This is a genomic window from Ensifer sp. SSB1 (genome assembly GCF_016652895.1).
Lineage (GTDB): Bacteria > Pseudomonadota > Alphaproteobacteria > Rhizobiales > Rhizobiaceae > Ensifer.
The window spans coordinates 1-46,409 of record NZ_JAEPRP010000034.1; the positions used below are offsets into that span (position 1 = coordinate 1).

Consider the following 46,409-nt stretch of genomic DNA (forward strand, 5'->3'; position numbering starts at 1 on the left):
GCATTGCCGGCGTTTCAGACCACCTACGGCTTCACCTTGAAGCAGGAACAGCTGATCACGCTCTCTGGTGGTGACACTGCGGCGACAATCGCTGCGGCGGCCAACCAGACGAACGGCGCGAATGCGGCCATGGTCTATGGCACGGACGGCGGCATCGCGCCTTCGGGTCTTGTCGTGCTGGAAGATGACAAGGCCGTACAGCCTGTCTACCAGCCGGCCCCGATCATCCGCGAGGCCGTGCTCAAGGAAAATCCTAAGATCGAGGAACTGCTGAAACCGGTGTTCGAGAAGCTCGATCTCGTGACGCTCCAGGACCTGAACGGTCGCGTCCAGGTCGGCGGCGAACCGGCCAAGGCGGTTGCCGAAGACTTCCTGAAGAAGAACGGCTTCCTGAAATAAGTTGACCGGTTACCGGGACGCTGGTCCGATGGCCGGCGTCCCGGGGCATGCCTGCAGGTGCCGAAGTCGCGCCGGCACAGGCGGGGAGGGAATGTGATTTGATGCAACTCCGCTTTGACAAGCTCGGAGCGATCATCGCGGCTTTGGTGTTTGGCGGTGCCTTCATCGCGCCTTTTGCAACGTTTCGCGCCAATCGCATCGTCGCTGGCGAGGCAAAGACGATCATCGAGTCCCTGCCACAGCCGTGGGGCGTGGCGGTCCTGCTGGTCATCCTTGCAGGCGCCGTCTTGGCAGCCGTGCGCTCGCCGGTGCTCCTGCGCCTGGTCGCGGCTTTCGTGGCGCTTGCGGTGCTGGCGCTCGGCATCGGTGTCGCTGCCAGCCACCTGACGCCCGAAGCCAACACCTACGCTCGGGTTTCTCCGGCCTCCGGCTTCTGGGTCATGCTCTTCGCCTTCGGGCTCCTTGCCGCCGATGCGCTGACGCGATTGCGCCCGGCGCCGTTCGTGCGCGTCGTTGTGCTCGTCGCCGTGCTCGCTTTTGTCGGCATCCTGTTGCTCTCCGGCAGCTGGGACGGCCTTTCCATCCTGAAGGAATATTCGAGCCGGGTGGACACGTTCTGGGCGGAAGCGCGCAAGCACGTGACCTTGGCGCTTGGCTCGCTCGTGGCCGCAACGATCGTCGGCATTCCGCTCGGTATCCTCTGCCATCGCGTCACGCGGCTGCGTGATGGTTTGTTGGGTGTCCTGAACGCGATCCAGACGATCCCGTCGATCGCACTGTTCGGCATCCTCATTGCGCCGCTTGGCTGGATTGCCGCCAATGTGCCCGGCGCAGCCACGATCGGCATTCGCGGCATCGGCGTTGCGCCGGCCTTTGTCGCGCTGTTCCTCTATTCGCTCCTGCCGGTGGTTGCCAACACCGTCGTCGGGCTGGCCGGTGTTCCGCGGGACGCGAATGACGCTGCCCGCGGCATCGGTATGACCGATTGGCAGCGGCTGGTCGGCGTCGAGTTTCCGCTGGCCTTTCCGGTGATCCTCACGGGTATCCGCATCGTGCTCGTGCAGAATATCGGCCTGGCGACGATTGCGGCGCTGATCGGCGGCGGCGGCTTCGGCGTCTTCGTCTTCCAGGGCGTCGGACAGACCGCGATGGATCTCGTTCTGCTTGGCGCTGTACCGACCGTTGTGCTGGCATTTGCCGCGGCGATCGTGCTCGACGCGATGATCGAGATGGCCACACCCAACAACAGACAGGCAGAAGCCGCATGATCGAGATCGAGAACATCACCAAGCGCTATGGCGATACGGCTGTCGTCGACGACGTCAGCCTGACGATCGCGCCGCGCACGGTCACCGTCATCGTCGGCACCTCCGGTTCCGGCAAGACGACGCTGCTGCGCATGGTCAACCGGTTGGTGGAACCGACATCGGGTGCGATCCGTCTCGACGGCGAGGATAACCGGTCGCTACCGGGCTACGAGCTTCGCCGGCGGATCGGCTATGCCATCCAGGGCCATGGCCTGTTCCCGCACCGAACCGTCGCCCAGAACATTGCCACGGTTCCGACGCTGCTCGGCTGGGAGCGTGCGCGCATCGATGCCAAGGTGGATGAGCTTCTGAAGTTGTTCCAGCTCGATCCGGCCGCCTTTGGTCCACGCTTTCCGCACGAGCTTTCCGGCGGTCAGCAGCAGCGCGTCGGCGTCGCCCGGGCACTCGCGGCCGAGCCGAAGGTCTTGCTGATGGACGAGCCCTTCGGCGCGCTCGATCCGATCATTCGCGCCAAAGCCCAGGACGATCTGCTCGCGATCCAGAAGCATTTCGAGACGGCGATCATTCTCGTGACCCATGACATGGAAGAGGCTTTCCAGCTCGCGGACCGCATTGCCGTCATGGACAAGGGCAAGGTGGTGCAATATGCGACGCCCGCCGAAATGCTGCTGAAACCTGCGACCCCCTTCGTCGAAAGCCTGATCGGGCTCGGCGAGCGGCCCTATCGCCTGCTTGCGATCGAGCCGGTCTCAAGCGCTGTCGAGCCGGGGGCAGCGGAGGGGGCGGCGATTTCGAGCACGCTCAGCCAGAGGGAGGCGCTGGCCGAACTCCTCTGGTCCGGCCGGAGCGCGCTGCCCGTTGCCGGTCCGGACGGTGCACTCATCGGCAAGGTTAGCCTCGTGGGGCTGGCGAAACGCGCGGCCGGGCCAGCCTGATGCCGAAATTCTCCAGCCTTCTTCGCCTCGCGGTATTTCTGGTTCTGATCGCCTTCCTGCTGCAGCCGCAATGGTTCGAGCCAATGCTGCGGCCGCTGGTTCAGGAAAATGCACCTGTGATCTACAATCAAGGCAGCCTGTTGCAGCTGACCCTGTTGCACCTGCGCACCGTCGCCGTTGCGGTGGCCGCTGCTGCACTGGTTGCTCTCGCCCTGGCAATATTGGTGACGCGCGAATCCGGGGCCGAATTTCTGCCGCTGTCGCGCAGCCTGGTGAATATCGGCCAGACCTTTCCGCCGGTCGCCGTGTTGGCACTTGCCGTTCCCATTTTCGGCTTTGGCGAGAAGCCGACGCTGATCGCGCTTTTTCTCTATGGCCTGCTGCCGATCTTCGAGAATGCGCTGACGGGGCTGACGACATTGCCACCCTCCGTCATGGAGGCGGCGCGCGGCGCCGGCATGACAAGTGGCCAACGCCTCCTGAAGGTGGAGTTGCCGCTGGCGATGCCGGTGATCCTCGCCGGTATCCGGCTTTCGGTGGTCATCAGCCTGGCAACCGCGACGATCGGATCGACGGTCGCGGCGAAAACGCTTGGCGAGGTCATTATCGCCGGCCTGCAATCGAACAACCTTTCCTTCGTCGTCCAGGGCGGCCTGATCGTTGCGACACTTGCCGTGCTGCTGCACGACGGATTGCAGGCGGCTGAAAGAAAACTCGCCGCTCGAATGGGCCGCTAAAGCAGCTGATTGATCCGTCGCCAAGGTCGCGCGACGGTCGTCTCAACCAAAATCGAAGCATGCATGAAGGCCACGCAACGTGCAGTGGTCTGGACCGCTTTCTGCCTGCCGTAGAGTTGCGGTTCACTCACTCTCTTTGGTTGTCCGTGAAATGCCTGCTTTCTCGGCACATGCCTTCAACATGAAAATGAATTTCACAATTTTACAAAATATGCGGATTTGGGTTGACGCCCTGAAAAAACTGTCCCAGTCTGCGAAAATAAATTACGCCAAAAGGCAGGGGAACAGGACGAGCATGAAAGTCGGTATCATCGGACTCGGATTCCGTTTGGGTTATCTCGGCTATGTCTTCAAGGCCATGGACGAGAGCTTCGAGATCGCCGGCTACGTCGATCCGAACCCGGCTGGTCTGCCCACGCTCACCGAAAAGGGCATATCGCCTGGCAAGGCATATGCGACCCCCGAAGAGTTGATCGCCAACGAGAAGCTCGATCTCTTGATGATAGGCTCGCCGAACCACATGCATCTCGACCATATTCGTATCGGTCTTGAGGCTGGTCTCAAGGTTTTCAGCGAAAAGCCGATCGTGACGACGGTGCAGGAGAGCCTGGAGCTTGCGGCGCTGATGGCGAAGTTCGGTCATGAGCGTCTGATGGTCGGCCTCGTGCTGCGCTATGCGCCGATGTATCGCGACCTGCGTGCGGCGCTTGCCGAAGGCAAGCTTGGGCAGGTGGTCTCGATCGAGGCTTCCGAGCACATCGAACCCTATCATGGCGCCTTCTTCATGCGCGATTGGCGCCGTTATGAGCGCTATTCCGGCAGCTTCATGCTGGAAAAATGCTGCCACGACCTCGATCTCTATAACGGCGTCGTTGGCGCCCGCCCGGAGAGGGTGGCAAGCTTCGGCGGCCGCAAGAGCTTCATCCCTGCCAACGACCCGGCCCGCGAAGGCATCAACGACCTGGAACTCTTCCACCGCAAGCCGAGCGGCTGGATGGGCTCGGACAAGGTCTTCGACAGTGACGGCGACATCATCGACTACCAGGTGGCGATCGTCGAATATGCCAACGGCGTCGGGATGAACTTCCACACCAATCTCAACGTGCCGGACCAGTTCCGCCGCTTCTGTATCATGGGATCGCGTGGCATGGCCGAGGGCGACTTCATCCGCGGCTATTTCGACGTGCACGAGATGCTGACCGGCAAGAAGGTCATCGAGAACAAGTACGCCGCTACGGAACTGTCGCAGCACTACGGCGCCGACGAGCAGATGGCGACCGACATCATCGGCCACGTCCGTGACGGCCGGCCGCTGCCGGTCTCGACGCTGGATGCGCTTGAAGCGGGCATCCTTGCCCTTTCGATGGACGAGGCGCGGCGCAAGAAGAGCGTGATAGATCTGCGGCCCATCTGGGACCGTTTCGACGAAGCCCTGCATTCCCGCGCAGCGTAAGGGAGGCGCGGGATGAGTGTTCAACGCAGCACGGTCATCTTCGCCTGGATCCTGCTTCTTCCTGCTGTCCTTTACGTCACGGTGATCGTCGCCTATCCGCTGGTCGACACCTTCATCCTGTCGTTTACGGATGCGTCGCTGAAGAAGACGACCAACTGGGTCGGCTGGACCAACTACAACAAGATCTTCAACGAGACCTTCGCGGAAGTCATCTTCCGGACCTTCATCTGGACCTTCTTCTCGGTCTCGATCAAGATGATCATCGGCGTCTTCGGCGCAACGATGCTGAATGCGGCCGTACCGGGCCGGGCGCTCTTCCGTCTCCTCACCATGCCGCCATGGATCGTGCCGATGGCAATCGGCATCTTCATGTGGGGCTGGATGTACAACGGCCAGTTCGGCATGATCTCGGGCGTGCTGCAGAACCTCGGCCTCAGCAATGGACCGATCGCTTTCCTGGCGCGGGGCGAAACCGCGTTCTGGGCGACGATCGTCACGGACGTGTGGATTGGTGTGCCGCTGGTGACGCTCTATATGCTGGCGGCCATGCAGGCGATCCCGCAGGATCTCTATGAGGCGGCCTGGACCGATGGGGCCGGGCGTTTCTATCGGTTCCGCCGCATCACGCTGCCGCTGCTCGTGCCGTCGCTGATCACCATGTCGATGCTGTCGCTGATCGCGACCTTCAACTCATTCGACATCATCTGGATCCTCACCCAGGGCGGTCCCAACGGTGAGACCACCACGATGATCATCGACACCTATCGCACCGCGATCGGGTCGAAGAAATATGGCGAAGGGGCAGCGCGCGCCGTGCTGATCTGCATCTTTCTGTCGATCTTCTGCTTTGCCTATTTCCGGGTCACCAGCCGTCTTTCTCAGGGGGAACAGAAATGAGCCAGCCTGCCCTGATCAACCGTTACCGCTGGTACGAGCTTGTCGGCATCTATGCCGGTATATTCGTCTTCCTGTGCTTCATCCTGGCGCCCTTCGTCGAGGGCTTCCTGGTGTCGCTGAAGCCGCTCGGGCTGCTGTTCTCGTCACCTTATCGCTTCTGGCCGGAAAACGGCTCGTTTGCCGCCTACTTTACGATGTGGGAGAGCGTGCCGGGCTTTGCCCGCTACATCTTCAATTCCTTCTTCATCTCCACCATCGTCACGGCCATCGTGCTGGTGCTCGTCATTCCTGCGGCCTACGCCTTTGCCCGCTTCAACTTCCGTGGCGCCGGTGTGCTCCTGGGCGCATTCCTCGCGGTCAACATGTTTTCGGGCGCCGTACTGCTGATCCCGCTCTTCCGGCTGATGCGCACCTTCGGCGTGCTCAACACCTATCTCGCCATGATCGTGCCGGGCGTCGCCTTCCTGATCCCGTCTGCGATCTGGCTCTTGCGCACCTACATGATGCGCATCCCGCGCGAACTGGACGAGGCCGCTTTCGTCGACGGCGCCAGCCACTTCTATACATTGCGCCGGGTGATCCTGCCGATCGCCATGCCTGGCATTACCGTGGTGGCCATCACCACCTTCATCGGCGCCTATGCCCAGCAGTTCATCTACGCGCTGACCTTCAATTCCAAGAGCGAATACATGCCGCTTCCCGTCGGGCTGTTTGCCTATTTCGGACGCCAGGAGGTGGTCTGGAACGAACTGATGGCGGCAAGCTTCGTCGGCATCGCGCCGGCCGTGGTCGTGATCTTCCTCTTGCAACGCTATCTCGTCAGCGGGCTGACCGCGGGCGCGGTGAAACAATAAGACTTAAGTCAACCACCAGAGAACGGGAGCATAAAAACGTGTCTATTCAATTCAAGACGGGGGTGCTCGCCCTTGCCCTGCTCGGCTCGACCGCGCTCGGCGCCGTGACCGCCAAGGCGGCCGACCAGGAGATCAGCTGGATCTACTGCGGCGACACCATGGATGCGGTCCACCAGAAATACATCAAGCAGTGGGAAGAGAAGAACCCGGGCTGGAAGGTAACGCCGGAAGTCGTCGGCTGGGCCCAGTGCCAGGACAAGGCAACGACCCTTGCTGCTGCCGGCACGCCGGTCGCCATGGCCTATGTCGGCTCGCGCACGCTGAAGGAATTCGCCCAGAACGATCTCATCGTTCCCGTACCGATGACGGACGAGGAAAAGAAGACGTACTATCCCAACATCGTCGATACCGTGACCTTCGACGACAACCAGTGGGGCGTTCCGATCGCGTTCTCGACCAAGGCGCTCTATTGGAACAAGGACCTGTTCAAGCAGGCCGGTCTCGATCCGGAAAAGCCGCCGAAAACCTGGGCTGAGGAAATCGAATTCGCCAAGACGATCAAGGAAAAGACCGGCATTGCCGGTTACGGCCTGCCGGCGAAGACCTTCGACAATACCATGCACCAGTTCATGCACTGGGTGTACACCAACAACGGTAAGGTCATCGACGGCGACAAGATCGTCATCGACAGCCCGCAGGTGCTTGCTGCGCTGCAGGCTTACAAGGACATCACGCCTTTCTCGGTCGAAGGCGCCACCGCCTACGAACAGAACGAAATCCGCGCCATCTTCCTCGACGGCAAGGTCGGCATGATCCAGGCGGGCTCGGGTGCGGCGACGCGCCTGAAGGAAACCAAGGTCAACTGGGGTGTGGCACCGCTGCCGCTCGGTCCCGAAGCCAAGGGCGAGGGCACACTGCTCATCACCGACAGCCTCGCGATCTTCAAGGGTTCGGGCGTCGAGGAGAAGGCGATCGAATTTGCCAAGTTCATCACCTCGCCGGGCCCGCAGGGCGAATACGAGCTTCAGGGCGGCGCCGGCCTGACGCCGCTTCGTCCGTCGCCGATGGTCGATGAATTCGTCAAGAAGGATCCCTACTGGAAGCCGTTCATCGATGGCATCACCTACGGTGGTCCCGAGCCGCTCTTTACCGACTACAAGGGCTTCCAGAATGTCATCATCGAGATGGTCCAGTCGGTTGTGACCGGCAAGGCCGAGCCGGCCGACGCCTTGAAGAAGGCGGCTTCCAGCCTCGAAGAGTACAAGTAAGGCCACCGGGGTCGCGCGCCGACAAGATCGGTTCGCGGCCCCACCTAACTCTGCTATAAATGAGCCGCTTCTCGCCGGTGGCCGGAGACAGTTTTTTGGGACAGCTCAATCTCAATCGGATTCAGAAATTCTACGGGAATTTCGAGGTGCTGAAGGGCATCGATCTCGAAGTCAGGAACGGTGAGTTCGTCGTTTTCGTCGGACCCTCCGGTTGCGGCAAGTCGACCTTGCTCAGGATGATAGCCGGTCTCGACGAGACCAGCTCAGGGGACATCCTGATCGACGGCAAGCGCGTCAACGACCTGCCGCCGGTCAAGCGTGGTATCGCGATGGTCTTCCAGTCCTACGCGCTCTATCCGCACATGAGCGTCTTCGAGAACATCGCCTTTCCGCTTCGCGTGGAAAAAATGGCCGAAGAGAAGCTGAAGGCCAAGGTGGAGCATGCCGCGCGCATTCTGCACCTTGATCAGCGCCTGCAGCAAAAGCCCGGGATGCTTTCCGGCGGCCAGCGCCAGCGTGTTGCGATCGGGCGTGCGATCGTGCGCGAACCGAAGATCTTCCTCTTCGACGAGCCTTTGTCGAACCTCGACGCCGCACTCCGGGCGGACATGCGCATCGAATTGGCGAAACTGCACCGGCAATTGAAGGCAACGATGATCTACGTCACGCACGACCAAGTCGAGGCGATGACGATGGCGGACCGGATCGTCGTCCTCAATGCCGGGCAGATTGCCCAGACGGGCGCGCCGCTCGAACTCTATCACAAACCTGCCAATACCTTCGTTGCCGGCTTCATCGGCAATCCGAAGATGAACTTCCTCCCAGTTACCTGCAAGGGCGTCAGCGATGCCGGCGTCGAGGTCGACTACAAGGGGCAGACGGTGACCATCCCCGTTACGTCGCAACCCGGTCTCGTCGGGCGGACGTTGACGCTCGGAGTGCGGCCGGAGCACATCACGCTCGGAACCGGAGATCTGAACCTCAAGGTGACACCAACGGTGATCGAGCGTCTCGGCGCCCATACGGTCGCCTATGCGGCAATCGGCGGGGAAGGTGAAAACTTCTGCGCCATGTTGCCGGGAACGGCGGCGATCCGGCCGGAGGAGATGATCCAGACCGGCATTCAGGTTGCCGATTGCCACCTGTTCGACGAAGCGGGCATCGCGCTTGAACGTCGGGTGGAATTGACCGACATCGACATCGGCGTGCTCGATCCGGCAGCCGCCTGACGGGCGCGTGAACCAGGGTAGTGGCCGCCGCCCATCGTCGGCTGACGGCCTCTCTTTGCCGTGGTGGTTGTATGGCGGCATCCTGTTTTCATCGAAGGGCAGGTTTTGCGGCGTCTTCTCCGATGTCACCATGTGACACTGGAGTTCAGCCGGGGCGCCGCCTTGCCCGACCCGCATGCCGTTCTGGAGGACACAGGCAAGCTGCGGCGCCATATCAAGATCCTGCGCTCGGCGGAGATCGATGCGAAGCTTATCGCGCGGTCCATTGAGGTGGCCCGTCTGGCGGTAGATGGGTGAATTTTCGGCCGTGCTCGACCGGTCGCCAACCGTCAGGCCGCGCCCTTCTCCGCTCCGTGCGGATTGTCGACCTTCGGCCAGATGTTTTTAGGCGCGCGCTTGTAGTCGGTTCTGGCCGGGTTGTTCGGGTAAGGGGTGCCGGCCGAGCAATAGAGGATTTCTGACGCAATCTTCGAGAACGACGCGTAGAAGTGGTTGGTCGACTTGATGACCAGGATCTTCTTTTGGATCGGGTCGATGCCCATCACCGAGAAGAGGCTTGGGTCGAAGCTCTGCGCGCGGGTCGAGTTCAAGATAATGTCGATCCCGCTGAGATGAATGTGAGCGGCATCGCCAAACGGCGCGAAGCTCTCGCCGAAGCGCATCTCGGCGTCACGCACCAGCTTGACCACCTTGACCGTGCCGTCGACCGGGTTGCCGGTTCCGGGCGCTGACTTGGCGCCGAAGCGCAAGGGGATCTCCGCGCCTTCGCCGGCTGCCATGCAGATCTGCACCGCCATTGGGTCCCAGATCGTTCCGACTGCGACGTCGGTTGCGCCACGCGCCAGAAGCTCTTCGAGCAGCACCGTTGCGTCGCCGGCTGTGCCGCCACCCGGATTGTCCCAGACATCGGCGATCACGACAGGCCCAACGGTCGCAGCGAGCGCTTCGTCAACGGCCTGCTTTTCGTCGATCTGCGGCATGATGAAGGTGCCGCGGTGTGAGAAGAGCTCAAGGCCCAATTCCCGGGCGAGGCTTGCACCCTTCTCGGGCTTGCCATTGGTGACGGCGAGCAGCTTCGTTCCCATTTCCGGAACGTCGCCGGCCATGAAGCCATGGATGACGGAGAGCGAAAGCACATCCGCATCATCCTTCTCGATGCGGATGAGCTTGTCGACGAAGGAGCGCATCGGATCGCGCGAAGTCGGGTAGACATCGATCATGCGGCAGTCGAAAATCGACATGACGGGCGTGATGCGCCCTTCGAGCGTATCGACGGCGATGCGCCAGAGATCTTCGCCGCGGTCGACGAAGTCGGTATGCGGAAATTCCTTGAAGTAGACGAAGAAGTTCGACGCGGCAGCACGCTTGGCGGTCAGGTGGCTGTGAGGGTCGAGTTCGGCGCAGACGAGGATATCGGGGCCGACGATCTCGCGGACACGCGTGAGCAGGTCGCCCTCGGGGTCTTCGTAGCCGTCGGCGACCATGGCGCCGTGCAAGCCGAGCACCACGGCATCGACGGGCATGGCAGCGCGCAGTTGACCGAGGATTTCGTCGCGCAGGCTCTCATAGGTCTCCCGGTTGACGAGGCCGGCGGGATCCGCCCAGGTGGCCGTTCCTTCGATCAGCTCCCAGCCCTTCTCAGCGCAGACTTGCCGGCCGACGGTGATCGGTGCCGTACAAAGCGTCGGCGTTTCCGGGTGTTCTCCCGGCGGTGCGTAGAGCGAGGCTTCGAAGGCCCGGCGGTCGATGCAGATCGGGGAGAAGGTGTTGGTCTCGGTCGCAAGCGCCGCTGTGAAGATCCGCAAAGCCTTTTGCCTTTTTAATGTCGCGTCGCGCTCAAGCCGGACCCATCGGGTTCGGCAGGTAACCGGTGAAGCCGGCAATCTTCCAGCGACCCTCATGCAGGCGGCAGTAATAGACCGTCTGCCACTTCAGGATGTCCACGCTTCCGTCGGACTTTTTCAGGCTGCCGTCGAACTTCTTGCGTGCCAGCGCCTGGTCGCCGTTGATCTCAATGTCTTCGAGCGTCGTGGTCGTGAAGATCGCGGTGCGTGGGTCTTCGGCAAAGCTCTGACCGGCGAAATCCTGCGCCTGGCGCAGCCACTCGTCGCGATAGGCGGCAAGCGACGGGAAGGTCAGCCGCCAATTGTCGGGATTGGTTTCGCGCCGGCCGTCGATGCCGATGAAGCTGTCCTCCACGAAATCGCCTGACACCATCGACCAGTCGGCCGCCAGAAAAGCGGTGATGTCACGAGAGACCAGCATCTCCCAGATCGAGTGGCGAGCAGCATCGGAGGAGGGGAATGGATTGACGAAAGGATCCCGCATATTCGCGCCCTGGATTGAAATTCTTTTCATGAACGGTGTTTTTCGCTGGTCAAATTCAGCTTTCTATGGTCACTTGTCAACGATCAAAGAAAATAATTTGCACGAAGGCTGACATGACCATCAAGAGATATGGTGCGGAACAGGTTGGCGCTGGTGGTAAGCCCTTGCCGTTTGCGCGCGCCGTCGAGGCTGACGGCTGGCTCTATGTTTCCGGCCAGGTCGCCATGGAAAACGGCGAGATCATCGAGGGCGGGATCATCCCGCAGACCCACAAGACGATCGCCAACGTGCTGGCCATCCTGACTGAAGCCGGCTACGGTCCGGAGCATGTGGTTCGTTGCGGCGTCTGGCTCGACGACCCGCGGGATTTCTGGACTTTCAACAAGATCTACCAGGAGTATTTCGGTGCTCATCCGCCGGCGCGGGCCTGCGTCCAGTCGTCGATGATGGTCGATTGCAAGGTCGAGATCGACTGCGTCGCCTATAAGCCGAAGGAAGGTTGATCAATAAGCAGGGCGTAAGCGGCCGATGGACATCTTCGCGACACTACAGGAAGAAAAAGGGCGGCTCTCCCAATCGGAAAACCGCATTGCCGACATTCTCTTGAACGATTTCGAATTCGCGGTGAACGCCTCCATCATCGAATTGGCGAGCAAGGCGGATGTCTCGCCGCCAACTGTGACCCGCTTCTGTCGGCGGCTCGGCTGCGACAGCTTCTCCGATTTCAAGGTGCAGCTCGCCCGCACCGCCTATATCGGCATGCGCTATCTGAAGCCGGAGCCCAAGAGTCGCGAGACGGGCGACGTCGCCCAGGACATCATCACCAAGTCACAGAACGCGCTGTTCCTCTTGCATCGCTCGCTTGATCTGGCCGCCATCGAGCAGGCGGTCGAGCGGATCGCGGCAGCCGAAATGATCTATGCCTTCGGTTCCGGCGGAAATTCCTCGATGATCGCTGCCGAGTTGCAGAACCGGCTCTTTCGCTACGGGCTTCGCATCACGTCCAGCTCCGATCACAGCATGCAGCTGATGATGACGGCGGCGGCGCGGCCGACCGACGTAGTCATCGGCTCGTCCTTTTCCGGCCGCAATGCCGAGCTCGTGCGCGCCTTTACGCTCGCCCGCGAACTGAAGGTGCCGACCATTGCGCTGACGCAGAGCGGCAGTCCGGTGGCGGCCGCCGCCAGCATCACCGTTCCGGTCGATTTGCCCGAGGGCAACAATATCTACCGCCCCACCTCCACCCGCATCGCCTATCTGGCGCTGCTCGACATCCTCTCCAGCCTCGTCGCCTATCGGGTGCAGCCCCAGGCGACGACCACACTTCGGCGCATCAAACAGCAGCTGGTCACGCACCGCGACGGTGACGATCGCCAGCTTCTCGGAGACTGACGTGCCGCGAAAGGTCAGCGCATGACGCAATCCCTAGCGATCGTAACCGGCGCTGCCGGCGATATCGGCCGCGCTATCGCGCGCAAGCTTTCTGACGATCACGATGTGATCCTGCTCGTCGACATCGATGCGGAGGCCGCCGAACGGGCCGCGCGCGCGCTCGGCGACGAAAACCGTTTTGTGGCGCTCGCCTGCGACGTGACGGATGCTCAGAGCGTTGCAGCGATGGCGGCGACAGCAAAGGGCAAGGGATCGGTTCGCACGCTCGTCAACAATGCCGGCGCTGCCCGTGCCGTCAGCCTGCATGATACGACGCCTGAGATCTGGCGCATGGACAATGCGCTGAACCTCGAAGCAGCCTTCCTCACTTTTCGGGCCGTTGAGGACATGCTGAAAGAGACGCGCGGCTCGGTGGTCAACATCGCCTCGGTCAACGGCATGAACGTTTTTGGCCACCCGGCCTATAGCGCCGCAAAAGCAGGCCTCCTGCATCTGACGCGGCTCATAGCCGTGGAATACGGCAAGTTCGGCATTCGCTCGAACGCAGTGGCGCCCGGCACGGTGCGCACCCAGGCCTGGGAGGCGAGGGCGGCATCAAATCCGGATGTCTTCGAAGAGGCGCGCCGCTGGTATCCGTTGCAGCGTATCGTCAACCCGGACGATGTGGCCAATGCGGTGCATTTCCTGGCGGGGCCGATGGCTGCGGCCATCTCGGGCGTCTGCCTGCCTGTCGACTGCGGCCTCACCGCCGGCCAGGCGGAACTCGCCCGTACGTTTTCGCAATCAAGCCACTACTGACCTAAAGCATTCTGGAGGATGAGCATGCACCCGGTTTCCTACCGTCTCGAGGCGTCCTGGCAGCCGGATGGCGGGCCGTTTGGCCGGTTCACCTTCACACTGTTCAATTTCTCCGGTGCGCCTCTTTCCGGCTTCAGGATCGTCTATACCTCGCTCACGCGGGTGATCGATCCCAAGGCCTGCGACAATGCCGTGTTCCTGCGCCGCAACGCCAAATTTCACGAATTCGCGCCGCCGGCCGGGCTGACGATCGAGAACGGTGAAAGCTGGAGATTCACCGTCAGCGGCCTGCATCGCAATGCACGTCATTGCACGGACGGCGCCAAGTCCGCCTATCTGACGCTCGCTGACGGCCGCCATGTGCCGGTCGCCGTCTCCGATCTCCTTCTTGAGAACACCGTCAGCGAACCGCCGCCGGTGCAGCTTCCGGAAGGCAGGCTCGACCAGCCCTATGCGCTGCAGCCGTGGCCGGCGAAGCTTGAGCTTCGTGCTGGCTCAGGTTTCCCGGTCACTCTCTATCCGGCGGCCGATGCCAAGCAGGACGACGTTGCAGCCGTCGACACGGTCCTGTCGATGTTCCGCCGCCTGTTCCCTGCGGCGCATGCGCCATTCAGCCTTGCCGGCTCGAGGCAGGGCCGGCCGGTGGCATTCACGGCGGATGCAGCTCTGGCGGGAGAAGCCTATCGCCTGGATTTCTCAGAGACCGAAATTCGCCTCAGCTACGGCGGCAGCGCCGGCCGGCAATACGGCCTGACGAGCCTCGCGCAGTTGCTGGACGGCGCGCGCAACCACCCCGGAAAATTTCGCTTCCCGTCGACTGGCGCGATCTCGGATGCGCCGCGTTATGGTTGGCGTGGCTGCCATCTCGATGTGTCCCGCCAGTTCTATCCGACGGCCGACGTCGCACGGCTGATCGATATTCTCGCCTGGTTCAAGCTCAACGTCTTCCACTGGCATCTGACGGACGATGAAGCGTGGCGTCTGGAGATAAAGGCCTATCCGGAGCTGACGACGCTCGGGGTCCGGCGCGGTCCGGATGAGCTGCTTTTGCCGCAGCTCGGCAATGGTGCCGAACCCGTCGGCGGGTTTTACAGCCAGGCGGATGTGAAGGCGATCGTCGCGCAGGCAACGGCGCTTCATGTCGATGTGGTGCCCGAAATCGATATCCCTGGCCACAGCACGGCGACCCTGGTGGCGTTGCCGGATCTGACCGACGGTCAGGAAGCACCGGAAAGCTATCATTCGGTTCAGGGCTATCCGAACAACGCGCTCAACCCGGCCGTTGCCTTCACCTACGAGTTCCTGGAGAAGGTCCTCGACGAGATGGTCGAGCTTTTCCCAAGCGCATATATCCACATCGGCGGCGATGAGGTGGCGAACGGCTCCTGGCTTGCGTCGCCGCTGGCCAAGAAGCTGATGGAGCAGGCGGGCATTTCCGGTACCTTCGCGCTGCAATCCTATTTCCTGAAGCGGGTGAAGCAGATGCTGACGGCGCGTGGCCGCAAGCTCGCCGGCTGGAACGAGGTGGCCCATGGCGGCGGTGTCTCGACCGAGGATACGCTGCTGATGGCCTGGGAGCGGCCGGAGGTCGGGATCGAGCTCGCCCGCGAAGGCTACGACGTGGTGATGACCCCCGGACAGGCTTACTACCTCGACATGGCGCAGGCCGATGCCTGGCAGGAGCCGGGCGCAAGCTGGGCCGGTACCGCGACGCCTGCCCACACCTATGGTTATGAGGCCGAAGGCGAATTTCCCGAGGAGCTGAAACCGCGCCTCAGGGGTGTTCAGGCCTGCATCTGGAGCGAACATTTCCTGTCGCGCGGCTACTTCAATCGCCTGGTTTTTCCGCGCCTTCCGGCGATCGCCGAGGCGGCCTGGACACCGAAGGCGGCGAAGGACTGGCAGCGTTTCGCGGCCATTGCGCCGCTCAGCCCCAATCTCTGAGAGGAAAAGCCATGCGCATCGCCGTTGGTGGCATCCACACCGAGTGCAGCACCTATTCGCCCGTCCTGATGACGGAAGAAGATTTTCGTGTCCTGCGTGGGCAAGCGTTGCTGGAAGCAGAGTATTTCAGCTTCATGAAGGCTGAGGGCGTCGAGCACATGCCGCTGGTGCATGCGCGGGCCGTGCCCGGTGGCCCCGTGTCGCGCCCGACATACGAGGCGTTCAAGGTGGAGTTCCTTGAGAAGCTAAGCGCCACCTTGCCGATCGATGGCCTCTATCTCGCCATGCATGGCGCCATCAAGGTCGACGGCATGGATGATGCCGAAGGCGACTGGATTTCGGCGGCGCGTGCTGTCGTCGGTCCGGATTGCCCGATTGCGGCGAGCTACGACCTGCACGGCAATGTCAGCCAGAGGATTATCGATCAGCTCGATATCTTTGCCGCCTATCGCACCGCGCCGCATATCGACACGCCGGAAACCATGACTCGCGCCTGGTCGATGCTTGTCTCGGCATTGAGAAGCGGATCCCGTCCGGGTATTGCCTGGGCTCCGGTTCCCGTGCTTTTGCCCGGGGAATGCACCTCGACGGAGGACGAGCCGGCGAAGTCGCTTTATGCGCAACTGCCTGACATGGACCAACGTCCCGGCGTTCTCGACGCCAATCTGATGGTCGGTTACGTCTGGGCCGACGAGCCGCGGGCGACCGCCTGCGCGGTCGTCACCGCGACCGATAGGACAGCAGCCAAGCAGGCGGCGGAAGAGATTGCCGCCGGCTACTGGGCGCAGCGGAGAAACTTTCGCTTCGGCCCGGTGACTGGGCCGCTCGACGAAATGCTCGATATCGCCGAACGGGCGACGACGACCCCGATCATCCTTGCCGACTCGGGCGACAACCCGACGGGCGGTGGCGTCGGCGACCGTGCCGATGTGCTGAAAGCTCTGCTGGCGCGCAGTTGGCGCGGCGCCCTGATTGCCGGCATCACCGACCGGCCCGCGGTCGAAGCCTGCTTTGCCGCGGGTGTCGGTGAAACGCTGATGCTGAAGATCGGCGGCAGCCTCGACCCGGCAAGCCCATGCGCCGAGATGCTGGTCGAGGTCGTCAGGCTCGACGATCCGGGTGCTGAGCGGGAGCGGCAGGCGGTGGTGCGCGTCGGCGCCATCGAAATCGTCATTGCCGCGCGCCGCAGGCCCTATCACGATATCGAGGATTTCCGGCGCCTGGGGCTCGATCCACAGGCGGTGCGGCTGCTCGTCGTCAAGTCGGGTTACCTGTCGCCGGAACTTGCGCCAATCGCCAACCCCAATCTGATGGCTTTGACCGAAGGTGTCGTCAACCAGGGCATCTCCGGCCTTGCGAGCCTGCGCCGTCAGCGGCCGGCTTACCCGTTCGATCAGGATTTTGGGTTTGAGCCTGTCGCCCGCTTCTCGTCCCGCTGGTCGAGCGACGGCTGAGGCTTCACTATCCGCATTTGCCTGTCCGAGTTTTCGGGTAGGCCCTTCCTTGGCAGCGCCCCGGTCTATTGGGCCGGTAAACAACGCTGTGACGCCTTCACTTGCTGCATATTCTGTCCTTAAATCGACCGTGATTTAAGGGATTGTGCGATATCCTCCACCCGCTTCGCGGACACGTTCTAGCATGACTTCCACCATTTTCAGCGCTATGCGCAACCCGGCCATGCGGATCAGCATGCTGGCGATCTTCCTGTTTGGCTTTGCGGGTGCCGCGACGTCACCCTACCAGTCCGTCGTCGGCATCAACGAACTGGGCCTGAGCGACGCTCTCTATTCGCTGCTGATCCTTCTCGCCTCGACGGTCAATGTCATCGTCAGCGTTTCGATCGGCATCCTGGCCGACCGCGTAGGCAACTATCGGCTGCTGATGTCGACTGCGATCCTGTTCGGCGTCGTTGGCTACGGTATTGTCTATCTACTGCCGCATCAGATGAGTTTTGTCGTCAGCGTCTTGTTGCTGTTGCCGATCTACGGCGCGGTTTACACGCTGCTCTTTGCCAATGTCCGCAGTATTGCGCGCCGGATGAGCGGCCATGACGCCGCGTCGCTGACGACGGGGGCACGTGCCGCCATCTCGCTCGCGTGGGTTCTGGTACCGGGACTGGTCGGCTTTGCCCTGGCGGGCGGGGAGAGCATGCTGCCCGCCTATCTGCTTGCCTGCCTGGGCTGCACCGCCAATCTGCTGATCGTGTTCTTTTCGCTGCCCAACGAAGGCGGCGTTGATCCGTCGCTCGGCAAGCGGCTTTCCTATTGGACGTCGTTCCGCGAGATCCTGGCGCCGCGTATCTTCCTGCGGGTGATTGCCGTTGCGACGATCACGTCGACGCTGCACGTCAACTCCGCCGTGTTGCCGCTGATCATGACCGATGAGGTCGGTGGAAGCGTCACTGATATCGGCATTATCGTCGGTATCGTCGCGTTCCTGGAGGTTGTTTTCATTTTCGTCTGGGCGCGCATCCAGTTGAGCCTCGTGCCGTACAAGGCGCTGGCGTTGGGCACGGCCATCTATATCGGCTACATGGTCCTCCTCAGCTTTTCCACGGCCACCTGGCAGATCTACGCGCTAACCCTGATCAGCGCCTTTGGCGCAGCAGCGCTGATCACCATTCCGATCAGCTCTTTGCAAGACCTGATCGCCGACCGTCCGGGACTGGGAAGTTCACTGATCGCGGTGAACCTGTTCCTCAGCGGCGGGCTTTGCGCGGGGCTTTTCGCGCTGGGTACGCGGATCAGTAACTATTCCGGCACGGCGCTGCTCGGCGGTGCTGGGGGGCTTGTCGGGTTGGTCCTGCTGTTGGCCCTCGACGGCGACAAAAAGGGAAAGAGGACGGTCAGCCGCGAACCGGGTTAGTCCCAGGGCTCATCGACAAATGTGCAGGTGAATTTGGTTTGATTGTCCTGGAGACATCTTTTGATCGACGAGGATCATGATCCTCGCGATGAAGCGAGAGAAGTCGGCCTTGCTGGAGTTGAAGGTGACTATCCCCAGCGCATGCGCCTGGGCCTGAGCCACGCAGGTTGCCAATTCCTGATCGGGGACATTGCTGTTTGCAACGACGACGGCTTGTTCAAACCGCCCTTCCGCAGAATAGCTCACGGCAGAGGCGCAGTTTCCAGCACCGCTTCCCGCGGTGTCGTTGAGCAATTTGTTGTAGTAGGCGTCGAAGCCGAAATCTTCAATTTTGCTAAGGTTGACCCGGCCGTTCTGGATGACATCTTCTCTAAATATGACACCGATGGTGTTTCTTCCGAGCCCCGGCTGGGCTCGCACTTCGATTCCGGCACTGATGGCGAGCATTTGAATTGTTGAGAAGACCACGTCCCTCTTCTTGGTCTCCCCTTGGCTCATTCCGACGCCGATAAACTCCGGGAAGGCGGTAAAATGCCGTTCGCCGTTGCGAACAGGGCCGAAGAAACTCACGGTCTGAGCGAGCGCAGACGAGGCAACAAAGACGCTCGTAAGAAGCCCGGTGGCAAACATCAAATGTCTAATGGTTCTTCTCCTGTTCCTGCCCCAACGCATGAAGCCTTCTCATCAAAAACCAGCGCGCGGGTGAGCGAACGGAGACGTCCTGTAACGCGTCGCGGGCAATGCGATGGCATCTCGATTTTTTTAGCATTGCTATCCACGGCTGCAAGGCGCCGGGGCCAGGAAGACGCACTCCTGACACCAGTCTCATCAAAAAGTGATAGGGGCGCCTTTCGGCGCCCCTATCTGTAGGTCCTTGAGTGTGTCGGTCGGTCGCGGGTCAGTTGCCGAGAATGCCCGGCAGACGCAAGCCTTTTTCCTTGGCGCAATCGAGCGCGATCTCGTAGCCAGCGTCGGCATGGCGCATGACGCCGGTCGCCGGGTCGTTCCAGAGAACGCGCTCCAGGCGCTTGGCCGCATCATCCGTACCATCGGCGCAGATGACGACGCCCGAATGCTGCGAGAAGCCCATGCCGACGCCGCCGCCATGATGCAGCGACACCCAGGTGGCGCCCGAAGCGGTGTTGAGCAGGGCGTTCAGAAGCGGCCAGTCGGAAACGGCGTCCGATCCGTCCTTCATCGCTTCCGTCTCGCGGTTCGGCGAAGCGACAGAACCGGAGTCGAGATGGTCGCGGCCGATGACGACAGGAGCCTTCAGTTCGCCGTTCTTGACCATTTCGTTGAAGGCGAGGCCGAGGCGGTGGCGGTCGCCGAGGCCGACCCAGCAGATGCGCGCCGGCAGGCCCTGGAAGGAGATGCGCTCGCGCGCCATGTCCAGCCAGTTGTGCAGATGCTTGTTGTCGGGCAGCAGTTCCTTGACCTTGGCGTCCGTCTTGTAGATGTCTTCCGGATCGCCGGACAGGGCCGCCCAGCGGAACGGGCCGATGCCTCGGCAGAAGAGCGGACGGATATAGGCCGGAACGAAGCCCGGGAAGGCGAAGGCGTTTTCGAGGCCTTCTTCCTTGGCGACCTGGCGGATGTTGTTGCCGTAGTCGAAGGTCGGGATGCCCATGTCCTGGAAGGCGATCATCGCTTCCACATGCTCGCGCATCGAAGCGCGTGCTGCCTTTTCGACAGCCTTCGGGTCGCTTTCGCGCTTGGCCTTCCATTCGGCCATCGTCCAGCCCTTCGGCAGGTAACCGTTGACCGGGTCGTGTGCCGAAGTCTGGTCGGTGACCATGTCGGGGCGGATGCCGCGGCGCACCATCTCCGGAAGGATCTCGGCAGTGTTGCCGAGCAGGCCGACGGACTTCGCTTCGCCGTTCGCAGTCCAGCGGGCAATGATCTCCATCGCCTCGTCCAGCGTCTCAGCCTTCTCGTCGAGGTAGCGGGTGCGAAGGCGGAAATCGATCGAGTCCGGATTGCATTCGACGGCAAGGCACGATGCGCCGGCCATGACGGCCGCGAGCGGCTGGGCGCCGCCCATGCCGCCGAGACCACCGGTCAGCACCCACTTGCCCTTCAGGTTGCCGCCATAGTTCTGGCGACCGGCTTCCACGAAGGTTTCGTAGGTGCCCTGCACGATGCCTTGCGTGCCGATGTAGATCCACGAGCCGGCGGTCATCTGGCCGTACATGGCAAGACCCTTCTTATCCAGCTCGTTGAAGTGATCCCAGTTCGCCCAGTGCGGCACGAGGTTGGAGTTGGCGATCAGAACGCGCGGGGCGTCCTTGTGAGTGCGGAAGACGCCGACCGGCTTGCCGGACTGCACCATCAGTGTCTCGTCGTCGTTCAGGTCCTTGAGCGTCTCGACGATCTTGTCGAAATCGGCCCAGGTGCGCGCCGCCCGGCCGATGCCGCCGTAGACGACGAGTTCGTGCGGGTTTTCCGCGACGTTCGGGTCCAGGTTGTTCATCAGCATGCGCAGCGGCGCTTCTGTCAGCCAGCTCTTCGCATTGAGTGTCGTGCCCTGGGGGGCGCGCACGTCGCGAATGTTGTGGCGCGGATTGTTCATGGTCATGCCTCGCTCCCTGTCTGTGTCTTGAGGTCAAATGCGATGGTTTCGATGCGTTCCAAGATGGCCTTCAACGGTTCGCGGAGCCGTGCGCTCCGGTTGGCGTCGAGCGCAAACGGTGGCTCTTCGGCGGCCAGGTGGGTCGATTGCGCGAGTTCCATCTGGATCGCGTGCACGCCGGTTTCCGGACGGCCATAGTGGCGGGTGGTCCAGCCCCCCTTGAATCTGCCATTGAGGATGCTGCTGTAACCCTCAGCCACCGCTGCAATATCGGCCGTCGCCTTCTCGATCTCCGGCGCGCAGGTCTTGCCCATGTCGGTGCCGATGTTGAGATCCGGCAGTTTGCCATCGAAGAGGAACGGGATGTGCGAGCGGATCGAGTGGCAATCATAGAGCACGACGACGCCATGGATCGCCTTGACGCGCTCGATCTCGGCGGCGAGCGCTGTGTGATAGGGCGCGTGGAACGTCCGGAGCCGCTCGGCGATATCGGCTTCGGTCGGCGCCTCTCCGTCTTTCCAGATCGGTTTGCCGTCGAAATCCGTATCCGGGATCAGACCGGTCGTATTCTGGCCGGGGTAGAGACTGACGCCTTCGGGATCGCGATTGGCGTCTATCACGTAGCGATGGAAGGTCGCGCGAACGACGGTGACGTCCTTCAGGAGGCCGTCATAGAGCTCGTGGATATGCCAGTCGGTATCGGCGAGGATCCGGCCGTTGTCGTTCAGACGGTCCCAGATCGCAGCCGGCACTTCGGTGCCCGTATGCGGAAAACCGAGGATGACCGGGGAGTTGCCTCGTTTGACTTCGAAGACCGCCATCTCAGGCCTCCAGGCCCGGCAGGATGCCGGCAGAGACGGCAGCGTTCAGGCGGCCGGAGGCGATGAGATCGCCAGCAGCCTTGAGATCATTGGCCATGTAGCGGTCTTCTTCGATCGTCGGCGAAACGGCGCGAAGCGCGGCAGCGGCCTTTTGCAGTTCGGGGCTCGTCGCCAGCGGGGCGCGGAACTCGACGCCCTGGACGGCGGTCAGCGCTTCGATGCCGATGATCGAGAACAGGTTTTCGGTCATCAGCAGCAGGCGGCGTGCACCGTGGCAGGCCATGGAGACATGGTCTTCCTGGTTGGCCGAGGTCGGCGTCGAGTCGACGGACGCCGGATGCGAGAGCTGCTTGTTCTCGGACATCAGCGCCGCCGAGGTGACTTCCGCGATCATCAGACCGGAGTTCAGGCCCGGCTTCTTGGCGAGGAAGGCCGGCAGGCCGTAGGAGAGGGCAGGGTCGACGAGCAGCGCGATACGGCGCTGCGAGATCGCGCCGATTTCACAGACAGCAAGCGCAATCTGGTCGGCTGCAAAAGCCACCGGCTCGGCGTGGAAATTGCCGCCGGAGACGACCGAGTTGTCCGAAAGAACCAGCGGATTGTCGGTGACGGCATTGGCTTCGGTCTCGAGCACGCGGGCGACCGAGCGCAGGAGGTCGAGGCAGGCGCCGTCGACCTGCGGCTGGCAGCGGATGCAGTAGGGATCCTGTACGCGCTCGTCGCCTTCGATATGGCTTGCGCGGATTGCGGAGCCCGCGAGCAGCGCCCGCAGCGCAGCTGCCGTATCGATCTGGCCGCGATGGCCACGGAGCGTGTGGATATCGGGATGGAAGGGTGCAGAAGAGCCCATGGCTGCGTCGGTCGACATGGCACCGGTAACCAACGCTGCCTGCGCAGCGCGGTGCGCGCGGAAGAGACCTGCGAGCGCGAGCGCCGTCGAGGTCTGGGTGCCGTTGATCAGCGCCAGGCCTTCTTTGGCGGCCAGCACGACCGGCGTCAGGCCGGCGGCGGACAGCGCTTCGGTGCCGGACATGCGACGTCCTTCGAAGAAGGCTTCGCCGTGACCCATCATGACTGCGGCCATGTGGGCGAGCGGCGCGAGGTCGCCGGAGGCGCCGACCGAGCCCTTTTCGGGGATGACCGGGATGACGCCTTTTTCGAGCATGGCTTCGATCAGCCGTACGAGTTCGAGCCGGACGCCGGAAGCGCCGCGGCCGAGCGAGACAAGCTTCAGCGACAGGATCAGACGCACGACGTTTTCTGCGAGCGGCTCCCCGACGCCGCAGCAATGGGACAGGATCAGGTTGCGCTGCAGTGTCGCGACGTCGGCACTGTCGATCTTGATCGAGGCGAGTTTGCCGAAGCCGGTGTTGATGCCGTAGACCGGCGCGTTGCCAGCGACGATCTCGGCGATGCGGCCGGCCGCCTTTTTGATACCAGCGTCAAACGACGGGTCGAGACGGGCGGGTTCGCCAGTCCAGTAGATGGTTTCGAGGTCGCGAAGGGGCACGGAGCCCGGGTGTAGAATGATGGTCATTGACCAGTCCTTTGCCCTCTGAAGATGCGTTCATGAAGTGGATTGAAGCCGATGCGGTAGACGAGCTCGGCGGGATCCTCGATGTTCCAAAGCGCGAGATCGGCCGATTTGCCGACCTCGATGGTTCCTGTCTCGGCGAGCAAGCCGAGGGCGCGGGCAGCTTCACGCGTCGTACCGGCGAGGCATTCGGCAACCGTCAACCGGAAGAACGTCGCCGACATGTTCATGGTCAGAAGCAGCGAGGTCAGCGGCGAAGTGCCGGGATTGCAATCCGTGGCGATCGCGATATGTGCGCCGGCGTCGCGCAACGCCTGGACCGGTGGCAGGCGCTCTTCGCGCAGCGCATAGAAGGCGCCGGGCAAAAGCACGGCGACCGTGCCGGCCCTGGCAAGCGCTGCGGCGCCTTCGGCGTCGAGATATTCGAGATGGTCGGCCGAGAGCGCGCCGTAGGAAGCTGCGAGCTTGGCACCGCCGAGGTTGGAAAGCTGTTCGGCGTGGAGCTTGACCGGCAGGCCGAGTGCCCTTGCGCGGTCGAAGACACGGGCGATCTCAGCGGTCGAGAACGCGATGCCCTCGCAGAACCCGTCGACTGCGTCGACCAAACCTTCGCCATGGGCCGCGTCGAGGCCTGGCAGAACCACGTCGGTGATGTAGTCGCCGTTCCGCCCCCTGTAGTCGGCCGGCGTCGCGTGGGCGGCGAGGTAGCTGGTGACGACGCGCACCGGACGGAGCGTTTCGAGCTTGCGGGCGGCGCGCAGCATGTTGAGTTCAGCCGTGACGTTCAGCCCGTAGCCGGACTTGATTTCAACGGTCGAAACTCCTTCGCAAAGGAGCGTGTCCAGGCGCGGCAGGGCGCTTTCGACGAGTTGATCGACGGACAGCGCATTGGTTGCCTTCACTGAGGAAACGATGCCCCCGCCAGCGCGCGCGATCTCTTCGTAGGTTGCGCCTTCGAGCCGCATCTGAAACTCACGGGCGCGGTTGCCGCCATGAACGAGATGGGTGTGGCAGTCGATGAGGGCGGGCGTCATCACGCGGCCCTGGCCGTCGGTTGCTTCGAGGCCGCGTGAGAACTCGGCCGGAAGATCACCCTCCGGACCGGCATAGGCGATGCGCCCATTGACGACTGCGACGGCTGCATCCTCGACGAGACCAAGCCCCTCGACGGTTTCGCCGAGCGTCACGAGACGCACGTTGCGCCAGATGCCGGATGCCTGATTGCTGGTCGAGATTTGGGTCATAAGGTCGCCTCCACTGGATATAATGTATATACATATTAATTTGCTCCACAAGAGGAAATTTATGGAGCTCTCGGAAAAGGAAAGGGCGATCGGGTCGCCAGACCACGATGAAGTAGCTGAGGAGATTGCTTTAGAAATCTGATTTCGCGGAATATTTCGGCCGGACGCCGTACCTCCGGCGCATGCAAAAAGAATGGCCCCAAACCTGAGGTTCGGGGCCATTGCCTGCATATCTTGAGAATGCTCGTTGCGATGCGCGCTAGCGACTCGAGGCCTATCGGTCGCGAAGGCGGGCCGCGCTAGGCCGCGTGATCCGCCTTGATACGCAACCGTTCAACGACCTCGACAAAGCGATTGCCGGCGATTTCCAACCGACCGCTGTTATCGATTACGCTGACGCCGGGGCCTGAGGTTACATCGGGCGCCAGGCGGCTGAGACGTCGTAACACCTCTTCCTCGCTTTCACGGCCGCGTTCGGCAAGCCGTTTCGCGAGCACCGGCGCTTCTGCCGTGACGACGACGACGGCGATTTCGCCGAAGGCTTCACGGAACGCCGGCAGGGCACCGCGGCTGCCGTTGACGATCGCCGTCATGCCGTTCCGGACATTCTGGAGCACCGCGGACGGGATGCCGTATTTCAGGCCGTGCGCATCCCAGTAGACGGCAAAGGCGCCGTCATTCTGCATGTCGACGAACTCATCCTCCGAGACGCTTTCATGCACTTCACCGCCGGCATCCGACGGGCGGGTGATGACACGACGGACGAAATGCACATCGTGACAGTCGGTAAAATGTCGGGCGGCAAAGCCCATGACGCTGTCCTTGCCGGCGCCGCTCGGGCCGACGACGACGACGAGCGCGCCCTGTTCGTTCGCGCTCATGCGACACGCCGTCCTTCGCGCCAGACGGAGCGTACGACCGGGATGCCTTCCTTGCGGTGCACGCGGGCGATATCGGCGCGCAGGCCAACGGCAACGCGGCCGCGGTCATTGAGACCGACGGTGCGGGCCGGCGTCGAGGTCACCATGGCGATTGCTTTCGGTAGGTCGATGGATTCGATTTCGTCCGAAAGTACGAAGGGTGCGTGGATCAGGCTGAAGGGCACATAGTCCGACGACAGCACGTCGAGCACGCCGCGCTCCGCCAGGTCGCGGGCAGCGATGTTGCCGGAGTGCGACTTGCCGCGCACGATGTTCGGCGCACCCATGAGTACACTCAGACCTGCGCGGTGCGAGGCTTCGGCAGCTTCGAAGCTCGTCGGGAACTCGGCAAGCTTGATGCCGAAGCCGATCGATTCTTCGACGTGATCGACGGTCGCGTCGTCATGGCTGGCAATGGTGATGCCGCGGGCGGCGCAATCCTGGGCAAGGGCTGTGCGGTGCGGGCCGGCATATTTTGCCGAAAGCGCCTGCTGGCGCTCGACGAAGCGGGCGAATTCCTCGTCCGAGAAGCCGCGCTTGGATTTGTAGTAGAGCGTGTACTGGTCCATCGTCTGGAACTGGCGCTGACCGGGGGCGTGGTCCATCAGCGAGACGAGCCTGACCTGCGGGTCGCTCTGGAAGTCCTCGTAGTGATCGAGCACGTCGGAGGTCGAAACCTCGCAGCGGAGGTGGATCAGGTGGTCGGCGCGCAGGCGGCCTTCTTCCTTGGCCTGTGCCAGCGCGTCGGCCATGCTGCGCATCTCGCCCTTCTGGAAGCCGCCGTCCTCGTCGGAGCCGAGGCGCAGGCAGTCGAAGACCGTGGTGATGCCGGAGGTGACCACCTGTGCGTCATGAGCCTGGATCGCCGCGATCTTCAACCAGCGTACACCCGGGCGCGGCGAGTAGTGGGCTTCGAGGTGGTCGGTGTGCAGTTCGATGAGGCCAGGGATCAGATAGTCGCCTTCGAAGTCCTCACCGCTGGCAACCGTGCCCTCGGAAATGTCGGCAATCTTGCCGTCGCGGATCAGCACCGAACCGTCGAGGACACTATCCTCGAGGACGATGCGGGCGTTGGTCAAAACCTGTTCTTTGCTCATCTCATGCGATCTTTAGTTGGGTGTCGCTGCCGAGCGGCAGCAGGGAGCGGACAGTAAAGGGTGCGCCGCGCTCCGGTTCGACGAAGAGTGCGACTGACGTAACGTGAAGCGGCTTTCCGGTGTGTTCGGCAAAGGTCGTTTCGAGTGCCCGGCGCATGAAATCGCTGTTCTCGGCGGGCACTGGACCGGTCAAGGTCAGATGAAACTGAAATTCTTCGAAAACATAGGGATAGCCCCATTCCCGCAGGTAGCGCCGCTGGCGCTCAGGCAGACTTTCCGGCTTGCGGCGGACGAAATCGGCATCCGACAGCGGCGCGCGGAAGGGATCAAAGCGATGAACAGCGTCCTCGGCGAGGCCCTGCAGTTCTGTGGAAGGAGCCGAAGGAACGAGGGCAAAGAACGGACCGAGTTGATGGAGAACGATCTGCGGGATCTCGAAGGGATCGAGGTCGGCGGCGAAGCATTCGAAGATGCTCAGCAGTTCGTCCTCGTCCCGGCCTTCTGCAAGCTCGAAGGGGGCTTTCAGCGTGCCGTGAAAGCCGTAGCGCCGTGGATCGCTCGTCAGTGCGCGCTGCACCTCTTGGTCGAGGCCGGCAATCGCCGGGGCATCGAGATCCTCGCCGGTAAAGGCGTCACGGCCAAGCCAACGGGACGCGGTCTGCGACAGCCGGTCGTCCGCCGGCGGCGCGAAATAGATTGCATAGCGCACGGTCTTCACTTTCTTGTAGCGACCGGCCCGCCTGGGCGGCGGGTCGATTGTTTGCGGGATGCGATGCGCAGCTAGCCGATTTCCATGACAACATCATGATGGCGGACGCGCAAATGCCTGGCAGTCGTCAATGTGCCTTGCTGCCCATCAGGCGCGAACGGCACGCGTTCGAGATGCTGTCGAAAATAAAGACAACCAGCAAGATCAGAAGCACCATGTAGGCGACATTTTCCCAATCGGAATTGGTGCGCATTGCTTCCCAGAGTTTGAGGCCGATGCCGCCTGCACCGACAGCGCCAATGATCGTCGCCGAGCGGGTGTTTGATTCCCAGAAATAGAGGGCCTGGCTGGCAAAAACCGGCAACACTTGCGGCAGCACGCCGAAGCGCTGCACGGCCAGAGGCGCAGCACCCACCGACTTCACGCCCTCGCGCTGTTTGTCGTCGATGTTCTCCAGCGCCTCCGAATAAAGCTTTCCAAGCGTTCCCGTGTCGGTGAAGAAGATCGCCGAGATACCCGCCAGCGGTCCCGGGCCGAAGGCGCGGGTGAAGAACAGCGCCCAGATGAACATGTCCACCGATCGCAGGAAGTCGAAGAAGCGCTTGACCAACTGATTGGTCATAAAGCTCGGTGTGATGTTGCGGGCGGCAAGGAAGCAGAGCGGGAAGGCGATCAGCGACGCAAAGAGCGTGCCGACGAAGGCCATGACGACGGTCTGCAGGAGCTTCGTCCAGACATCCAGATGCTGCCACTCGGCATTGTAGAGGATGTTGTTCCAGGCGAGTGAAAGATTGGAACGCGCCGGATCGATCCGCTCGCCGGACATGATGAGCGAAGTGACTTCGCCGTAGCTCTTGCCGAAGAAGGGCGAGTTGGTATCGAAGAGGAAATTCGCCCAGCCGAAGAAGCGGTTGCGGATGGAAACCTCGTCACCTTCGACTTCCGCCCAGCCGGTGGCGCCAAAAGCAAGCACGATCTTCTCGCCGGGGCGCTTCTGCGTTGCCCAGGTGGGCAGCGTTCCCTGCGGTGTCACTCTGTCGGCGCCGTCTACGGCCATCACCAAGGTCTCGCCGCCATGGGTTGCCTTGACCAGGCTGTCGGCGATCTCGATCCTGGTCGAGCGGTCATAGGTAACAACGACGCGCGTCAGCACCTCTTCCGTTCGGGTTTCGACCCGGTTCGGAGCTTCGGCGGTGGTCGCGCCCCCCAGTGCAGAGCCTGGCGTCATGAAGCTGAAGGAAGAGCTTGCCTTCGGCTTTGCCGCCTGTGTTGCCGAAGCCGGAATTTCAACGCGGCGCGTTACCGTTTCCTTGTCGAGTTCGACCCAGTCCGGACTGGGGTTCGGTCCGAGCGGCGAATTTCGTTGATAATTGAGGCTCATCGTCCGGTCAGGGGCGATGTGGATTTCCGGGCGTACCTCGTAGGAAACCCAATCGGCGAGGTAGGTGCCGGCGATGCCCCAGTTGGCATTGCCCAGCACCTGTCCGATCGAGAAGAACCACCAGCTGAAGATGAGATATACGATGATACCGCCGGTAACCGCTGCCGTGCGTACGCGCTTGGAGGTAGAGGATTTCAGGAGTTCTGGATGGCGGTTCGCGATCGCATCCATTTCCATCGGGTTCAATCGTGTGGTCGTGGTCATGCGTGCACCTACTGGGCCAGCTGGAAGGACTGTTCGCCAACAAGGCGACGGCGGAGCCAGGCGGAAAACTGGTCGACAGCGAAAATGGTCGCGAAAAGCAGAATGACGATCGCAAGCGTTTTCGCCTGGTGGCCCTGGCCGATCGAGAGGCGCAGCAACTCGCCGATGCCACCGCCGCCGACGGCGCCGATGATGGTCGAGGCGCGCACATTAATCTCGAGGCGCAGGAGGAAATAGCTGGTGAAGTTCGGCAGTACCTGCGGCACCATGCCGAACCAGACGCGCTCGATCCAGTTGCCGCCGGCGGCGCGCAGGCCTTCGTCGGGTTTCATGTCGGCGTTTTCGACCACTTCGTAGAAGAGCTTGCCGAGCGCACCGATCGTATGGATCGAGACCGCAGCGATCGCGGGAATGGGCCCGAGCGAAAGGATCGCGAGGAAGAAGCCGGCAATTACGACTTCCGGAAAGGCGCGCAGGATCTCCATGATGCGGCGAACAAAGCCACGGATCCAGGGGTTGGGCATCAGGTTGCGCGCGGCGAGGAAGCAAAGCACGAAGCCGAGTGCGGTGCCGATGACAGTGGAGAAGATCGCGATGTTCACGGTCTCCAGCATCTTGTGCACATATTCGGGAATGTAGAAGCTCTCGGTCAGGTAGAGCCGGCCTTCGGGATAGTTGTACTTGAAGCTGCCGTCGTCATAGGGCGAGGGCAGGTCGAACATGGCGCGGAAGATTTCCAGCCCGTCACGCGGCGCGAGGTCTCCGACGAAGTCGAAGAAATGCGGCAGGCGATCGAAGAACTTGCCGGCGTTGGAATCGTTGGCGAACCAAAGCGAGCCCGAAAGAGCCAGGAAGAGAACGCCGAAGCCGAGCCAGGAATAGAGCCTACGGCGGGAACTGAGTTCCTGCCAGTGGCGCTCAATGACGGCGCCGTTGTCGCTCAGATGCCGCGGGAGCAGGGAAGTTGCCATGATCGTTCCGGCTCGCGCCGGCCTCTATGGCATTTCCAGGAAAGCGCCATGCGGCCTTCCATCAGGAAATGCGTGAAAACTAAGCGATAGACATCCGCTGAGGATGGGCGCGGAGCACCCCTTCAAACAAGGAAACGCTGGCCGTTTGGGCGGCCAGCGTTCCCAAGGTATGCGGTCTATCAGCCGCCGATCGTTGCCTTGCGGGCGTCGATGATCGGCTTGTAGAAGTCGACGTTGACTTCGGTGAAGCCGGTGAAATCGCCACCCTGGATGGCCGAGAAGCACGCGGCGTCGGTCTTCGGCAGGTCGAGCATGAACTGCTTGAACTTCGCCTTCATGTCGTCGTTCATCGAGGTGCGCACGACGACCGGGCCATTCGGGATCAGCGGCGACTTCCAGAGTTCGACCAGGTCGTTCATGTCGAGGATGCCCTTGTCGACCATCTTCTTCAGGTTGCCCGAGGTGTAGCCGTCCTTGAATTCGCCGACGCCCGAGCCGAAGGTCGTGCCGGCATCGAAGGTGCCCTTGACGACTTCGAGAACCAGGTTTTCGTGACCGCCGCCGAAGCCGGTCTCACCGAAGAATTCCTTGACCGGCGCGCCGATTGCTTCCGGCAGGGTAACGAGCGGGACGAGGTAGCCAGAGGTCGAGTCCGGATCGGCGAAGCCGAGCTTCTTGCCCTTCAGGTCTTCGAGCTTGGTGATGCCGGAATCCTTGCGGGCAACCATGATCGAGTGGTAGCCGGTCGAGCCGTCGGTCTGAACGGTCGTCAGGATCGGCTCGACGGCGTCAGCCTTGGCCAGATAGATCTTGGCGTAGCCGGAAGCGCCGAGTTCGGCGTAGTCGAGCGTGCCGCCGAGCAGGCCCTGGATAACGCCGTCATAGTCGGCAGCCGGGAACAGCGAGACCTTCTCGACGCCGATCGCAGCCGGCAGCTTGTCGACGAGGCACTGGAAGTTGCGCAGGCGGTCGGCTTCGTTTTCGCCGCCGAGGATGCCGATGCGGAAATCCTTGAGGTCTTCAGCCTGTGCGTGGCCGACGAGGGCGAGGAGAGCGACGGCGCTCAGAAGAGCTTTTTTCAGCATAAGGTTCTCCCGTGTGTCCGGCTCGGCCGGATCTATTGGGTTTCAAAGAGGTGCCCTTGACGCGGGCTTTCGATCCTGGCGGGCGTCAGATGCCGGCCAGTGCCAGCGGCTTGAGGCCGGCCGATGCCGTTTCTTCCTGCGGCTCAGCCGCCGGAATGTTGATGCTGGTGGAGGTCATCGATTCCTCGATGCCCGTATCGGCGCCGTAGATCTCAGCAACGGCTGCCGCCGTCAGATCCTTGGGCTGACCGTCGAAGACGACGCGGCCGTGCGCCATGCCGATGATGCGTTCGCAATAATTGCGCGCGGTATCGAGCGTATGAAGGTTGGTGATGACTGTGATGCCGTCGCGCTCGTTGATGTCACGCAGCGCATCCATGACGATCTTGGCGTTCAGCGGGTCAAGCGAGGCGATCGGCTCGTCGGCGAGCAGAACCTTCGGCTGCTGCATCAGGGCGCGGGCGATCGCGACGCGCTGTTGCTGGCCGCCGGAAAGCGTGCCGGCCGGCTGCAGGGCCGTCTGCTCGATCCCGAGGCGTTCCAGCGCGCCGATCGCCATGATGCGTTCTTCGCGGGTGAACATGTTGAGGATGCTTAAGACCGTCGAACGGTGGTTGAGGCGGCCGAGCAGCACATTGGTGAGCACGTCGAGGCGCGGCACCAGGTTGAACTGCTGGAAGATCATGGCGCAGTCGCGCTGCCAGTTGCGAAGCGCTGCGCCGCGAAGCGACGAGACCTCGGTGCCGTCATAGACGATCGAGCCCGAAGACAGGTCGACGAGGCGATTGATCATGCGCAGCAGCGTCGACTTGCCGGCGCCCGAGCGGCCGATTACGCCGACCATCTGGCCTTGGGGAATGTCGAAGGTAACCGAACTCACGGCTGTCCTCTTGCCGAACTGGCGGGTTACACTCTTCAACTGAAACATTTCTAGCAGGTCCTCTTTCGGGGAGACCGGTCATCGGTATGACACCTGCCATAGCGGCGCTTCATGAAAGCGAAATGTCAGTTTGTTGTAAGTTCTGTTACAGTTCACGCCCACGCGGGCTGGGTTAATCAAATGTGAACGTCGCAGCCCGGGCGCAGGCGCGATTGGTCACCTTCCGCGTGATTGCGTGCTGATCCGAATGGGATCGGGGCGGTAGCCAGGGCGCTCCCGGGGCGCTACCGCCGCGTGATTCCTAGCCCTCGGTGCCAGGCTCCAAGGTTGCCCCCGGAACATAGAGGGCGATCGGCCGGATCTCGTAGATCGCGGTAGGATTGCTGCGCCGCAGCTCGCGTGCAGCCGCTATGGCTGCGTCGATCGTCGGAAAGTCCACGACGTAGAGGCCCAGCAGTTGCTCTTTGGTCTCGGCGAAAGGTCCGTCGGTGACGATGCCTTCGCCCTGGCCCCTGAGCGTCACCGCACCTTCGGCAGGCCCGAGCCGCGCGGCCGGTCCGAAGGCTTTCTGCTGAACGAAGCGCTCATGAACCTCGAGAAGGTCGGACATCAGGGCCGCGTCCTCTTCCGCGCTCCAGGATTCGACCACGCCTGCCGTGTGGTAAGCCAAGATTGCATAATACATGAACCGTCCTCCCGGACGTATTCCTGTCAGGTTTCGCTGGCGGCTTCAATCGGCGCGCGAGGTTCGTGGCCACAACTCTCGCTTGGAAATCAGCCCCAGGACGCGGCGGCCCAACGACAGGCCTGGGCGGCGATGCGCGAACTGCGCTTGAGCTGACCCTGCGCCGCGGCTTGGCGCGCTCTCCAGACAAGGCCGCGGGCGAGCGAACGGGCGAGTTCGCGCCCCGGCGGAAAACTGCCGCTGAGCGAGCGCAGTCCTTCGTCGATCAGGGCATTCCCGAAGACCTCGTCGCAGTCGTATTTCGATCCAGTCGCGCGCCGGAGGATGCGCTTTTCATAGGGCGTCAGCGGACTCCGGCTTTGCTCAAGAGCGCGACCGAAGTCGGAGATGGCGATGTCCCAGCGCTTCTTGCGGGCCATGATCGCACCCCGCTGCAGGAGCGCGCTGCGCTCTTCATCGCCACTCTCGATGCGCCGCGACGGCAGATAGTCGGTGAGCGGCAAGGTCTGGTGCAAACGATCGAAGATCAGCGCATCATTGCTGATCCAGTTTTGATCGCGTCGCTGCGCCTGGAAACGGCTCGCCGCCGGTCCCCGGTCGCCGTCGTGCAGGCGCTGGTGAAAGATGACATTGGCGGTCGAAGCCGCCTTGCCGAGGAGAGAAAGCCTGATCAGCATGTCGTAGTCCACGGATCGCGGCAGTGCTTCATCGAATGCCCCGGCAGCGTCATAGAGGCTGCGGCGGACGAGCATGCCAGGCTGGTGGACGAAGAAATCCTCAAGCGTGGCGATCAGGAATTCGTTCGTCGGACAGTCGTTCCAGTAGCCCGTGTCCAGGAACTTGGCGGCGCCATCCTTTTCGTGCTGGAAACGCACATAGCGCCCGTAGGCGATGCCGGCCGATGGATCGGCCTCGAAGACCTGCATGAGATCACCGAGCGCCGTGGGGCAAACAACGTCGTCGTCATCGACGATCCAGACGAACTGCCCCCTGCTTTTCTGCAGCCCGGCGTTCAATGCACGCGCCTTGCCGGCATTGGCCTGTTCTATCACCTCGATCCGGTTTCCGTATCGGGCAAGCACGTCAGCCGTTTCGTCGGTCGAGCCATCGACGACGACGATAATCTCGTCATCGCGTCCAATCTGCGGCAACAATGCATCGAGCGAAGCTGGTAGATATTGGGCCCGATTGTAGGTGGGAACAATGATGGAGATGCGGGCGCCGTTGCGAGATACGTCCGATAACTTCATGCCTTGTGCTCCTCCTCAATGGCAGCCTCCCCTCTTGGCGCCTTCCCAGTTCCCCAAGCTTCTTTCGGGGCGATCGATGCACCTTCAACGTGTGAAGCGTTGATAAAATGGCGGGCCGCCCTCAATTTCGACAACAAGCCAAAATCTATCGTGAGATAGAATGCAGGCTCGTTTCGATCGCTGAAAGTCTTTGTCCTTAAATCGACCGCGTTTTGAGGACAAAGACCTGCGGCAAAGCAGCTATATCGACCGCAACGCGTCTCATGACGTGCGGTGTTGTGGTTCGTGAGCTGAATGACGGAAGGCATTTCTATTGAGCCGTGCAGTAAAACTGACCGGGCAAGCCATCTGGGCTTCATTGGGCCAATTGGCGCAGGCGTTGCTTGCAACCATCAGCACCATCATCCTGGCGAGAATCCTCGGCGCCGAAACCTATGGTGTCTTTGCTCTGGGGCTGCTGATCGTCGGCTTCGCCGAGATCTTCGTCGGGGGACACGCGGCCGACATCGTCGTGCAGAAACCGGACGCCACGACCGGACATCGCAATGCGGCCTTCGCGGCTCTGGTTGTCATCTCCGTTCTCTCGGCAATCGTCATCGGTGTCAGCAGTGGGGTGGCCTCAGCCTTCTTCGAGGCGCCGCAGCTCAAGGCGCCGCTGCTTGCGATGCTCGTCCTGCCAATCCTCACGGGGCTGGCAAGCGTCCCCAACCAGATCCTCGTGCGGCGCCTGCAGTTCAACGAGCTTGCCCGCATCGGGGCGGTATCGGGTGTGCTGGCGGTCGCGGTCGGCGTTGTGCTGGCGATATCGGGCGCCGGTATCTGGAGCCTCGTCATCATGGAGATCGTGCGGCGCTCGGTGAACCTGATCATGCTGATTCCCGCAGCGCGCTGGTCGCCCGGTTTCGGCTTTGTCCGCCAGGAAGTCATCGATGTGCTGCGCTTTGCATCCCGCAGGGTCGAGAACAACGGACTGACCTACATCTCCCAGAACGCCCTGCCGCGACTATTCATCGGCCAGTGGCTCGGGACGGAAGCGCTCGGCCTTTTTGCGGTTGCCCGCCGGCTGCTCGACCAGTTGCACAATATTCTGAGTGGCCCCGTTGCCGCGGTCGCCTTTCCGGCAGCATCGCAATTGCAGCATGACCGCGAGCGGCTCGCCAAGCTGATCGATACGTCGGTCCGGCTGACCACCTGGGTGTTCTGGCCAGTCGTTCTCGGCGTTGCGATGATCGCACCGATCCTCGTGCCGCTGGCCTTCGGCGAGGGGTGGGCCGAAGCTGTCCCGGTACTGCAGGTACTCGCTCTTGGAACCTTGCGGGCGCCGGTCTCGAGCTTCAACACGGCCGTGCTGGTGGCCTTCGGGCGCATGGGGTCGGTCTCCTTTATTTCGGTGCTGTCGATCGTGCTGGGTGTCGCCTTCCTTTTCGTCGGCGTCCAATACGGCCTCGTCGGCGTCGCAGCCGCGCTGTCGCTGAGGCAATGGGCACTTTGGCCGGTGGGCGCCATGCAGGTCTATCGCGTGTCCGCCCTCCATCCCCTGGGGCAGCTGCGCACGCTCTTCGTCGCCGCGATGCCATCGCTGATCATGGCGGGCGCCGTCTGGACTGCCGGGCGGATGATCGATGGCCTTGCGCCCGTCCTGATGCTCTGCCTGCAGGTTGCGATCGGTGTCGTTGTGTATGGAGTGGCCTGGGCGGCCTTCAATCCGCGCGAGACTGTGCTTGTGTTCAAGGCGGCCTTTGACGTCATCCGCGGGGATTGGGCTTCGGCGAAATCGCGGATTCCACTCATTCTCGGAACGATGTCTGCTCCATAAACAGGGGCGCGCGTCCAAAGCAGACCAGTGGTTCGGTGAGCTTAGCCTGCCTCGAAGGACCTGTGGCGTTGTGATGCGCGAATTCGCTCCAGTCGGTTTGGGCTGATGGTGCCCTTTGCAGCGAAGAAATCGCGCACTTCCTGGCGCAAGAGCATCGGCTCGTGAAACTGGATGAGGTTGGGATTGGCGAGTGCCGCATTGCCCTCAATCACGATCGGACCTTTCTCGGTCAAGGCCACATCCCAGCCAACATAGGCGAGCCCCGCGATCGAGCGCGTACATGCGAGCGCCAGCGTCTTGATGTCGTTCCAATGCGGGATGGTCATGCCGCCGATGCGAGTGCCGGTCTCGGGGTGGCGGGGGAGCGTGGTTCGGCTTGGGCCGCCGTCATCGGAAATCGCATCGGAGAGCGCGCCGCTTTCCAGCTCGATCAGGGATACGATCCCCCCGGCCTTGAAGTTGTCTGTCGGTCGTGAGCGCTCCGTTCCGAACCGGTGGGCCGCCCCGAGCAGTACGGTCGTTCCGGACGCCTCGTCGTGGCCGACCAGAACCCGGATCGTGTTGACGGCAGCCGGATAGATCGCCGACGCGTAGGGGTGCTGCACCACCGCGGCCTCGAGCAAGAAGCGGCCGTGCCGATCGACCTCGTCGATCGATGAAATGCGTTTCACGCCGCGGCCGCCGCTGCCGTCGACCGGTTTTGCGATCATGGCGCAGCCTTCAACGTCCGCCCTCGGCAACGGGCCGCCTTCGGGGGTGGTGGCACGGCCGTCCTCGATGAGCCCGATCAACTGCGGGCAGGCCCCCGGGAAGCTTCCGGAGCGCACCCATTCATGAAACCGGAGCTTGTCGCCGAGCAGCGCCATGGCTTCGGTGCTGTTTAGCCGCGGCAGCCGGGCCTCCGCCTCGAGATCGGTCAGAAACAGGTGAGAGTCGAACCGGTCGAGCGGATACAGCCAGGCGCGGTTGGAGAGGAAGCCGCGGCTCATCAGCCGCAGATTGGGAAGGCCGCGATTTCCGCGCCGCTCCAGCGCCCAGAAGTGCTGCAGCAGCGAGAGGCGGTGGCGTACCACGCCGAAGATCGGGAGCGGGCCCATCAGAGCGGGCCATCCTTGGCTCTTGGAATGTAGCGGGCAAAGATCCGGCGCAGTTGCGGCTCATCGAGCAGGCGGTCGTAAAGCTGAAAGAAGCGCAGGCTCGGGTGGGCGTTGCCTTCGATGACGGTCGGTCCTTCGGGCGTTACGGCGATGTCCCAGCCGACATAGTGCAGATACGGAAAGGCGCGGCCGAGATCCTCGACAAGCCGCAGGACCGCGGGCCAGTGGGCAATCTCGACATCGGCAATCGTCGTTTGCGTGTCCGGATGCACATCGTGATAGCGGACAAGATTGCCGTCCGCGATTGATAAGGCCCGGGATAGCCGGCCTGTTTGCAGGTCGACTTTCGAGACCAGTCCGCCGGCGCTGAAATTATCGACCGGCACCGAGCGGGCGCCGCCAAAGCGGTGAATGGCCGCGGCTGCGACCGGAGCGCCATCATCGTCCCGCAGCATCAGCAGACGTATGGTATTCAAGGCGTCGGGAAAGATCGTCTGCGCATAGTCGGCCTGCTGCACGAAGCTGGTCAGGATCGCATCTTCGCCGCGGTATTTGTTGACGTCGTCCATTACCGCCCCGATCTGCACGGAACGCCCCTTCGAACCCAGCGCCGGCTTGATGACGAAGCGGCCATGGGTGGCGAGTTCATCGCCGAAGGCGCGCCGGCTGTCGTCCCGCCAATGCCATCGGTCTCCGAAATAGCAGGAGAATATCTGTGGGGTCGGCAACCGCATCGAGGCAAGGAGTTCTCCGAACACTGCCTTGTTGTCGAGTACATAGGCATAATGCCCGTTCAGCCCGTGCAGGTGCTGTTCTCTTTCGCAATTGCTCACGACACCGTCGAGGTCGCCGCGTATCTGTCGATACCAATCGGCCTCCTTCGGATCGAAACCGGCCAGGATGTCCTGGATCCGCTGCAGCGGCGCCAGTTGCCGGTCGTCGGCCGAGGCACTGTCGGCCCAGTAGCGACGGGCGTGGCTTTTCAGGAAGCGAAGGCGGCGCTTGTCGATCGTTTGGTCAACCAGACTTTGCAACATCAAGCGTGGGGTCCCTTTCTTGGTTGCTCTCCAGGCAATCTCAGCAAGTCCCCGAAACGCAGTTCCCACTCATAAGGTTCGAAAATATCTGTGCCGCCTTCGGGGAAGAAGGTGATCTCGCCGAAGCGGATGCGGCCGAAGTTTTCGTAGAGGTCGACCCGGCTGAACGCGAATGGAGCGGCGAGTTCCGTCGCAATATCGAGCAGGGACCGAAGGGATTGGGGAGGTTCTATGCCGTCCGCCACAGCTGGCGCACCGCGCCGCCGCACCGGCAAAGGCTGCCAATCGGTGTCGAAGACCGTCTTGCTGCGCACGCCGTCCTTCTCGCGGATGACCATTATGAAATGTGGGCGGCCGTGGAAGCAGAAAATCTTGTATTCGCGAAGGCCGTCGGCCGCGTCCGGTTCCAGAAACGCCTCGACCAGGACACCGGGCCGGATATCGCGGTAAACAGGCTCGCGATGCCGGTACCAATGGTTGAACGCCAGGTGATCGGCGAGCTTGGCGCGGGCGGCACCCCAGTCGAACGTGTCCCGGTCACGACATATCACCACACCGCCGAAGTCGTGATTCGTCTTGAGGACGAAGGCCTCCTCTCGGATGGTCTCCGGCGTGATGTCCCTCAGCCGATAGGTGGACAGGATCGCCGGGATGAGGATATCCGGGCCGACACGCTCGGCAACATAGTCGCGCACCTTGATCTTGTCGGCGCAGATCGTCTGCAATGCGGTCGCCGGCATCAGCTTCAGCGCGTTGAGCTTTTCGCTGAGCCCTCGCGGCTCGTCGACTTGCAACTCTCTTCCCGTGCGGGCGCGATATTGCGTCTCGATGAACTCGCGGGTGCTGATCCGCCGCTCGTCGCGAAAGCGATTGGAGCGGGACCAACGGTAGAGATGGGTAAGGAGATCGGGGGCTTGCCGCGCCAGGAGCTGGCGGGAATATTCCTTCATGGTGGACATCGTCTATCCGTCACTAGAGAACCTCGATGCAGGCGGCCATTGATGATCCCATCCTTGGGCGCGCAGCAGTGCAAAGGTTTCCAGAACGATGTGGCGACACGGTGGCCGGGCCTCGGTGCAGCTCGGGCGGCTCTCGTCACTTTGGCTCATTCATCACGGAGACATATGCTCCCATCACTTCGTTTCATGGAGTTGGGCGTGCTTCTGCCCTTGACTCGTCTCTATCGATCTTTTCTAACTTATGTTGTCAGACATCTTACATAAACGGGAACCCATTGCTGACGATCAAACAGGAGGAATGCGTGAGGAAACTGGTTCTACAGCTCGCCGTCGGCGCTGCCGCGCTGGCGCTTGCCACCGCCGCACAGGCAGGCGAGACGCTCGACCGTGTCATGAGCAAGAAGGCGATGGTTGTCGCCACCAACAGCGGGTGGCCGCCGCAGAGCTATCTCGACGACAGCAACCAGCTTGTCGGCTTCGACATCGATGTCTCCCGCGAGATCGGCAAGCGCCTTGGCGTCGAAGTCAGCTTCGAAACGCCGGAGTGGGCCACATTGACCGGTGGCCGCTGGCAGGGACGCTATGACGTCGGCGTCGGCTCGGTGACCCCGACCAAGTCACGCGCCCAGGTCATCGACTTTGCCGGCATCTATTACTACAGCCCCTATGTCTACGTCGTTCACAAGGACAGCAAGGCGAAGGCTGTCACCGACTTGAACGGCAAGGTCATCGGTGTCGAAACGGCAACGACTTCGGAGGATTTCATTCGTCGTCAGTTGGAAATAGACGCGCCGGGCCTGCCGCCGATCGAGTACAAGCTGGAACCGGGCGAGATCCGCACCTTCGCCGATTCCATGCTTCCCTTCGACGACCTTCGCCTCGGCGACGGCGTACGGCTCGACGCCGTGATTGCGCCGGAACAGACGGCGCTCAACGCCATCAAGAACGGTTATCCGCTGAAAGTGCTCGAAGGCGAATACGCGTTCAAGGAGCCGCTCGTCGTGATCGCGGAAAAGAACGACGCCGAGTGGACGAAGAAGGTCGGCGATCTCATCGCTGAGATGAAGAAGGACGGCACGCTCGCAGGCTTTACCACCAAGTGGTACGGCAAGGACTACAGCGCCGACTGAAGTGGACAAGTCTGTGGGGCGGCAGATCGTGCCGCCCGCACCCCCTAATCGCTGTCTGCAGGGCGCAAGAACATGTCCTATCCCGATACCTACTATAAAAACACGATGGTCGACCGGAAGGTCAGACCAGTGCTTTCCGAAACTATCGAATGTGACACGGTCGTTGTCGGCGGTGGGCTCGCCGGTCTGACAACGGCGCTTCAGCTCGCACGCGCCGGGCAGTCGATCGTCGTGCTCGAAGCGGAAAGCGTCGGCTTCGGCGCATCAGGCCGTAATGGCGGCTTCGTCAGCCCCGGTTTCGCGACCGGTGGCGAGAACATCGCTCGTGCGGCCGGTGCCGAAGGTGCACGTCAAATCCACCGTCTGTCGATCGAAGGCGTGGATTTCGTTCGTGATACGATCGCGGCGCTGAAGATCGAGAGCGCACATGCACAGCCCGGAATCACCAGTGTCTTGCGCTATGACGACGGCGGCAGCTTGAAGGCGCACGCCGATGCGATGCGTCAAAACTATGGGTACGAGTTGGAGTATTTCGACACTGAGCATATTCGCGCGGTGCTGAAGTCGAAGCGCTATTTCCAGGGCTTGCGTGACCCCAAGGCCTTCCACATGCATCCGCTGAACTACCTTCGGGCGGTGGCGGAAGAAATCGAGCGGCTGGGTGGGCGGATCTACGAGGGCTCGGCGGCAACGGCAAGCATGCTCGACGGTGCCGAAAAGACGGTGTCGACCGCTCGCGGCCGGGTCAGGGCGCGCCAGGTGGTCTTCACCACCGGTGGCTATACCGGCGCGCTCAATGGCCGGCTGCAGCGCGCCTTCCTGCCGATCGCCACCTATGTGATGCTGAGCGAGGAAGCACCGGAGCTGATCCGGTCGGCGATCGCCACCCGCGATGCGATCGGCGACAACCGCCGCGCCGGCGACTATTACCGGCTGGTGGACGGCGGCGAGCGGCTGCTCTGGGGCGGGCGCATCACCACCCGTGCCGCTTCGCCGGCCGCCCTTGCCGCCGAATTGCGCCGCGAAATGACCGGCACCTATCCGCAGTTGAAGGAACTGAAGACCGAACTCGCCTGGTCGGGCCTGATGTCCTACGCCCGCCACCTGATGCCCCAGATCGGCGAGATGCGGCCGGGTGTCTGGCATTGCACCGCCTTTGGCGGCCATGGCCTCAACACCACAGCGATCGGCGGCAAGCTGGTGGCCGAGGGCATTCTCGGCCAGTCCGACCGCTACAAGCTCTTCCGGCCGTTCGGCCTGGTCTGGGCCGGCGGCTATGCCGGACTGGCGGTGGCCCAACTCACCTACTGGAAACTGCAGGCACAGGACTGGTGGCGCGAGCGCGCCGCCTGAACGCCGGAGATTTGAGATGATTGGTCGTCTGATACTGACTTATCCGGATGTCGCGCGACGGTCCGGCCTGTTTCTCATGCTGGCGCTCGTCACGCTGGCGATCTACGGGCTCGGCATCAGCTCCGCCTGGATCGGCCATCTGCTGCCGCCGTCGACGGAATGGCTGGAGGCCAATCCGGCGCTCGCCCGGCTGGTCAGCGCCGGGCTGGTCGCGCTGATCGCGGCGGCGAACTGGAAGGCCTTGCGGCAATTGCCGCGCCGCGGCCAGGTGATCGGCGTCTGGGTCGAGCTTTTCGTGCTCCTGATGCTGTTCTTCTACTCGTTCGATCTGTCCTTCGCCTTCATCGCCAAGAAGATCGGCTACCTGGTCTCCCAGGGCGTCGTCACGACGCTCTACATCTCGGTGATCTCGATCGCGATCGCCACCCTGATCGCGCTCGTCGGCGCCATTGCCAAGCTGTCGAAGAACGGCGTCATCTACGGGCTCGCCACCTTCTACACCTCGCTCTTCCGCGGCCTGCCGCTGTTGATGCAGATCTACATCATCTATCTCGGCCTGCCCCAGGTCGGCTACGTCATCGGTGCGGTGCCGGCCGGCATCCTGGCGCTGTCGCTCTGCTACGGCGCCTACATGACCGAGATCTTCCGGGCCGGCATCGAGAGCATTCCGCGCGGCCAGACCGAAGGCGCGACCGCGCTCGGCCTCAGCCCCAACCAGACGATGGCGCTCGTGGTCATGCCGCAGGCGATGCGCGTCATCATCCCGCCGACCGGCAACCAGTTCATCGCCATGCTGAAGGACTCCTCCCTCGTCTCCGTCGTCGGTGTCTGGGAGATCATGTATCTCGCCCGCACCCAGGGGCAGACCGAGTTCCGTCACATCGAGATGCTGATAACCGCCTCGATGATCTACTGGATCCTGTCGATCGGCCTCGAATTCCTGCAGTCGCGTGTCGAAGCCCGCTTCGGGCGGTACAATGTCCGGTGACTAGGGTCCGTACGCAAATATCTTGACGAAGGTTTTGAGGTGCCCCGCCGTCTGCCTGGCCCGTGTTGAATTGGGCCGGGTACATGGCGGGTCGTTTCGCTAGAGAGCGTGCGGCTGTTGCGGAAACCCGCCGACATGGGTGCAGGTACGTGCAGCGAGGTCGCGCCCGGCCTCCAACCGTTCGACCAGTGGGCGGCCCTGAAGGTGAGCGAGAATGAAACCGGCGATAAAGCTGTCGCCCGCGCCCGTGGTGTCGACGACATCGACCGGCCGGCTTCCGGTTGACACCAGTTCGGCTCCGTTGCCGGCGAGCGAACCGAGGGCGCCGCGCGTCACGATGGCGAGCAGGGCTCCGCGAGCAAGGAAATCACCGGCCAATCGTTCAGCGTCCTGATCGCCGTCGCTGCCGGAGCCGAAGGCTATGCTGAGACCTTGCACGCCAAGGTTGGCCGGGGTGGCGTTGACGGACATATCCTGCGAGACGCTGACGCCTGCAGTTGCCAGTGCCCTTCGCAAGGCGCCGCCGTCGTCGAGCCAGCCGATATGCACGTGATCCATGGTTTTCAGGAGAGCGAGGTCGTCCGCGTCGGGTTGATAGCCGGCGCAGGCACCGAAATCCTCGTAGAGGAAGACACGGTCTCCCTCCGGGGTGACGCCGATGTCGGTATAGGCGGTGTTGACATTGCGCTCCTTGAGACCTGCGAGCCGCACGCCGTTCTGTTCAAGAACCTGCCGCACCTGCGCGCCGTCGCGGTCACCGCCGACGGCGCCGAAGTAGTGGGATTGGTGCCCAAGAAGCGCCCACTGGACGGCGACATTGATCGCGTTGCCACCGACATAGGCCTCGCTTATCGGCGCCTGGAAACGGTCAATGCAATTGTCGCCGACGGCAGCAAGGCGAAAGGTGGTCATGACGTCTCCTCGCAGGCGAATGGAAAGTCGCGAACGCGTTCTCGTATGCGCGACCGTCGGGCGAACGATTACGTATCGAACGCTCAGTAGGCAACGCGCTTGTAGTAACGCCGCGTCGTCAGAGGGTGATTGCGCATCACCTCGAGATGGGCGCTGATGCGCTCGAGCACGGTTGCAAGTACGATCGGCGCGACGAGACCACGCACTTCGGGAGAAAGTCCGGGGAGGGCGAATTCCGCCGTGTCGAGCACGGTAAGCTTGTTCGTGTAGCCGGGCACGAAGTTCTGAACGCGCTCGGCGAGCGGGCGCATCGCATCTTCGCCCTTGAACAGGATAACGCTGACATCGTCTTCCACCAGTTCAAGCGTTCCATGGAAGAAGTCGGACGCATGCACCGGACGGGTGCGAATCCACTGCATCTCCTCGAGAATGCACATGCCGTAGTAGAAGGCTTCCGGCCAGACGTTACCGGCGCCGGTGATGATGTGATAGCTCGAGCCGGCGAGAACCTTCGCATAATCCTCGGCCTGGGCTTCGAAGCCGCGCTTCACCTCCAGCAGCGATTTCGGAAGGGTTTCCAATTCGCCCACGATCCGCTCGTAACCTTCGAGTTCTCCGCGGTGGTGCATGATCGAAAGCGCGATGAAGAGTGATTGCAGATAGAAGGATTCGCAGGAGGTGTCGTCCTCGGCGAAGTTGACGAAGACGTGGTCGCCGCCTTGGCCGAGCGGCGTGTCCTTATGTCCGACGAGCGTCAATACCGTCGCGCCAACCGACTTTGCCTTCTCGAGCAGCGCCACACTTTCCTTCGTCGTGCCGGAGAGGGAGGGAATGACCACGATCGACCTTGAATTGAGGTTTGCCGATCCGGAAAGGACGAGCTCGGCCGGCAGGTCGATAAATGTGGGAAAACGGGACTGGCGTTGAAGGAGCTGGGCAGCCGGCTGCATCAGGATGGCGGCACCGCCTGTTCCCGTGAAAAAGATGTTCTCAGCGCCTGCGGCCAGGCAGGCCGCGATGGTTTCGTCGAGTTGTTGGCGCAGCGCGGCGGCGCCCGACTGGATGCGAAGAAATCTCTGCTCGTCAAAGTTCAGCATGACATGTTTCCCGATGGTTGCCTCGGCCGGTGGTCATGGTTGTCCACTGCCTCCCCAATGTTGTAAGACAACTGACAACAATGCAAAGCGGTGTCAAGGGCGATATCTCTGCACTACCAATTCGCATCGCGATGCCGGCTGAGAAGCAGCGAAAATTCGGGTGGACTGGGGCGCACTTGACCTTCCGGAATTTGTCAGACAAGAACATATTTACAATTGTTCGACGGAGTGAGAGGAATTGGACGAACCCCTTCGCGATACGCGCACACTGGTCATTCAGCTTCGCGACCGCATCGCTGACTTGATTCGCGACGAAGGGCTCAATCCTGGCGACAAACTGCCGACCGAGGCGCAGTTGACCCAGCGCTTCAAGATCTCGCGTCCTGCGCTGCGCGAAGCGCTGAAGCTGCTCGAACAGGACAGCATCATTTATGTCGAACACGGGCGCGGACGCTTCGTCTCGGCCATGTCCGCCGTTCAGGTCGATCGGCCCATCACCGTCTTTGAAAGCGTCACGGACATGGCCCGGCACTATGGCTACGCCACGGCCAACAAGGTTCTCTTCGTGGCGGAGGAAACGCCTGACGCCGCCACGGCTGAGCAATTGCGGCTTCAGCCGGGGGAGCGGGTTATCCGCCTCGAAAGGCTACGGCTGCACAAGGATGAGCCGATCCTCTATTGCGTCGATTTTATTCCGCGCAGCATCATCCCGGTGCGTCTTTACGATATCGATTGGACAGGTTCACTGCTCGACCTGCTGGACCAGCACCGGAGCAGGCCCAGGATGTCGGCGGCGATCGTTGCCGCCGTCCTGCTTCCCGATGATGTCGTGGAGCGCAACGATCTGCGCGATTTCGGCCCGGCACTGCTGATCCGCGAGACCTGTTTCAATGCCGCTGGCGTGCCCGTTGTCTACGCGCTCGACTATCACCGCGGCAGCCATTTTTCCTTCAGCCTGGCGCGGAAGTGATGCGGCCGATTTGAGGTCGGCCGCCAATCGATCTGTGACGGCAGGCGATGTGTGACGGCAGGTGTGCTCGTTACTTCTCCAGGCGCGCCGGGCTGAACTTCGAGGCATCGAGACCCACCGCGCCAAAGCCTTCCGGCGTTGCGGCACCGATCATGAGGCTTGCGGCGAGTGCGCCAAGGGCCGGGGAGGTGAGGATACCATAGCCGCCCTGGCCGGCGAGCCAGAAGAAATCCGGCCGGTCGCGGGCAAAGCCGATGACCGGCAACTTGTCGGGTGAGAAGCTGCGCATGCCGGCCCAACTCTTGAAGATGCGGCGAACCGGCACGGTGGTTGCCTCTTCGATGTAGTGGGCCGCCCAGGCAACGTCGATCTCCTCCGGCTGGACGTCGGCCGGCTCGCAAGGGGTGGCGTCTGCCGGCGAGGCGAGCAGCCGCCCACCTTCGGGCTTCATGTAGAAGTCTTCGTCGATCTCGTTAATCTCCGGCAAGGTGAGCGCGTCGATGCCTTCGGGCAGGTCGACGGTGATCGCCGTGCGTCGGTGCGGAACGATACCGACGGGCGTGACGCCGAAGAGTTGCGCCACTGGATCTGCCCAGCCGCCGGCGGCATTGACGATCGTCTTGGCGCTGATATCGCCGGCACTGGTCGTGATTACCCAGCGGTCGCCGTCGCGGCGCGGAACCAGCACGTCGGAGCGCTCGATGATCGCCGCACCTTGGCGGCGGGCGCCCCGGACGTAACCTTGGACTAGGTTTTCAACCTCGATGTCCCAGAAATGCGGATCGTAGTAGGCGGCGGCAACATAGTCGCGCCGGAGAATCGGCACCCGTGCAATGACTTCGTCGACCGGCAGCCGCTGAATCTCGGGGTTGGCGCGACGCTCTTCAATGAACACCTCTTCGAAGCGGTCAGCCTTCTCGGCGTTGGCAATCATGACGCCGCCGCGCTGCTTGAGCAGCGCCACCTCGGAGAACCCCTCAGGCGGATTGTCGAAGAAGGACTTCGAGATGGCGGCAAGCGCGCAGACTTCCGGTGCGTTGTAGCGCAGCACGAACTCTGCTGCCGAGCGGCCGGTGCTGTGATAGCCGAGCCCGTCTTCCCGCTCGATCACCACGACGGAGCGATGTGGCGCCAGGAAGTAGGCGAGTGATAGGCCGGCAATCCCGCCGCCGATGATCGCCACATCGTAGTCCCGCATATCACGCCTCCATTGGTTGTTGGCGGGACCATAGATAAGCCGCTATCAGCGTTCAAATTTATACCCGGAAAG

The 46,409-nt window shown here is 62.3% G+C and carries 43 protein-coding genes; 21 read left to right on the forward strand and 22 right to left on the reverse strand.

Going from position 1 to position 46,409, the window contains the following annotated elements:
• The 10 genes from I8N66_RS11050 to I8N66_RS11095 all read left to right on the forward strand — a co-directional run.
• Window positions 1-399 (forward strand): glycine betaine ABC transporter substrate-binding protein (locus tag I8N66_RS11050; protein ID WP_291153528.1); only part of this gene is annotated, 399 nt, incomplete at its 5' end.
• 101 nt (window positions 400-500) lie between these two features.
• Window positions 501-1,667, forward strand: a complete 1,167-nt coding sequence (locus I8N66_RS11055) for an ABC transporter permease (protein WP_291153531.1) — start codon at window positions 501-503, stop codon at window positions 1,665-1,667.
• Window positions 1,664-2,602: an ABC transporter ATP-binding protein gene (locus I8N66_RS11060; RefSeq protein WP_291153534.1), complete on the forward strand. Its 939-nt coding sequence runs from the start codon at window positions 1,664-1,666 to the stop codon at window positions 2,600-2,602. The genes I8N66_RS11055 and I8N66_RS11060 overlap by 4 nt, the downstream gene beginning before the upstream one ends.
• On the forward strand, window positions 2,602-3,339 hold the full coding sequence (locus I8N66_RS11065) for an ABC transporter permease (protein ID WP_291153537.1): 738 nt from the start codon (window positions 2,602-2,604) through the stop codon (window positions 3,337-3,339). The genes I8N66_RS11060 and I8N66_RS11065 overlap by 1 nt, the downstream gene beginning before the upstream one ends.
• Window positions 3,340-3,634: 295 nt before the next feature.
• Window positions 3,635-4,792 (forward strand): Gfo/Idh/MocA family oxidoreductase, encoded by a 1,158-nt coding sequence (locus tag I8N66_RS11070; RefSeq protein WP_113535182.1) that lies wholly within the window; start codon window positions 3,635-3,637, stop codon window positions 4,790-4,792.
• 12 nt (window positions 4,793-4,804) lie between these two features.
• Complete coding sequence (locus I8N66_RS11075) at window positions 4,805-5,689, forward strand: sugar ABC transporter permease (protein WP_113535181.1); 885 nt, start codon at window positions 4,805-4,807, stop codon at window positions 5,687-5,689.
• The gene (locus I8N66_RS11080; protein ID WP_034799530.1) at window positions 5,686-6,543 is read left to right on the forward strand and encodes a carbohydrate ABC transporter permease; all 858 of its coding nucleotides are present in this window, start codon (window positions 5,686-5,688) and stop codon (window positions 6,541-6,543) included. The genes I8N66_RS11075 and I8N66_RS11080 overlap by 4 nt, the downstream gene beginning before the upstream one ends.
• Before the next feature lie 38 nt (window positions 6,544-6,581).
• Entirely contained in the window at window positions 6,582-7,811 is a 1,230-nt protein-coding gene (locus tag I8N66_RS11085) for an ABC transporter substrate-binding protein (protein ID WP_113535180.1), read from the forward strand.
• 95 nt (window positions 7,812-7,906) lie between these two features.
• The gene (gene ugpC / locus I8N66_RS11090) at window positions 7,907-9,040 is read left to right on the forward strand and encodes a sn-glycerol-3-phosphate ABC transporter ATP-binding protein UgpC (RefSeq protein ID WP_113535179.1); all 1,134 of its coding nucleotides are present in this window, start codon (window positions 7,907-7,909) and stop codon (window positions 9,038-9,040) included.
• Window positions 9,041-9,103: 63 nt separating this feature from the next.
• Entirely contained in the window at window positions 9,104-9,337 is a 234-nt protein-coding gene (locus I8N66_RS11095; protein WP_291153659.1) for a DUF1801 domain-containing protein, read from the forward strand.
• 32 nt (window positions 9,338-9,369) lie between these two features.
• On the opposite strand, the gene I8N66_RS11100 is transcribed toward I8N66_RS11095, so the two are convergent.
• Both I8N66_RS11100 and I8N66_RS11105 read right to left on the reverse strand, forming a co-directional pair.
• Complete coding sequence (locus I8N66_RS11100) at window positions 9,370-10,845, reverse strand: M81 family metallopeptidase (RefSeq protein ID WP_291153569.1); 1,476 nt, start codon at window positions 10,843-10,845, stop codon at window positions 9,370-9,372.
• 31 nt (window positions 10,846-10,876) lie between these two features.
• Entirely contained in the window at window positions 10,877-11,368 is a 492-nt protein-coding gene (locus I8N66_RS11105) for a hypothetical protein (protein WP_113535177.1), read from the reverse strand.
• Between the two features lie 113 nt (window positions 11,369-11,481).
• On the opposite strand from I8N66_RS11105, the gene I8N66_RS11110 reads away from it, so the two are divergent.
• From I8N66_RS11110 to I8N66_RS11135, 6 genes are all read left to right on the forward strand, one after another.
• Entirely contained in the window at window positions 11,482-11,871 is a 390-nt protein-coding gene (locus tag I8N66_RS11110; RefSeq protein WP_104665256.1) for a RidA family protein, read from the forward strand.
• 25 nt (window positions 11,872-11,896) lie between these two features.
• The gene (locus tag I8N66_RS11115) at window positions 11,897-12,760 is read left to right on the forward strand and encodes a MurR/RpiR family transcriptional regulator (protein WP_113535176.1); all 864 of its coding nucleotides are present in this window, start codon (window positions 11,897-11,899) and stop codon (window positions 12,758-12,760) included.
• A 21-nt stretch (window positions 12,761-12,781) separates the two neighbouring features.
• A complete protein-coding gene (locus I8N66_RS11120; RefSeq protein WP_113535175.1) occupies window positions 12,782-13,558 on the forward strand; it encodes an SDR family oxidoreductase in 777 nt (258 codons plus the stop codon).
• Between the two features lie 24 nt (window positions 13,559-13,582).
• Window positions 13,583-15,502 carry a beta-N-acetylhexosaminidase gene (locus tag I8N66_RS11125; protein ID WP_291153580.1) on the forward strand — a complete coding sequence of 640 codons (1,920 nt, stop codon included), beginning with the start codon at window positions 13,583-13,585 and terminating at the stop codon, window positions 15,500-15,502.
• A gap of 11 nt (window positions 15,503-15,513) precedes the next feature.
• Window positions 15,514-16,956 (forward strand): M81 family metallopeptidase, encoded by a 1,443-nt coding sequence (locus I8N66_RS11130; protein WP_291153583.1) that lies wholly within the window; start codon window positions 15,514-15,516, stop codon window positions 16,954-16,956.
• 184 nt (window positions 16,957-17,140) lie between these two features.
• A complete protein-coding gene (locus I8N66_RS11135) occupies window positions 17,141-18,367 on the forward strand; it encodes an MFS transporter (RefSeq protein WP_291153586.1) in 1,227 nt (408 codons plus the stop codon).
• Between the two features lie 9 nt (window positions 18,368-18,376).
• Here the strand turns inward: I8N66_RS11135 and I8N66_RS11140 are convergent, their stop codons facing one another.
• The 14 genes from I8N66_RS11140 to I8N66_RS11205 form a co-directional block, all read right to left on the reverse strand.
• On the reverse strand, window positions 18,377-18,997 hold the full coding sequence (locus I8N66_RS11140; RefSeq protein ID WP_291153589.1) for a hypothetical protein: 621 nt from the start codon (window positions 18,995-18,997) through the stop codon (window positions 18,377-18,379).
• Between the two features lie 268 nt (window positions 18,998-19,265).
• Entirely contained in the window at window positions 19,266-20,939 is a 1,674-nt protein-coding gene (gene hutU / locus I8N66_RS11145; protein WP_291153662.1) for a urocanate hydratase, read from the reverse strand.
• Window positions 20,940-20,941: 2 nt separating this feature from the next.
• A complete protein-coding gene (gene hutG / locus I8N66_RS11150; RefSeq protein ID WP_291153593.1) occupies window positions 20,942-21,760 on the reverse strand; it encodes an N-formylglutamate deformylase in 819 nt (272 codons plus the stop codon).
• Between the two features lies 1 nt (window position 21,761).
• Window positions 21,762-23,297 (reverse strand): histidine ammonia-lyase, encoded by a 1,536-nt coding sequence (gene hutH, locus I8N66_RS11155; protein WP_291153596.1) that lies wholly within the window; start codon window positions 23,295-23,297, stop codon window positions 21,762-21,764.
• Window positions 23,294-24,538 (reverse strand): imidazolonepropionase, encoded by a 1,245-nt coding sequence (gene hutI / locus I8N66_RS11160; protein WP_291153600.1) that lies wholly within the window; start codon window positions 24,536-24,538, stop codon window positions 23,294-23,296. Before hutI ends, hutH begins: the two co-directional genes overlap by 4 nt.
• Window positions 24,539-24,837: 299 nt before the next feature.
• Complete coding sequence (gene phnN / locus I8N66_RS11165) at window positions 24,838-25,419, reverse strand: phosphonate metabolism protein/1,5-bisphosphokinase (PRPP-forming) PhnN (protein WP_291153603.1); 582 nt, start codon at window positions 25,417-25,419, stop codon at window positions 24,838-24,840.
• Entirely contained in the window at window positions 25,416-26,555 is a 1,140-nt protein-coding gene (locus I8N66_RS11170; RefSeq protein ID WP_291153606.1) for an alpha-D-ribose 1-methylphosphonate 5-triphosphate diphosphatase, read from the reverse strand. Before I8N66_RS11170 ends, phnN begins: the two co-directional genes overlap by 4 nt.
• A 1-nt stretch (window position 26,556) precedes the next feature.
• A complete protein-coding gene (locus I8N66_RS11175) occupies window positions 26,557-27,264 on the reverse strand; it encodes a DUF1045 domain-containing protein (protein WP_291153609.1) in 708 nt (235 codons plus the stop codon).
• A gap of 127 nt (window positions 27,265-27,391) precedes the next feature.
• Window positions 27,392-28,909, reverse strand: coding sequence for a phosphonate ABC transporter, permease protein PhnE (gene phnE / locus I8N66_RS11180; protein WP_291153613.1), 1,518 nt, complete (start codon window positions 28,907-28,909; stop codon window positions 27,392-27,394).
• 8 nt (window positions 28,910-28,917) lie between these two features.
• Entirely contained in the window at window positions 28,918-29,880 is a 963-nt protein-coding gene (gene phnE, locus I8N66_RS11185; RefSeq protein ID WP_291153616.1) for a phosphonate ABC transporter, permease protein PhnE, read from the reverse strand.
• Between the two features lie 179 nt (window positions 29,881-30,059).
• Window positions 30,060-30,965, reverse strand: a complete 906-nt coding sequence (gene phnD, locus I8N66_RS11190; protein ID WP_291153619.1) for a phosphonate ABC transporter substrate-binding protein — start codon at window positions 30,963-30,965, stop codon at window positions 30,060-30,062.
• Window positions 30,966-31,050: 85 nt separating this feature from the next.
• On the reverse strand, window positions 31,051-31,893 hold the full coding sequence (gene phnC, locus I8N66_RS11195; protein WP_291153622.1) for a phosphonate ABC transporter ATP-binding protein: 843 nt from the start codon (window positions 31,891-31,893) through the stop codon (window positions 31,051-31,053).
• A 253-nt stretch (window positions 31,894-32,146) separates the two neighbouring features.
• A complete protein-coding gene (locus tag I8N66_RS11200) occupies window positions 32,147-32,530 on the reverse strand; it encodes a YciI family protein (protein WP_223728738.1) in 384 nt (127 codons plus the stop codon).
• 89 nt (window positions 32,531-32,619) lie between these two features.
• Window positions 32,620-33,780: a glycosyltransferase gene (locus tag I8N66_RS11205; protein WP_113535158.1), complete on the reverse strand. Its 1,161-nt coding sequence runs from the start codon at window positions 33,778-33,780 to the stop codon at window positions 32,620-32,622.
• A gap of 313 nt (window positions 33,781-34,093) precedes the next feature.
• Between I8N66_RS11205 and I8N66_RS11210 the strand changes: the two genes are divergently transcribed.
• Window positions 34,094-35,596: an oligosaccharide flippase family protein gene (locus I8N66_RS11210; RefSeq protein WP_291153628.1), complete on the forward strand. Its 1,503-nt coding sequence runs from the start codon at window positions 34,094-34,096 to the stop codon at window positions 35,594-35,596.
• A gap of 41 nt (window positions 35,597-35,637) precedes the next feature.
• Here the strand turns inward: I8N66_RS11210 and I8N66_RS11215 are convergent, their stop codons facing one another.
• Genes I8N66_RS11215 through I8N66_RS11225 form a run of 3 tightly spaced genes read right to left on the reverse strand, consistent with a single transcriptional unit; the run spans window position 35,638 to window position 38,689 of the window.
• Window positions 35,638-36,693 (reverse strand): sugar-transfer associated ATP-grasp domain-containing protein, encoded by a 1,056-nt coding sequence (locus I8N66_RS11215; RefSeq protein ID WP_291153631.1) that lies wholly within the window; start codon window positions 36,691-36,693, stop codon window positions 35,638-35,640.
• Window positions 36,693-37,730, reverse strand: coding sequence for a sugar-transfer associated ATP-grasp domain-containing protein (locus tag I8N66_RS11220; RefSeq protein WP_291153634.1), 1,038 nt, complete (start codon window positions 37,728-37,730; stop codon window positions 36,693-36,695). Before I8N66_RS11220 ends, I8N66_RS11215 begins: the two co-directional genes overlap by 1 nt.
• Complete coding sequence (locus I8N66_RS11225) at window positions 37,730-38,689, reverse strand: ATP-grasp fold amidoligase family protein (RefSeq protein WP_291153637.1); 960 nt, start codon at window positions 38,687-38,689, stop codon at window positions 37,730-37,732. The genes I8N66_RS11220 and I8N66_RS11225 overlap by 1 nt, the downstream gene beginning before the upstream one ends.
• Window positions 38,690-38,991: 302 nt before the next feature.
• Here I8N66_RS11225 and I8N66_RS11230 point away from each other — a divergent pair, with 302 nt between their 5' ends.
• From I8N66_RS11230 to I8N66_RS11240, 3 genes are all read left to right on the forward strand, one after another.
• Window positions 38,992-39,819: a transporter substrate-binding domain-containing protein gene (locus tag I8N66_RS11230; protein WP_291153640.1), complete on the forward strand. Its 828-nt coding sequence runs from the start codon at window positions 38,992-38,994 to the stop codon at window positions 39,817-39,819.
• A 72-nt stretch (window positions 39,820-39,891) separates the two neighbouring features.
• A complete protein-coding gene (locus I8N66_RS11235; protein ID WP_291153643.1) occupies window positions 39,892-41,172 on the forward strand; it encodes an FAD-binding oxidoreductase in 1,281 nt (426 codons plus the stop codon).
• A 16-nt stretch (window positions 41,173-41,188) separates the two neighbouring features.
• Entirely contained in the window at window positions 41,189-42,160 is a 972-nt protein-coding gene (locus I8N66_RS11240) for an amino acid ABC transporter permease (protein ID WP_291153646.1), read from the forward strand.
• Between the two features lie 99 nt (window positions 42,161-42,259).
• On the opposite strand, the gene I8N66_RS11245 is transcribed toward I8N66_RS11240, so the two are convergent.
• Together I8N66_RS11245 and I8N66_RS11250 are read right to left on the reverse strand one after the other, a co-directional pair.
• On the reverse strand, window positions 42,260-43,072 hold the full coding sequence (locus I8N66_RS11245) for a PfkB family carbohydrate kinase (protein WP_291153649.1): 813 nt from the start codon (window positions 43,070-43,072) through the stop codon (window positions 42,260-42,262).
• An 83-nt stretch (window positions 43,073-43,155) separates the two neighbouring features.
• Window positions 43,156-44,169 (reverse strand): SIS domain-containing protein, encoded by a 1,014-nt coding sequence (locus I8N66_RS11250; protein WP_291153651.1) that lies wholly within the window; start codon window positions 44,167-44,169, stop codon window positions 43,156-43,158.
• Window positions 44,170-44,407: 238 nt separating this feature from the next.
• Here I8N66_RS11250 and I8N66_RS11255 point away from each other — a divergent pair, with 238 nt between their 5' ends.
• Window positions 44,408-45,139, forward strand: coding sequence for a GntR family transcriptional regulator (locus I8N66_RS11255; protein ID WP_291153653.1), 732 nt, complete (start codon window positions 44,408-44,410; stop codon window positions 45,137-45,139).
• Window positions 45,140-45,209: 70 nt separating this feature from the next.
• Here I8N66_RS11255 and I8N66_RS11260 read toward each other — a convergent pair whose 3' ends face one another.
• Window positions 45,210-46,337, reverse strand: a complete 1,128-nt coding sequence (locus I8N66_RS11260) for an FAD-binding oxidoreductase (protein ID WP_291153656.1) — start codon at window positions 46,335-46,337, stop codon at window positions 45,210-45,212.
• Window positions 46,338-46,409 lie beyond the last annotated feature (72 nt).

What these genes read in the sequence shown, in the direction of transcription:
- I8N66_RS11200 (WP_223728738.1), bottom strand. Translation starts at nt 32,530, where the DNA reads ATGTATTATGCAATCTTGGCTTACCACACGGCAGGCGTGGTCGAATCC.
- I8N66_RS11105 (WP_113535177.1), bottom strand. Translation starts at nt 11,368, where the DNA reads ATGCGGGATCCTTTCGTCAATCCATTCCCCTCCTCCGATGCTGCTCGC.
- phnD (WP_291153619.1), bottom strand. Translation starts at nt 30,965, where the DNA reads ATGCTGAAAAAAGCTCTTCTGAGCGCCGTCGCTCTCCTCGCCCTCGTC.
- I8N66_RS11135 (WP_291153586.1), top strand. Translation starts at nt 17,141, where the DNA reads ATGACTTCCACCATTTTCAGCGCTATGCGCAACCCGGCCATGCGGATC.
- I8N66_RS11130 (WP_291153583.1), top strand. Translation starts at nt 15,514, where the DNA reads ATGCGCATCGCCGTTGGTGGCATCCACACCGAGTGCAGCACCTATTCG.
- I8N66_RS11170 (WP_291153606.1), bottom strand. Translation starts at nt 26,555, where the DNA reads ATGAGCAAAGAACAGGTTTTGACCAACGCCCGCATCGTCCTCGAGGAT.
- I8N66_RS11070 (WP_113535182.1), top strand. Translation starts at nt 3,635, where the DNA reads ATGAAAGTCGGTATCATCGGACTCGGATTCCGTTTGGGTTATCTCGGC.
- I8N66_RS11080 (WP_034799530.1), top strand. Translation starts at nt 5,686, where the DNA reads ATGAGCCAGCCTGCCCTGATCAACCGTTACCGCTGGTACGAGCTTGTC.
- I8N66_RS11240 (WP_291153646.1), top strand. Translation starts at nt 41,189, where the DNA reads ATGATTGGTCGTCTGATACTGACTTATCCGGATGTCGCGCGACGGTCC.
- I8N66_RS11245 (WP_291153649.1), bottom strand. Translation starts at nt 43,072, where the DNA reads ATGACCACCTTTCGCCTTGCTGCCGTCGGCGACAATTGCATTGACCGT.
- I8N66_RS11065 (WP_291153537.1), top strand. Translation starts at nt 2,602, where the DNA reads ATGCCGAAATTCTCCAGCCTTCTTCGCCTCGCGGTATTTCTGGTTCTG.
- hutG (WP_291153593.1), bottom strand. Translation starts at nt 21,760, where the DNA reads ATGGCGGTCTTCGAAGTCAAACGAGGCAACTCCCCGGTCATCCTCGGT.
- phnN (WP_291153603.1), bottom strand. Translation starts at nt 25,419, where the DNA reads ATGAGCGCGAACGAACAGGGCGCGCTCGTCGTCGTCGTCGGCCCGAGC.
- phnE (WP_291153613.1), bottom strand. Translation starts at nt 28,909, where the DNA reads ATGACCACGACCACACGATTGAACCCGATGGAAATGGATGCGATCGCG.
- I8N66_RS11260 (WP_291153656.1), bottom strand. Translation starts at nt 46,337, where the DNA reads ATGCGGGACTACGATGTGGCGATCATCGGCGGCGGGATTGCCGGCCTA.
- I8N66_RS11205 (WP_113535158.1), bottom strand. Translation starts at nt 33,780, where the DNA reads ATGAAGTTATCGGACGTATCTCGCAACGGCGCCCGCATCTCCATCATT.
- hutI (WP_291153600.1), bottom strand. Translation starts at nt 24,538, where the DNA reads ATGACCCAAATCTCGACCAGCAATCAGGCATCCGGCATCTGGCGCAAC.
- I8N66_RS11225 (WP_291153637.1), bottom strand. Translation starts at nt 38,689, where the DNA reads ATGTCCACCATGAAGGAATATTCCCGCCAGCTCCTGGCGCGGCAAGCC.
- I8N66_RS11120 (WP_113535175.1), top strand. Translation starts at nt 12,782, where the DNA reads ATGACGCAATCCCTAGCGATCGTAACCGGCGCTGCCGGCGATATCGGC.
- I8N66_RS11055 (WP_291153531.1), top strand. Translation starts at nt 501, where the DNA reads ATGCAACTCCGCTTTGACAAGCTCGGAGCGATCATCGCGGCTTTGGTG.
- I8N66_RS11140 (WP_291153589.1), bottom strand. Translation starts at nt 18,997, where the DNA reads ATGTTTGCCACCGGGCTTCTTACGAGCGTCTTTGTTGCCTCGTCTGCG.
- hutH (WP_291153596.1), bottom strand. Translation starts at nt 23,297, where the DNA reads ATGACCATCATTCTACACCCGGGCTCCGTGCCCCTTCGCGACCTCGAA.
- I8N66_RS11250 (WP_291153651.1), bottom strand. Translation starts at nt 44,169, where the DNA reads ATGCTGAACTTTGACGAGCAGAGATTTCTTCGCATCCAGTCGGGCGCC.
- I8N66_RS11215 (WP_291153631.1), bottom strand. Translation starts at nt 36,693, where the DNA reads ATGGGCCCGCTCCCGATCTTCGGCGTGGTACGCCACCGCCTCTCGCTG.
- I8N66_RS11220 (WP_291153634.1), bottom strand. Translation starts at nt 37,730, where the DNA reads ATGTTGCAAAGTCTGGTTGACCAAACGATCGACAAGCGCCGCCTTCGC.
- I8N66_RS11115 (WP_113535176.1), top strand. Translation starts at nt 11,897, where the DNA reads ATGGACATCTTCGCGACACTACAGGAAGAAAAAGGGCGGCTCTCCCAA.
- phnC (WP_291153622.1), bottom strand. Translation starts at nt 31,893, where the DNA reads ATGTTTCAGTTGAAGAGTGTAACCCGCCAGTTCGGCAAGAGGACAGCC.
- phnE (WP_291153616.1), bottom strand. Translation starts at nt 29,880, where the DNA reads ATGGCAACTTCCCTGCTCCCGCGGCATCTGAGCGACAACGGCGCCGTC.
- I8N66_RS11075 (WP_113535181.1), top strand. Translation starts at nt 4,805, where the DNA reads ATGAGTGTTCAACGCAGCACGGTCATCTTCGCCTGGATCCTGCTTCTT.
- I8N66_RS11060 (WP_291153534.1), top strand. Translation starts at nt 1,664, where the DNA reads ATGATCGAGATCGAGAACATCACCAAGCGCTATGGCGATACGGCTGTC.
- hutU (WP_291153662.1), bottom strand. Translation starts at nt 20,939, where the DNA reads ATGAACAATCCGCGCCACAACATTCGCGACGTGCGCGCCCCCCAGGGC.
- I8N66_RS11110 (WP_104665256.1), top strand. Translation starts at nt 11,482, where the DNA reads ATGACCATCAAGAGATATGGTGCGGAACAGGTTGGCGCTGGTGGTAAG.
- I8N66_RS11125 (WP_291153580.1), top strand. Translation starts at nt 13,583, where the DNA reads ATGCACCCGGTTTCCTACCGTCTCGAGGCGTCCTGGCAGCCGGATGGC.
- I8N66_RS11235 (WP_291153643.1), top strand. Translation starts at nt 39,892, where the DNA reads ATGTCCTATCCCGATACCTACTATAAAAACACGATGGTCGACCGGAAG.